61 protein-coding genes and 1 pseudogene (1 of these 62 running past the window's edge) are annotated in these 57,671 nt (G+C 40.5%); 12 read left to right on the top strand and 50 right to left on the bottom strand.

The window, feature by feature from the left end:
- The 3 genes from FZC40_RS10675 to FZC40_RS10665 all read right to left on the bottom strand — a co-directional run.
- A protein-coding gene (locus FZC40_RS10675) for a carboxylesterase/lipase family protein (protein WP_148604146.1) crosses the window boundary here: on the bottom strand, nucleotides 1-180 show its 5' end (the start). The gene continues 1,377 nt to the left of window position 1, outside the view; the window shows 180 of its 1,557 coding nt (coding positions 1-180); the start codon lies at nucleotides 178-180; its stop codon lies beyond the left edge, outside the window.
- Between the two features lie 211 nt (nucleotides 181-391).
- Nucleotides 392-970 (bottom strand): hypothetical protein, encoded by a 579-nt coding sequence (locus FZC40_RS10670; protein ID WP_186843769.1) that lies wholly within the window; start codon nucleotides 968-970, stop codon nucleotides 392-394.
- Nucleotides 971-1,017: 47 nt separating this feature from the next.
- Nucleotides 1,018-1,962 (bottom strand): tRNA dihydrouridine synthase, encoded by a 945-nt coding sequence (locus tag FZC40_RS10665; RefSeq protein ID WP_148604142.1) that lies wholly within the window; start codon nucleotides 1,960-1,962, stop codon nucleotides 1,018-1,020.
- 225 nt (nucleotides 1,963-2,187) lie between these two features.
- Here FZC40_RS10665 and FZC40_RS10660 point away from each other — a divergent pair, with 225 nt between their 5' ends.
- On the top strand, nucleotides 2,188-3,273 hold the full coding sequence (locus tag FZC40_RS10660) for a phospholipase D-like domain-containing protein (RefSeq protein WP_148604140.1): 1,086 nt from the start codon (nucleotides 2,188-2,190) through the stop codon (nucleotides 3,271-3,273).
- An 88-nt stretch (nucleotides 3,274-3,361) separates the two neighbouring features.
- On the opposite strand, the gene FZC40_RS10655 is transcribed toward FZC40_RS10660, so the two are convergent.
- Nucleotides 3,362-4,435, bottom strand: coding sequence for a 4Fe-4S binding protein (locus FZC40_RS10655; RefSeq protein WP_148604137.1), 1,074 nt, complete (start codon nucleotides 4,433-4,435; stop codon nucleotides 3,362-3,364).
- Nucleotides 4,436-4,738: 303 nt separating this feature from the next.
- Complete coding sequence (locus FZC40_RS10650; protein WP_148604135.1) at nucleotides 4,739-5,821, bottom strand: uroporphyrinogen decarboxylase/cobalamine-independent methonine synthase family protein; 1,083 nt, start codon at nucleotides 5,819-5,821, stop codon at nucleotides 4,739-4,741.
- A 655-nt stretch (nucleotides 5,822-6,476) separates the two neighbouring features.
- On the opposite strand from FZC40_RS10650, the gene FZC40_RS10645 reads away from it, so the two are divergent.
- Entirely contained in the window at nucleotides 6,477-7,472 is a 996-nt protein-coding gene (locus FZC40_RS10645; protein ID WP_207706722.1) for an alpha/beta fold hydrolase, read from the top strand.
- Between the two features lie 136 nt (nucleotides 7,473-7,608).
- On the opposite strand, the gene FZC40_RS17150 is transcribed toward FZC40_RS10645, so the two are convergent.
- From FZC40_RS17150 to FZC40_RS10530, 23 genes are all read right to left on the bottom strand, one after another.
- Nucleotides 7,609-7,749: a hypothetical protein gene (locus FZC40_RS17150; protein ID WP_186843770.1), complete on the bottom strand. Its 141-nt coding sequence runs from the start codon at nucleotides 7,747-7,749 to the stop codon at nucleotides 7,609-7,611.
- Nucleotides 7,750-7,805: 56 nt separating this feature from the next.
- Nucleotides 7,806-8,249, bottom strand: a complete 444-nt coding sequence (locus FZC40_RS10640) for a universal stress protein (protein WP_148604133.1) — start codon at nucleotides 8,247-8,249, stop codon at nucleotides 7,806-7,808.
- Nucleotides 8,250-8,355: 106 nt separating this feature from the next.
- Entirely contained in the window at nucleotides 8,356-9,744 is a 1,389-nt protein-coding gene (locus FZC40_RS10635; protein ID WP_207706721.1) for a phosphatidylserine decarboxylase, read from the bottom strand.
- A 143-nt stretch (nucleotides 9,745-9,887) separates the two neighbouring features.
- A complete protein-coding gene (locus FZC40_RS10630; protein ID WP_148604128.1) occupies nucleotides 9,888-10,832 on the bottom strand; it encodes a serine O-acetyltransferase in 945 nt (314 codons plus the stop codon).
- 154 nt (nucleotides 10,833-10,986) lie between these two features.
- Complete coding sequence (locus tag FZC40_RS10625) at nucleotides 10,987-11,478, bottom strand: hypothetical protein (protein WP_148604127.1); 492 nt, start codon at nucleotides 11,476-11,478, stop codon at nucleotides 10,987-10,989.
- A 132-nt stretch (nucleotides 11,479-11,610) separates the two neighbouring features.
- A complete protein-coding gene (locus FZC40_RS10620; RefSeq protein ID WP_148604125.1) occupies nucleotides 11,611-12,255 on the bottom strand; it encodes an MBL fold metallo-hydrolase in 645 nt (214 codons plus the stop codon).
- Between the two features lie 79 nt (nucleotides 12,256-12,334).
- Entirely contained in the window at nucleotides 12,335-12,961 is a 627-nt protein-coding gene (locus tag FZC40_RS10615; RefSeq protein WP_148604123.1) for a GNAT family N-acetyltransferase, read from the bottom strand.
- A 401-nt stretch (nucleotides 12,962-13,362) separates the two neighbouring features.
- Nucleotides 13,363-13,824: a putative immunity protein gene (locus FZC40_RS10610; RefSeq protein ID WP_148604121.1), complete on the bottom strand. Its 462-nt coding sequence runs from the start codon at nucleotides 13,822-13,824 to the stop codon at nucleotides 13,363-13,365.
- 335 nt (nucleotides 13,825-14,159) lie between these two features.
- Nucleotides 14,160-14,768: a GDSL-type esterase/lipase family protein gene (locus tag FZC40_RS10600; protein WP_148604116.1), complete on the bottom strand. Its 609-nt coding sequence runs from the start codon at nucleotides 14,766-14,768 to the stop codon at nucleotides 14,160-14,162.
- Nucleotides 14,769-15,190: 422 nt separating this feature from the next.
- The gene (locus tag FZC40_RS10595) at nucleotides 15,191-16,306 is read right to left on the bottom strand and encodes an HD-GYP domain-containing protein (protein ID WP_148604114.1); all 1,116 of its coding nucleotides are present in this window, start codon (nucleotides 16,304-16,306) and stop codon (nucleotides 15,191-15,193) included.
- Between the two features lie 2 nt (nucleotides 16,307-16,308).
- Nucleotides 16,309-19,065 carry a response regulator gene (locus tag FZC40_RS10590; RefSeq protein WP_148604112.1) on the bottom strand — a complete coding sequence of 919 codons (2,757 nt, stop codon included), beginning with the start codon at nucleotides 19,063-19,065 and terminating at the stop codon, nucleotides 16,309-16,311.
- Nucleotides 19,066-19,201: 136 nt separating this feature from the next.
- Entirely contained in the window at nucleotides 19,202-19,675 is a 474-nt protein-coding gene (locus FZC40_RS10585) for an anti-sigma regulatory factor (RefSeq protein ID WP_148604110.1), read from the bottom strand.
- On the bottom strand, nucleotides 19,675-20,043 hold the full coding sequence (locus tag FZC40_RS10580) for an STAS domain-containing protein (RefSeq protein ID WP_148604107.1): 369 nt from the start codon (nucleotides 20,041-20,043) through the stop codon (nucleotides 19,675-19,677). The genes FZC40_RS10585 and FZC40_RS10580 overlap by 1 nt, the downstream gene beginning before the upstream one ends.
- A 24-nt stretch (nucleotides 20,044-20,067) precedes the next feature.
- Nucleotides 20,068-20,865 carry a PAS domain-containing protein gene (locus tag FZC40_RS10575; RefSeq protein WP_207724262.1) on the bottom strand — a complete coding sequence of 266 codons (798 nt, stop codon included), beginning with the start codon at nucleotides 20,863-20,865 and terminating at the stop codon, nucleotides 20,068-20,070.
- 281 nt (nucleotides 20,866-21,146) lie between these two features.
- The gene (locus tag FZC40_RS10570) at nucleotides 21,147-21,695 is read right to left on the bottom strand and encodes a DUF6144 family protein (protein ID WP_148604103.1); all 549 of its coding nucleotides are present in this window, start codon (nucleotides 21,693-21,695) and stop codon (nucleotides 21,147-21,149) included.
- 174 nt (nucleotides 21,696-21,869) lie between these two features.
- Nucleotides 21,870-22,703, bottom strand: a complete 834-nt coding sequence (locus FZC40_RS10565; RefSeq protein WP_148604101.1) for an AraC family transcriptional regulator — start codon at nucleotides 22,701-22,703, stop codon at nucleotides 21,870-21,872.
- A gap of 12 nt (nucleotides 22,704-22,715) precedes the next feature.
- The gene (locus FZC40_RS10560; protein WP_148604099.1) at nucleotides 22,716-23,462 is read right to left on the bottom strand and encodes an EFR1 family ferrodoxin; all 747 of its coding nucleotides are present in this window, start codon (nucleotides 23,460-23,462) and stop codon (nucleotides 22,716-22,718) included.
- A gap of 31 nt (nucleotides 23,463-23,493) precedes the next feature.
- Nucleotides 23,494-23,931 carry a MarR family winged helix-turn-helix transcriptional regulator gene (locus FZC40_RS10555; protein WP_148604097.1) on the bottom strand — a complete coding sequence of 146 codons (438 nt, stop codon included), beginning with the start codon at nucleotides 23,929-23,931 and terminating at the stop codon, nucleotides 23,494-23,496.
- Between the two features lie 265 nt (nucleotides 23,932-24,196).
- Nucleotides 24,197-24,880: a lipase family protein gene (locus tag FZC40_RS10545; protein ID WP_186843771.1), complete on the bottom strand. Its 684-nt coding sequence runs from the start codon at nucleotides 24,878-24,880 to the stop codon at nucleotides 24,197-24,199.
- An 80-nt stretch (nucleotides 24,881-24,960) separates the two neighbouring features.
- A complete protein-coding gene (locus FZC40_RS17145; RefSeq protein ID WP_186843772.1) occupies nucleotides 24,961-25,131 on the bottom strand; it encodes an SGNH/GDSL hydrolase family protein in 171 nt (56 codons plus the stop codon).
- Nucleotides 25,132-25,207: 76 nt separating this feature from the next.
- A complete protein-coding gene (locus tag FZC40_RS10540) occupies nucleotides 25,208-26,140 on the bottom strand; it encodes a tyrosine-protein phosphatase (protein ID WP_186843773.1) in 933 nt (310 codons plus the stop codon).
- A gap of 244 nt (nucleotides 26,141-26,384) precedes the next feature.
- Nucleotides 26,385-26,861 carry an STAS domain-containing protein gene (locus FZC40_RS10535; protein ID WP_243135796.1) on the bottom strand — a complete coding sequence of 159 codons (477 nt, stop codon included), beginning with the start codon at nucleotides 26,859-26,861 and terminating at the stop codon, nucleotides 26,385-26,387.
- A gap of 157 nt (nucleotides 26,862-27,018) precedes the next feature.
- Nucleotides 27,019-27,627 carry a TetR/AcrR family transcriptional regulator gene (locus tag FZC40_RS10530; RefSeq protein WP_148604090.1) on the bottom strand — a complete coding sequence of 203 codons (609 nt, stop codon included), beginning with the start codon at nucleotides 27,625-27,627 and terminating at the stop codon, nucleotides 27,019-27,021.
- A 184-nt stretch (nucleotides 27,628-27,811) separates the two neighbouring features.
- On the opposite strand from FZC40_RS10530, the gene FZC40_RS10525 reads away from it, so the two are divergent.
- Nucleotides 27,812-29,062 (top strand): MFS transporter, encoded by a 1,251-nt coding sequence (locus tag FZC40_RS10525; RefSeq protein WP_148604088.1) that lies wholly within the window; start codon nucleotides 27,812-27,814, stop codon nucleotides 29,060-29,062.
- A gap of 30 nt (nucleotides 29,063-29,092) precedes the next feature.
- Here FZC40_RS10525 and FZC40_RS10520 read toward each other — a convergent pair whose 3' ends face one another.
- From FZC40_RS10520 to FZC40_RS10510, 3 genes are all read right to left on the bottom strand, one after another.
- Nucleotides 29,093-30,019 (bottom strand): alpha/beta hydrolase, encoded by a 927-nt coding sequence (locus FZC40_RS10520; RefSeq protein WP_243135794.1) that lies wholly within the window; start codon nucleotides 30,017-30,019, stop codon nucleotides 29,093-29,095.
- A gap of 89 nt (nucleotides 30,020-30,108) precedes the next feature.
- The gene (locus FZC40_RS10515) at nucleotides 30,109-31,734 is read right to left on the bottom strand and encodes a sensor domain-containing diguanylate cyclase (RefSeq protein ID WP_148604086.1); all 1,626 of its coding nucleotides are present in this window, start codon (nucleotides 31,732-31,734) and stop codon (nucleotides 30,109-30,111) included.
- Nucleotides 31,731-32,267: a V4R domain-containing protein gene (locus tag FZC40_RS10510; protein WP_148604084.1), complete on the bottom strand. Its 537-nt coding sequence runs from the start codon at nucleotides 32,265-32,267 to the stop codon at nucleotides 31,731-31,733. The genes FZC40_RS10515 and FZC40_RS10510 overlap by 4 nt, the downstream gene beginning before the upstream one ends.
- A 180-nt stretch (nucleotides 32,268-32,447) precedes the next feature.
- Between FZC40_RS10510 and FZC40_RS10505 the strand changes: the two genes are divergently transcribed.
- From FZC40_RS10505 to FZC40_RS10480, 5 genes and pseudogenes are all read left to right on the top strand, one after another.
- Nucleotides 32,448-32,753, top strand: coding sequence for a PadR family transcriptional regulator (locus tag FZC40_RS10505; protein WP_148604082.1), 306 nt, complete (start codon nucleotides 32,448-32,450; stop codon nucleotides 32,751-32,753).
- Nucleotides 32,754-33,047: 294 nt separating this feature from the next.
- Nucleotides 33,048-33,509 carry a hypothetical protein gene (locus FZC40_RS10495; RefSeq protein ID WP_148604078.1) on the top strand — a complete coding sequence of 154 codons (462 nt, stop codon included), beginning with the start codon at nucleotides 33,048-33,050 and terminating at the stop codon, nucleotides 33,507-33,509.
- Nucleotides 33,505-33,597 (top strand): annotated as a pseudogene (locus FZC40_RS17440) (transposase); the annotation flags it as partial. The gene FZC40_RS10495 and the pseudogene FZC40_RS17440, both read left to right, overlap by 5 nt.
- Nucleotides 33,598-33,788: 191 nt before the next feature.
- Nucleotides 33,789-34,118: a MerR family transcriptional regulator gene (locus tag FZC40_RS10485; RefSeq protein WP_207706719.1), complete on the top strand. Its 330-nt coding sequence runs from the start codon at nucleotides 33,789-33,791 to the stop codon at nucleotides 34,116-34,118.
- A gap of 42 nt (nucleotides 34,119-34,160) precedes the next feature.
- Nucleotides 34,161-34,895, top strand: coding sequence for an SDR family oxidoreductase (locus FZC40_RS10480; RefSeq protein WP_148604076.1), 735 nt, complete (start codon nucleotides 34,161-34,163; stop codon nucleotides 34,893-34,895).
- A gap of 155 nt (nucleotides 34,896-35,050) precedes the next feature.
- Here FZC40_RS10480 and FZC40_RS10475 read toward each other — a convergent pair whose 3' ends face one another.
- The gene (locus FZC40_RS10475) at nucleotides 35,051-36,556 is read right to left on the bottom strand and encodes an MDR family MFS transporter (RefSeq protein WP_243135793.1); all 1,506 of its coding nucleotides are present in this window, start codon (nucleotides 36,554-36,556) and stop codon (nucleotides 35,051-35,053) included.
- Nucleotides 36,557-36,653: 97 nt separating this feature from the next.
- Nucleotides 36,654-37,028 carry a winged helix-turn-helix transcriptional regulator gene (locus FZC40_RS10470; RefSeq protein ID WP_148604073.1) on the bottom strand — a complete coding sequence of 125 codons (375 nt, stop codon included), beginning with the start codon at nucleotides 37,026-37,028 and terminating at the stop codon, nucleotides 36,654-36,656.
- 120 nt (nucleotides 37,029-37,148) lie between these two features.
- Here FZC40_RS10470 and FZC40_RS10465 point away from each other — a divergent pair, with 120 nt between their 5' ends.
- Nucleotides 37,149-37,547, top strand: a complete 399-nt coding sequence (locus FZC40_RS10465; protein WP_148604071.1) for a pyridoxamine 5'-phosphate oxidase family protein — start codon at nucleotides 37,149-37,151, stop codon at nucleotides 37,545-37,547.
- Between the two features lie 475 nt (nucleotides 37,548-38,022).
- Here FZC40_RS10465 and FZC40_RS10460 read toward each other — a convergent pair whose 3' ends face one another.
- Nucleotides 38,023-39,036 (bottom strand): uroporphyrinogen decarboxylase family protein, encoded by a 1,014-nt coding sequence (locus FZC40_RS10460; RefSeq protein ID WP_148604069.1) that lies wholly within the window; start codon nucleotides 39,034-39,036, stop codon nucleotides 38,023-38,025.
- A 134-nt stretch (nucleotides 39,037-39,170) separates the two neighbouring features.
- On the opposite strand from FZC40_RS10460, the gene FZC40_RS10455 reads away from it, so the two are divergent.
- Entirely contained in the window at nucleotides 39,171-40,700 is a 1,530-nt protein-coding gene (locus FZC40_RS10455) for a PucR family transcriptional regulator (RefSeq protein ID WP_148604067.1), read from the top strand.
- A 194-nt stretch (nucleotides 40,701-40,894) separates the two neighbouring features.
- On the opposite strand, the gene FZC40_RS10450 is transcribed toward FZC40_RS10455, so the two are convergent.
- The 14 genes from FZC40_RS10450 to FZC40_RS10390 all read right to left on the bottom strand — a co-directional run bounded on the left by FZC40_RS10450 (nucleotide 40,895) and on the right by FZC40_RS10390 (nucleotide 55,273).
- Nucleotides 40,895-43,270, bottom strand: a complete 2,376-nt coding sequence (locus FZC40_RS10450) for a methyl-accepting chemotaxis protein (RefSeq protein ID WP_148604065.1) — start codon at nucleotides 43,268-43,270, stop codon at nucleotides 40,895-40,897.
- 88 nt (nucleotides 43,271-43,358) lie between these two features.
- The gene (locus FZC40_RS17140) at nucleotides 43,359-43,514 is read right to left on the bottom strand and encodes a hypothetical protein (RefSeq protein ID WP_186843774.1); all 156 of its coding nucleotides are present in this window, start codon (nucleotides 43,512-43,514) and stop codon (nucleotides 43,359-43,361) included.
- A gap of 57 nt (nucleotides 43,515-43,571) precedes the next feature.
- Nucleotides 43,572-44,537, bottom strand: a complete 966-nt coding sequence (locus tag FZC40_RS10445; protein ID WP_148604063.1) for a uroporphyrinogen decarboxylase family protein — start codon at nucleotides 44,535-44,537, stop codon at nucleotides 43,572-43,574.
- Between the two features lie 43 nt (nucleotides 44,538-44,580).
- Nucleotides 44,581-45,210, bottom strand: a complete 630-nt coding sequence (locus FZC40_RS10440) for a corrinoid protein (RefSeq protein ID WP_148604061.1) — start codon at nucleotides 45,208-45,210, stop codon at nucleotides 44,581-44,583.
- A gap of 64 nt (nucleotides 45,211-45,274) precedes the next feature.
- The gene (locus FZC40_RS10435; RefSeq protein ID WP_148604058.1) at nucleotides 45,275-46,081 is read right to left on the bottom strand and encodes a methyltetrahydrofolate cobalamin methyltransferase; all 807 of its coding nucleotides are present in this window, start codon (nucleotides 46,079-46,081) and stop codon (nucleotides 45,275-45,277) included.
- Nucleotides 46,082-46,617: 536 nt separating this feature from the next.
- Nucleotides 46,618-47,277: a cobalamin B12-binding domain-containing protein gene (locus FZC40_RS10430; protein ID WP_148604056.1), complete on the bottom strand. Its 660-nt coding sequence runs from the start codon at nucleotides 47,275-47,277 to the stop codon at nucleotides 46,618-46,620.
- A 9-nt stretch (nucleotides 47,278-47,286) separates the two neighbouring features.
- Nucleotides 47,287-48,591: a PocR ligand-binding domain-containing protein gene (locus FZC40_RS10425; RefSeq protein ID WP_148604054.1), complete on the bottom strand. Its 1,305-nt coding sequence runs from the start codon at nucleotides 48,589-48,591 to the stop codon at nucleotides 47,287-47,289.
- Nucleotides 48,592-48,822: 231 nt separating this feature from the next.
- Nucleotides 48,823-49,134, bottom strand: a complete 312-nt coding sequence (locus FZC40_RS10420) for a DUF1292 domain-containing protein (protein WP_148604051.1) — start codon at nucleotides 49,132-49,134, stop codon at nucleotides 48,823-48,825.
- Between the two features lie 17 nt (nucleotides 49,135-49,151).
- Nucleotides 49,152-49,562, bottom strand: coding sequence for a hypothetical protein (locus FZC40_RS10415; RefSeq protein ID WP_148604049.1), 411 nt, complete (start codon nucleotides 49,560-49,562; stop codon nucleotides 49,152-49,154).
- Nucleotides 49,555-50,154, bottom strand: a complete 600-nt coding sequence (locus tag FZC40_RS10410; protein ID WP_148604047.1) for a GTP-binding protein — start codon at nucleotides 50,152-50,154, stop codon at nucleotides 49,555-49,557. Before FZC40_RS10410 ends, FZC40_RS10415 begins: the two co-directional genes overlap by 8 nt.
- A gap of 511 nt (nucleotides 50,155-50,665) precedes the next feature.
- Nucleotides 50,666-51,685 (bottom strand): electron transfer flavoprotein subunit alpha/FixB family protein, encoded by a 1,020-nt coding sequence (locus FZC40_RS10405; RefSeq protein WP_148604044.1) that lies wholly within the window; start codon nucleotides 51,683-51,685, stop codon nucleotides 50,666-50,668.
- Complete coding sequence (locus tag FZC40_RS10400; RefSeq protein ID WP_148604042.1) at nucleotides 51,672-52,499, bottom strand: electron transfer flavoprotein subunit beta/FixA family protein; 828 nt, start codon at nucleotides 52,497-52,499, stop codon at nucleotides 51,672-51,674. The genes FZC40_RS10405 and FZC40_RS10400 overlap by 14 nt, the downstream gene beginning before the upstream one ends.
- A gap of 76 nt (nucleotides 52,500-52,575) precedes the next feature.
- Complete coding sequence (locus FZC40_RS10395; protein ID WP_148604040.1) at nucleotides 52,576-53,778, bottom strand: (Fe-S)-binding protein; 1,203 nt, start codon at nucleotides 53,776-53,778, stop codon at nucleotides 52,576-52,578.
- Nucleotides 53,765-55,273 (bottom strand): FAD-binding oxidoreductase, encoded by a 1,509-nt coding sequence (locus FZC40_RS10390; RefSeq protein ID WP_148604038.1) that lies wholly within the window; start codon nucleotides 55,271-55,273, stop codon nucleotides 53,765-53,767. The genes FZC40_RS10395 and FZC40_RS10390 overlap by 14 nt, the downstream gene beginning before the upstream one ends.
- A 290-nt stretch (nucleotides 55,274-55,563) precedes the next feature.
- On the opposite strand from FZC40_RS10390, the gene FZC40_RS10385 reads away from it, so the two are divergent.
- Entirely contained in the window at nucleotides 55,564-56,103 is a 540-nt protein-coding gene (locus tag FZC40_RS10385; protein WP_148604036.1) for a TetR/AcrR family transcriptional regulator, read from the top strand.
- A gap of 335 nt (nucleotides 56,104-56,438) precedes the next feature.
- On the opposite strand, the gene FZC40_RS10380 is transcribed toward FZC40_RS10385, so the two are convergent.
- Together FZC40_RS10380 and FZC40_RS10375 are read right to left on the bottom strand one after the other, a co-directional pair.
- A complete protein-coding gene (locus FZC40_RS10380) occupies nucleotides 56,439-56,675 on the bottom strand; it encodes a phage holin family protein (protein ID WP_148604034.1) in 237 nt (78 codons plus the stop codon).
- 42 nt (nucleotides 56,676-56,717) lie between these two features.
- Entirely contained in the window at nucleotides 56,718-56,909 is a 192-nt protein-coding gene (locus FZC40_RS10375) for a hypothetical protein (RefSeq protein WP_148604031.1), read from the bottom strand.
- 138 nt (nucleotides 56,910-57,047) lie between these two features.
- Here FZC40_RS10375 and FZC40_RS10370 point away from each other — a divergent pair, with 138 nt between their 5' ends.
- On the top strand, nucleotides 57,048-57,605 hold the full coding sequence (locus FZC40_RS10370; RefSeq protein WP_148604029.1) for a hypothetical protein: 558 nt from the start codon (nucleotides 57,048-57,050) through the stop codon (nucleotides 57,603-57,605).
- Nucleotides 57,606-57,671 lie beyond the last annotated feature (66 nt).

Genomic DNA, 57,671 nt, shown 5'->3' with positions numbered 1-57,671 from the left:
GCCGAAATGGATGGCTTTTCTTTCTCCGTTCCAGGGAATGAGTGGTTTTGGTTCCTTCCAGCGTCGGTCACCTACTGGAGGTGTGGCATAAGGGATGCCTTTGAACACAGATATCTCGGGATTATTACTTTTCATGCCGGATATAATTCCTGCTCTGGTTTTGACTAAAGTGATTGACATTATCTAATCATTCCTTTCCAACTCTTTTTCAAATATAATGAGCACATGTTCACTGATCATATGCTCATTATATTGTGATACTGAATAACTGTCAAGTTGTTTAAGAGTTAGATGAGAAAGATTATGTAAACAATTGCGAAATTTTTAGCAGCCAGCAAGATATCCGATATCTGGCAACAACTGAAGATGCTTAACCAGCGGTAAGATCAAGTTATAAAAATGCTAATACACCCAGAAAAACTGCGCAAAAAAGTCCGGAAAATGTAAGGGGAACCATCCCGATCCAGTAACTTAGAATTTCATCCAGACGATAATAAAGGACATAACAAATCAAACTGACAACGGTGACAATTCCTACCAGCACCGCGAGGATCACCCCGGTTTCCGGGCCAAAGCGCCCGGTACCAAACAGCACCGTGATCGCAGACAACTCCAACCCGGTCCAGACCAGTATGATCAGCAATTCCGAGGTCACAATCCGCTGAAAGATCATGGTTGTAACCAAAAGCAAAACTACAAATAACGCGGCAACGCCCACCAGAATCAACCATACCGGTATGCTTTCAGAATGCTTTGAAAGTGTAGCAATCCCCCAAGACAAAATAACAATCGCAGCAACGCCTATAATCAATGCCGCCGTAATATACCACACCCCAGCGGATCCAACGGGTGCATTGGGACGAAAAGTAACAACCCACCAGGCCAGATAAAATACGCAGCAAAATAAAAGCAACAGGTTGCCCACAAATATCCCCCAAAGCTCAGCGTTGAAATTACGGAAAAACATCATAATAACCTTCCCTTTCTTTTACTACTAACCCACCATTCATAACCGTTTTAGCTCTCTGATAAAATATTCTGCTCTTTGAATAGGCTTGAGACCGCTTCATCATAATCATAAAACCCTTTTGATTTCTTAATTTTTTTTGCATATTTTGCATGATCAGAAAATACTGGAATCATATAAAACCACAATTCTTTCATTTTAAACAAGACATTCTTTTCTCCGCAGAGAATACTTTTATAATCTTCATAAATTTTATCATGAAAGTCTTTTAGTAATTTTTTTTCAAGTTTAACATTACTTTTAACATCACTATTCAGTCCGGGATGCGCTAACAAGCCCCTGCCAAGCATTAACGTATCCACATCAGGAAAATCATTCGAAAACGTCTGGTAATCTTTTATTGTAAAAATATCACCATTATAACAGACAGGATTTTTACTTAAAACCAAAGCTTCCTTAAAAATTTTCATATTCGGCTTATTCTTGTAAAAATCTTTTTGAATCCTTGGATGAATAATAAGCTCTTCTAAAGGGTATTTGTTAAATATTTCAATTAGGTCATAAAATTCTTCAGGCTGGTCTTTTCCAATTCTGGTTTTTAGCGAGATTTTTATTGTCGCTTGAGAAAATACTTCATCTAAAAAAGCGTCAAGTTCTGCTCTTTTTGAAAGGAATCCTGATCCTCTATTTTTTGAAACGACCGTTCCGCAAGGACAACCCAAATTTAAATTGATCTCATCATAGCCCATCACTTTAATTTTATTTGAAGTCTGAATAAAATCTTTTGCATTATTGGTTAGCAATTGCGGAATCAAAACCAGGCCCTGGTTGTTTTCAGGTAAAATATCATTTAATTCCCGGGTTTTAAAACTTTTACTTTGATTTGCAACAATAAACGGTGAAAAGTATTTATCGATATTATTGAAAAAAGCATGATGAGCATTTCTAAAAATGTACCCGGTCAACCCTTCCATCGGTGCGAAATAAAATTTCATAGCTAATGGCTCCTTTATTCTGGCAGATCCCGTTATTTATCCTTTAATATCTCAATGAACATTAAGGTTAAATGCCGGTGATGGCTCGCCAGGCAGTCTTTTTGACTGGAAATATTGTATCATTTTATTGCTGGTAATGAAAGATCAATTAAAGTATCCGCAAATTTTGTCGATATTATTATGATAATATCCAAAAAGTAAAAATTTAAAGAAAAGAGGAGTATTATGGAAGACCACAAAAACAAAGTTATCAAAACGCGTATTTTTAAGACGCAATCTGGCCAGCACAGCACTCACCCTAAGAAAATGACTAGGGCTGTGTTAATTCTTTTAGGTGTTTTTATGGCTGCGACCTTATTCGGATGCAGCACCTCAACCACAGAATCAAAGACTGCAACGCATTCGGATACTTTAATCAAATTACCTGAAGATGGCTATCAACCCGTCTACGACTTCATTGGATCGGCCACTAAAACCATCGATATGACCATGTACTCATTGGTCGACGCAAATGCCGAAGCCGCCCTCATTGCCGCCGCGCAAAAAGGCGTCGATGTACGGGTTCTTTTTAATTCAAATGCTTCAGATGGCGGTACCGTCGGCATGAATCAACCGGCCTATGACAATCTAACTGCTAACGGTGTCCATGTTGTTTATTCCTGGCCCGATGTTTTGTGGCATCAGAAAAGCATCGTTGTGGACAATGAAAAAGTTGCAATTATGAATTGCAATCTCGTCGCTCAATATTATTCAGTATTAAGGGATTTTATTGTGATCACCGATAATCCCGCCACCGTGACCGGTGTTGCCACGACATTTGAAGCAGATTACAGCAACAACACCATCGCTCCTGTTACCGGTGATGTCCCTTCCGGTTCCGAGCTGGTTTGGTCCCCCGGCGCAGAAAAGCAATTTACCCAACTGATTGAGTCTGCCCGTGCCGGCACAAAACTCTATATTGAAACAGAGCAGTTGGACAGTACACCGATAGAGAACGCCCTTATCGCCGCCGTTAAACGGGGTGTGACTGTTAATTTCACGATGACCAATACCCCCGAATTTACCGATGGGTTTAATACCCTAAAGGCTGGTGGTGTGAATGTCAGTTTGTATCCAAATGGGGCTCCAATCTATATTCAAGCAAAAGCCATCTCAGTCAATAACGACACCGTTTACCTTGGCAGCACAAATTTTACCGCCAGCAGCACCGATAATGATCGTAATGTGGGAATTATCACTCAAAATTCGACAGTTGTCAAAGGAGTTACCGACACTTTGACCAGCGATTTTGAAGGTGCCACCCCCTACTAACCTTTGTTGCAAGCGGCGCGGGTTCGGAATCTCCAACTCATATTTAGTGAGAATCAGCGAAAGCTCAAGGGCTTCCAATGCTTTTGATTTAAGGCTGGTATTTTTCTTTCTCTAAAAAACGAGTTGCATAGGCAAGCGTTTTTTGGGGACAACTATCGACACAATGCCCACAGCCCACGCAACGGAACTCAGAAACTTCGCTGCCCTTTTTAGCCGAACTTTTTATATCGATGGACATCGGACAAGCTGCGTTGCACCGACCGCATTGGATACAGTTTGTCAGATTGGTGTTAATTCGCTGGCCGGCAATTTTGCCAACTAAACCAAGGACCGTTCCCAGCGGGCAGTAGTAACAATATCCCCGTCCAACAAACGCAATCCAGAAAAACATGGCCATCAGCAGTTCAGTCGTCAGATATTTATAGTTTTCAATTTTTGCAATCACATCACTGTAAACCATTGGCATTCCCAGGAGGATTAATATCCAATAAAAGGTGAAGCACAAGGCCAAGGCAAAAAAAATCCATCGTAGGAACGAAAAGATTTTTAGACCTTTGGCTTTAACTTTTTTCTTTTTTCCAATCAGGGGAATCACCGGATCAAAAACCTCTGCCGCAAAACCATTAAACAAACATAGCATCGAGCATTGCCATCGGCGACCGAAAAGAAGCGTACCAGCAAAAACGACGATGGTAATGATTAAATAAACGGTTAATGCCAATGAAATACCGGTGAGTCCAAAAATCGGCAGATATTTCAGGTAAAAGGCCGACCCCGTATCTAAAAGTTGTAAGGGGATGGTGCTCCAGGGCAAAGGCATGGCAAAAAAATACAATTCATTGTTGTTTAAGAGGAGTGGCCCCAAAATATGGACGACCAAGGCCATTAAAATAAGCCCAATCAGATTCCGCTTGCGCATTGCCGTTCGTTGGGATGAACCAATAATTCGCAAGGTGAGGAAACTGCCGATTACAATAAATATGGTCTTGACCCAGTTTTCATAAAAACCCCAAAGCCAAGTAATAAATGCCGCAACCGCGGGTGTCGCCCGGCTGACATAGCCAAAATTCAGCCCGGCAATGATGATACAGAGAATAATATAGACCCATAAAATACTTTTCAGCAGTTTTAATTCTAAGGAAGCATTCTCAGTCGATTTCATTTTTTTCCTCCACGTTTTTTATACTGATCATTAATTTATGTGCCCGGCTCGCCAGACAGTCGTTTCGAATGGACATATTGTATCATTTTATTGCTGTAAATAAAAGATTAATCACGTTAAGATCGACCATTAGAAATATAATATCAACTCAAGTCTCTGAAGGGTTTGGTCGATTTTTTTTAATAATGGACTTGGGACAGCCATTGGTTTAATTCTTACCGTCATCTTGCCGCTAGTTATTTAACCAAAAATCAGTACCTAGCTAATATAAATTAGCTAGGTACTGATTTTTTGACGTTGCTATTAATGACTGTATAAAATTCTCGATTGTTTGTACAATTCTTCCCGAAATACCGGTGTCATGATTCCGCCCAACACAGCATAAACGCTGATAAATGACGATTTTCCGGGAACACAGACTTTTTCGGCAAATTTTCGTGCAATAAGCCGCTGTTCATCATCATTGGTTATTGTTGGATCAAAGACTTCAGGAATCATACCAAAGCAAATTTTATCACCATAGTTTTCAAAAAGATTCACAGTATCGTTCATGTCTTGAGGACTCCATGAATCCCATCCGGCATCAAGAATACACTGAATTCGGGACTCAATGTGGCCGCAGCTGTGAAGATCTGCCCAGAGTCCTTTTGAATGGATGTGGTCTGTGAGTTTTCTCATATAAGGAACAATCATTTCCTGAGCAATCGCCTCAGAGAAAAACGGAGACCGTTGAGAGCCCCAGTCATCATGTACGGTAAACCCATCGATATGATCAAAGTATTCGACGAATTTATCCACAAGGCGACAAGCCAAATCGGTTGTTGCTTCAAAAATTGCTTTTACCGCATCGGTTTGATCTTCATCGATCAGTGCTTCTGCGGCGCCCTCAAATCCCATAAACGAAATCAGCCGCTCAAACCAAAAGCCGTTAATCAGCCAGGCAAGAACGAAGGCCTCACCATTTAAAAAAGTTCCATTATTGGCTTTTGCGCTGCCTTCCCAGTCCCAGCTGTCAATATCCGGAAATTTGATTATGCTTTTCCAGTCATTGGCATCTTCTAAAACATGATTTCCGGGTCTGACCATTGAACCCTGAGCATCTGGAACATATTCCCAGGGAATACCGAACATATCGTTGCCATCCTGAGGTGCCATCATATTCGCTTCGAAAACAAAGGCTCTGGCAATGTTATCCGGCAAAACAGCAGGACAGAATAAAGCGGACTCATTTCCCAAACTTTGCCAAACCGGCTCTTTTTGCATGGTTCGTAAATAATTTTCTTTCATCGTTACAGGAGAATCAAAAATTGGATCTGTGGTACCAAAAAAATTTGGTATTTCCCCGACAACCTGCAGTTCTTTGGAATCAAACGGAATTTTATTCATTATTTTTTTGCCTCCAGCTTTCAACTAAATATTTAATTTGTAATTTTACTTTACTCTTTAATTGTGCAGCCCAGAACAATTTTGCATTGCGGCTCTGGGTTCCTCTGATTTTTTTGTCTCAGCAGATCACAAGCAACATTATGTTTCTTGTGTCAAGGGTCAGCAACAGCAATCGTTTGCATATCAATCAAACCTACTTCGTTGCTTTTAAAAAAGTAAGTCATTTTGAAATAATCACAACGTTCACCTAGCATTATTATTGATTAAATGCATTTAATCAATAATAATGCTCAACCGATTAAATTTATTTAATTGTATTATTTTACGAATTCAATGTCAATCAATATTTTGATTAAAACGGGATATTTTATATATTTTATTATTATGATGCCTTTTTTTACATACAATCTATTCAAAAGAAAATAATATTAGTTCTATTTTAAATATCACCTTCAACCGCCAGAAATAATTCCTGTTATTTATCTTTTATAGTCAATAACCCTGATCTTACAGAAATGTAAGGATACTGCCGTTCTTGTAAGCCCGATCGATGGCTTCATTATCTTTCTAAAACTATAATGAATAAGAAAGTGAATTCACAGCGAAACCCGCGCGCGACTTCATACTACTAACAAAATGGAGAAAGAGAGAAAAAATGAAAAAAAGCACTAAAAGAACACATAAAGTTTTAAACGTATTTTTAGCGTTTATTGCTGGAATTATACTGCTAACGATACTGTGGGTAATCATCAGTCAGGTTTTAACTGCCTATGAAAAATCTATTTATCCTGCGCCTGGAGAAATGGTCACTGTATCCGGCCAACAAATGCATGTCTATACCCAGGGTGAAGGAGAAAATACAATTGTCTTAACCCCTGGCCTTGGAACAACCGCTCCTGTTCTGGACTTTCAACCGTTGATTGACGAATTGGCTAAAACAAACAAAGTCGTGGTGGTTGAACCCTTTGGTTATGGATGGAGCGACTTGACCGATGATGAACGGACGGTCGAAAATATCACTGAAGAGTTGCGAACTGCATTAAGCGTTGCTGGTATTAAAGGCCCTTATGTATTAATGCCTCATTCAATTTCCGGAATTTATGCCATGTATTATGCCAATACCTATCCGGAAGAAGTTAAAGCAATCGTTGGAATCGACTGTACCCTGCCGGAAATGAGTGCCTATTTTGGGGAAAGTATCCCGTCAATGCCATCTTATTTGAGTGCTTTGGTACCCACCGGTATCGCCAGACTCCTTGTCCTGATGATGCCTGATGGATTCCTGCCTATTGATACGACCCATATCTATTCTGATGAAAATTTAAAAACCACAAAAGCACTATCAGCATGGAAGGCTTATAATAAAAACGTTGTTGCCGAAGGAAACGAAATTGAAAAGAATATTGAAAAAACATCAACGATGAAATTTGCCAAAGATCTACCCGTGCTGATTTTCGCAAAAGAAGGTACCACCCCCAGAGAGGATGGAAAAACGACCCAGAGCTTTTATGAAATGGCTCTGGCGGGATTGGGAAACAGCAAGATCGTCATGCTTGAAGGGCATCATTATTTGCACTGGACAAATTATGAAACGATGAGCAACGATGTCAGTCAATTTTTAAATTCGATTAAAACTAACCCATCGGAATAAATCCATCATCCCATCAGCTTGCCGAAAGTTATTTATTAAAAAATAAAAGCATCTCGCTAATTAACAAGATGCTTTTATTTAAATAATAAGTGACTGATGTAACGTATGGGTGGAATTTCGCCCCATCCCCGGGATGCTAGAAAAATTTGACAATATCCTCTGCTGCTTTTCTTTTTGGCATTTTAGGTTCCGGGGTGCCATATTCCAAGGCGATCACTGACTTAATCATCTCATCATCGCTGATGGACAGCATTTCCTGAATATGGTTTTTATTCATTCATTATACCGCTTTCAGTTGATTTGCACCGCTTTTTATTAGATTAAATGGTGTGATTAATCTTTTACAACTAAAACAGAGCAAGGTGCAATTTCAATAATTTTTCTGGTATTTGAACCAACAAAGAAACGCTTTGCAGCACTCATTCCCCTTTTTCCCATGACGATCAAATCAAAATTTTCTTCTTTGGCAAACTCGTCAATTTTCGCATCCACAGCGCCGGCTATGACTTTTTTCTTAAGAACCAGCCCCGAGCTTTTATATTTTTCCAAAAGAGAATCCAACAGTTTTTCAAATTCTTCTGACTGATTGTCTTCAATTTGCTTCATCAACTCCAATGAATTTGTCGGAATTGCTCCAGCCCCGTAAAATAGTGGTTTTATTTCAATGACGGAAAGAAAAGTCACTTCACTCCCAAATTTTTTTGCCAATTCAATAGCTTTGTCGGCTCCTTTTAATGAAATTTCAGAACCATCGACCGGTACAAGTATTTTTTTCATTATATATTCCCTTCTTTAATGCATCTATATGTATTATTTTACAGCTTTTAAATATTAAAAGCAAATTTTTCAATCATCTTCAAACGCCAAAATAAATTCCTGTTATTTATCTATTATCGTTTTTACCTTTCCTTACTGCGAATGCAACGCCTCCAACCAGCACAATCGTTAAAATAATTGCCATTGTGCCATCCCAAACTGTATTACTTTTTGAATCGGCAACCACTGTAGGAATGCCTGTCAATATACCATAAGATTCGCCCATTAACAAGTGCGTGTATCCTTCACTATCGGCATTTTTGGGGGCCGTCATTTCAAAACCAGCAATATTCTGGAAAATCATCACATAATCCGATCCACCGAACAGGAAATATCCGAGCATATCGCCTTTTTTCACAACGATACCCGGCTTTATGTTATCCTCAAACATAACTGCGGAAACCTGTGACATACCAACCGGCATCAAAGCCACCAGACCATAATCTTCAGTCTTCATAATTACACAGCCCCGTGTTTCTACTGCCTGCCAGCCATAATCTTCCGCATTGAGCACATATCGGTTTGCTTCCTTGTCCCAATAGGTAATGCCGCCAACTGCGTCATCCTGATAAATGGTTCTTACCTCTAATATTGTTCCACTAACCGGAAAGTGGAAACGATGATAATCCTGGACATTAAGGAAGGTGTGTGTCAATATTCCGCCAGCGAATGCATCACCATAGCTGGTTCCTTCACCAAGGAGAGCGGATATTGAATCAAAAGTCAGAGATTTTATTCTTACGCCATCCCCAACTACCCGCGAGTCACCGTCGATCTGCCACACACCCTGTGGTAATGAATCAGCTGGAGCGGCAACAACCGAATTGTCGTCTGGGGAGGCAATTGGTCGAGCTGCAGTCGAAATGAGAAAGCGACTGAAAAAATCATTAAAGCTGTGCCAATTGGATGGATCTTCATACCACCCATTCTGCAATCCAAAATCCTGATTATTATAGGCAGTCTGATAATATGCTTCATTCCAGGATTCGGAAGTGCTCAGGTATTCTCCCCATTGTTTAGTGAATTTAATCATCCAGGATCGATAGGGTTCGTAGTATTGCAATGAATTATTGTAAAATTCCATACCTTCCAGCTCTTCCAAAGGCTGATCAGTAATGAAATAAAAATAATCCAAGCTTTGATCGATCTGATCATAGAGACCAGGATACGTACTTTCAACATTGGGCAAGATGCTCCAGGGCAAGGCATGATCTGCCCAGTCAACAAAGTCATAAAATTCATCCAAAGACTGCACCGGATTGCTGTTCTTATCCGGATTCACCGCTTTGGCTTGTTCAATCGATTTAATCAACAGCGTTTTCAGCTCAGGGTTATGCTCCACCATGAGAACCAATTCTTGTGTGATGGGCTCATGGGCAGTTTCCGCTGCCCATGCGATGGGCGTAGACATAAATATCAAACTGACAATCAAAAACAGTGTAAATATTCTTTTCATTCTCATCCTCCTGTCATGCACTCGACTTTTTCGCTGACTGATATCCTAGAAAAACTTCACAATATCCGCTGCTGCTTTTCTGGTTGGCATTTTAGGTTCCTGGGTACCATATCCCAATGTGATCACCGATACAATAATTCCATTTATATCACCCAGTCAAAGGATTCCATTGTAATTTCCGTTATCTCATGACCTGAGAAATGCAGCTCTGGTGTTTTGATGCTTACCTTGGTTCCTTCTGGCACTGATTTTGTAATAAACACATTACTGCCAATGACAGCACCTTTTCCAACAATTGTATCGCCGCCTAAAATTGAAGCTCCTGAATAAACGGTTACCTCATCTTCCAGACAGGGATGTCGTCTCACGCCTCTGAGCTTTTGACCGCCTCTAGTGGATAAAGCGCCTAATGTTACCCCCTGATAAATTTTCACATGTTCGCCAATGATGGCAGTTTCTCCGACAACCACGCCGGTACCATGATCGATGAAGAAGTATTTCCCGATGGTGGCGCCTGGGTGAATATCAATTCCGGTAATGTTATGGGCATATTCGCTCATGATCCTTGGAATCAGTGGAACCGAAAGGTCATACAATTCATGCGCCAACCGATGAACGCTGATGGCAAAAACACCAGGATAACAAAAAATAATTTCATCTCTGCTCTTTGCTGCCGGATCCCCATCAAAAGCTGCAATAACATCGGTTGCCAGGAACTCTCTGATTTGGGGGATCTTGCTTATAAATTCATAACAGATTCTTTCCGCTTCCTTGTGATAATGCTCTTCACTAAAATTTTCTATTTCGGCTGCCTGATGTTTCAACGCCAAAGTAATCTGTTTCATCAAACTTTCGATGATACAAATTAACAAATCTCCAATGTGATAGTCCTGAATTTCTCTGCGAAAATTTGTTTTTCCAAAATAGCTGGGGAAAACTAATTGTCGCAATGCTTTGGTGGTATCAATAATTGCATTTCGATTTGGTAAAAATCCGCAATCATGGGGAGCAATATAGGACTCTTTTTTATAACTCTCTGAAATACTGTCAACCAATGTTTCGATTTTTGTTTTATATGCTTTATTCATGATGTTTCCTTTCATATTTGTTCATATTTGCTTATCTATTTTTTTGGTACAATCGTTGTTTTCAATTTGCGCCTGGAAAAATCAAGTTGATAAGCATATTGTACTGTTTTCATATTATTACCCCATAAAGTTAAATTATTTAAAAGCAGTCAGATCAATATTTCCATTTATTTCTCTGCCGGATGATTTGATAAAGCAATGGTAAATAGATACCGACAATTAAAGCCATCGTATAGCTACCCAACGTCCCTGAATATCTTACAAGAACTAATAATGGTTGCAAAAACACCAAACCGCTATCAAAATAAATCAGATAACTCATTCCCGCCAAAAGGACATAAGTAAGCCCTGCCAAGCAACCCCAGAAAGCTAGTCTGCTGGCACAGTTTTTAACATTTATTCCTATAAAAATCAGTCCAAAGCCAGCGATCAGGCCTGTCACAGTGGATGAAACATACTTTATGAGATCCTCATATAAGTATGTTTCATCAAAACCTACTGGTGCTTTTAACCCATATATTTCCACCATATGCTTTGCCCATGGCAAAATGGTAATCACAATAATCGGTATGGCAAACAACAATACTGCATAAAAGATTGCAAACATTTTTTCTCTGGATTTATTTGCATTCAAATTATTTTTCATTTCATCTCTCTTTCTCTCTAACTGAAGCCTTAGCATTTCATTCACAGACAGTTTAAAATTCAATCGCTTTCGCAAAGACACTCTCTTCCGTCAGGGGCTGATGATCATTGTATTATTTTAAGTCATAGGATCCTAATATTTTATTACTTTTAGGAATTCCTCAAACACGATTCCTCTTTGAATCGGCTCTCCATGAGAGGGACAAATCCAATCGAACTTCAAATCTTTTATAAGTGCTATGGATTTTTTTACTTCTTCGTGATTCCAGTTCATAAATTGTGGTAAAAGTCGAAAATTCCCATTTAACACCTCAAATAAATCACCAGTAAACAGTACATTCCGATATTGGAAAATAGAATGGCCAGGAGTATGTCCCGGCGCATGAATTACTTTAATTTCTCCAAAATGTTGATTTTCTTTATAATAATCAAAAACAGCAGGCTTTTGAGGCTGAACAACAACTTGAATGATTCGCTTGATTCCCGGACGATTTTGGGCACCGACAATATATGGAATATCCTCTTTAGAAGCCCAAAGCTCAGCTTGAGTAACCTCCTGTAATTTTTTAGCATTACCGATGTGATCCACATCATGGTGTGTCAAAAGAATTTTTTTAATCGTTTGAATTGGCACATCAAGACTCTCAATTTCCGAAATAATCTTTTTTGTCAGCCCTGGCATGCCGGTGTCAATCAAAATACTTTCATCAGATTTAATCAAAAATACATGACCATGCTTAGAACATTCAAGTTGATAAACATTTTTTATTATTTGCATATTTTTACCCCTATTATGATGAATAAAACACATCCGGTTTTTCTGCTTTTACTCAGACTTTTCTGCCGTAAATATCGATTCAATCACTTATTGTGTTATCTTCCTGTCTCCATCGCATCATGCAAAAGCAGGTTAAATTAATCACTTCAGAAGAATGTGATTCCATTAGTTTAAATCCGAAGTGCTCGTAGAGCGGAACATTCTCAGGATTGAAGGTTTCCAATACAATAGGTAGCTTTTTATTATCACACGCCTGAATGACAGGCATGATTAATTCTCTGAAAGCGCCGGTCCCTTGCAGAGACTTGTCAATTGCGATGGTCAACAGATGATAGACATCCCTATCGTAATATTTCAGATGCCAATTTTGAGGAATAATTTCAGCTTCCTGAATGGCCTTATTTTGAAGCCACAAAAGCTCATCTTCTTTGGCAGTTTCCAACAATTTCTGAGACGATTGCTGAAATATTTTAAACAGCTTTTCTTCAGGTAATTCTTCGGTTGAATAACCAATCAATAATCCTTTGCCGCCATTTAGCACCTTTACTGCATTTTGTCGATCAAATGCTTGAATCTGTCCCTCAAACTGCAAATCAACAAGCAATCCGGCACGTTCCAAACCGTTGATTTGAAATATCACCCCAGAATCTTCCATAAACCTCGTTTTCATGAGCTGTGTATAAAGTTTTAATTCATTTTCTTTCATTATCACTTCTCCTCACTTTTATAATCTTTTTTTTGCTTAAGTCTCCATATTGTAGATTGTTTTCAAATATCTGTTTGTGGCCGGGCAGTATCTGATGGTTTTCCCTTTCTACAGACTACAGATTTCTAGATTACCGAGTTTGCGACGAAAACACAACTAAAACCGTTAGCATGTGTACGTTAAATTCCATCGGAGCTACTCCGATCGCGGTAATCAGATTCCCAATCCGCCATGGTATCAAATAAATAAAGATATACTTTTTTCATCATTTGACCTTTCTTTTTTCTATAAAATTTTAATCTTCCTCACAAATCAGTAAAAACAATTTCTGTTATTTATCTTTTACAGTCCCACTGATCATTATCCATTGAAAGAGTTTACTCATGCTGGAATCGTTGAGATCATCCTTTACATTCCATCAGTTTATTCAATTGCCACTGTCTTTCTTTTGAAACAGCTTCCATAGAATCTGATTTGATAAGGTTTATTACTTTTACAGAATAATCACTTGCTACCATTGCATGCTCTCGCATATGACCGCTTCCGACAGCCTGTCCTACAACTCTCAATGCAGTTTTTTCAATTTCATTCATACTGTTTCTTGCCAGTTGGTGAATTCTAAAACCCGCCTGACGCACATCATGCATTCTGGCTTTCCCATTCTGCCACCGTACATTTGTATCAAAACCACCTAAAATAATATCGTTATTTTCATAAGATATATTCACCAGCTCTAAAATATGTTTTGCCATCTCCAATGACCAGCGTGCTAAAATAATTTGATCGGACTCTTCATATACAGTATCAATTATTTCTCTTAATAACGTATCATCCTGAATCTTAATTTTTACTTTTGTTGACATATTCACCTCCGGACAAACCCTTGCCTTGAGTTATCGTTGGAACTTAATTGGAATTTCCGCTATTTTCGCATTTTTATTTGGTGTGATTTACAGCGGTTTGTGGAACTACCTTACATTAAAAACCAATCACCAATATTCTAATTTCTTCAATTTTGAATATTGTGGGAGGCTTAACAGCCGTTTGGCTATTTTCTCCAGAAATGTTTTATTTAATTGCACCATGGATTCCAGGCATGGTGATTCTATCAATCACATTACACACGATTGCTTTTTATGTTTACGCAAAGATGGATGCAGCAAAAAAAGCTAAAGAATTAAATGATTTAGTAAAATATTCATAACCAAGACTGTTTTCCCATAAACTCAATCAGTCGGCCAGCCATCCGTTGATGGCCGGCCGGGCTTTGATGAATCCCGTCGAGATACAGATCTTGATCAGTCCAGTCGATGGCGCTTCGGAAATCCAAGATAGGTAATTGCGCAGTTGCGGTAAAATCCCTTAGCCACTGGCAATACGCTTCGACCATCACCGCAGATTTTTTAAAATCGATGGCTTCGCCACCGTCTTTGAATGCCACCGGCAGCAGAATCGGAGGCGGAATCGCCACAACTACCAGCAGGTTTTGTCCTCGGCACCGCTCAACCATGATTTTCATGTTTTGGGCGGCACTCTGCCAGGAATGGTTGAAGAAAATATCGTTATAACCGCCCATCAGGATAACCCCATCGGGTTTTGCCGCAAACACCTGTTGTTGGATACGGGCAAGCATCCCATCAGTGGTATCCCCGTTAATTCCGCTGTTTTGCATTTGGATCCCGGTCTTCTTTTCTACAATCACATGCCATTTTTCTTTGTGGGCTACATTATATCCAAAAGTCAAACTGTCGCCAAAACAAACAATTTTCAAAATTATCTCCTTTTTTTCTGAAAGTCTCTGCATCATATAAATTGAGCCTGGTCTGGTCTGGTCTGTCAGTCCCTGAATAAGCAACCATTATTCAAGATACAGCTCTCTTCTTGATTTTTAATAGTTCGCTCACGCTTCATTTGGTTATAAAAATGAAACGGAGAGACTTTTGACTACCCGTCCTCAACTACTGACTGATAATATGACCAACGAAGCATCCTTGATGACTACCCGTTTCGCTTGATTTTTATTATACTACATTGCGATCATTTTTACATCTTTATGCATATATTTTGATCTCAAATAAATATATTTTCTATTACAAACACAAAAATTGGCAACATATAATATTATATGTTGCCATCCCTGTTTAGTGTTTATAGAGAAATTCCGGGGTACAGCACGGATGAAATACTTATAAAATTTGCTAAAGGTCGCGTAGTATCGTTTTTCACAGACTATTTTTCATTCAAGGCTATTAATTCCTCAGGATAATCTGCATATTTAATCGCGATTTGCCGAAACAATTCTTGTACTTCTTGAAATGCATCTACCATTAATGGCTCAAAATGACTGTCTCTGCCTTCCTTGATAATTTCGACTGCTTTTTTATGTGTAAAAGGCGGTTTGTAGACTCTTTTACTGATGAGCGCATCATAGACATCCGCAATCGCCATGATTCTACCGGCAAGGGGAATGTCATACCCTGAGAGACCATCGGGATAACCAGAACCATCCCATTTTTCCTGATGGTATTTTGCAAATTCCATGGCATGTTTAAGAAATGAATTTTCGCCTAGTTTTAACGCTGCAATGCGGAGTGCCTCGTAACCGATAACAGTATGCCGTTTCATCTCTTCAAATTCATCATGTGTCAGCTTTCCCGGCTTAAGGAGGATATCATCTCGTATTCCAATTTTACCGATATCATGAAGCGGTGCCGATTTGTAAAAAATCTGAATGACTTCGTCATTCAGAATCGTTTTATATTTTTCATAGGTACTCAACTTTTCGGCAAGAATTCGCACATAATTCTTAGTACGCTCGATGTGCCCGCCTGTATCAGGATCCCGATACTCAGCAAGCGAAGCTAGGGCTTCTATGGTAATTTCCTGAGTCAGACATAATTCCCTGGTTCGTTCAGCAACCCGTTTTTCAAGGATCTCGTTCTGCATGGCCAGTTCATTCCTTGCCATCGTGATGAACAGATGGGTCTGTACACGCGCCTTCACCTCGAGTATTTCAAACGGTTTGGTGATGTAATCGACTGCACCTGCTTCAAATCCTCTTCTTTTGCTTTCGATATCTGTCATGGCAGTCAAGAAAATGATCGGTATATCGGATGTTGCAGCATTTGTTTTAAGTTTTTTACACACCTCATATCCGCTCATTCCCGGCATCATGATATCCAGCAAAATTAAATCCGGCCGTTCCATTTTTACAATTTCGAGAGTGGATTCCCCATCCATGGCCACAGACAGTTCATAATCATCACCCAGAGCTTCGACCAGAATATCGATATTGATTTCCGTATCATCCACAATTAAAACAGTACATTCCGATAATACTTTCATAATCAAACCTCACTTAATCTGATTAATAAGGACTCCACCTTTTCAGCAGCTTCCTTAAATTGATATTTTGAAATAAATTGATAGAGATCAGATGCTTCGTCTTTGAGTTCATCCGGCCAGCAAATTTCATAGTGGGATTCAATTACTTCTGAACATCTTTTTGGCTTTCGGACCCGAATATACTGCATGAGTTCTTCCAGAAAAGAAATCAGGGCCAAGTTTGAGGTTACGGAAAAGTTAACCTTAATGGCGTTCTCTTTCTCAGGCAATTGTTTTTTTAGAGCAGTAATCAAATTTTTTAATGGCAGATCAATATTTTGAATTAACGTTTTTAATGCTTCACTGGCAGGTTCTTCTCTGATAGCTGTTTCTAGGATTTCGGCATTTTTATTTATTTCCATCGCTCCAATATTGGCAGTAACACCCTTCAGTGTATGTACAAGCCGTTCCGCCGTGTTAAAATCTCCATTATTGATTGATTTTCGAATATCATCTATTACGTTTTTTTGACCTGAAGCAAATTTTCGTAGGAGATTCTTGTAGGATTTTTTCTTTCCCAGGACGTGACCAAGACCCAGTTCGATATCCAGCCCGCTTATTCTAATGTCCTCCTGATCCAATGGATCCTCATGGACAATATCGATACGGCGTTCAAATAAATACGGAGTATGATTGAATGACGGTATCCATCGAACCAACATTTTGAAAAGATCTCCAGGTACAATCGGTTTCGGTAAATGATCATTCATTCCGGCGGCAAGACATTGTTCCCGATCACCGGCCATTGCATTGGCAGTCATCGCTACAATTGGCAGATTCCTGAACCGATTGTTGGAACGGATTTGTCTTGTGGCTTCAAGCCCATCTAAAACTGGCATCTGCATATCCATCAGCACCAGATCATATTTTTTTTGATCAACCATTGCAACTGCAATTTCGCCATTGGCGGCTATATCAACCTGTAATCCCACATCCCTGAGGATTTCAACGGCAACTTCCTGATTGAGTTCATTATCTTCCACCAGCAGAATTTTCGCATTGCAAAGGTCCTGCAGATTCTTTTGACCCGTGACAGAATCCAGACTTCTTTTTTCCGGTTCAAGCTTACAGCTTTTTTTAGGAATTCCAAGTTCGGTTTCATACATAACCCAGGGATTGTCAGAGCTAGGATAGGGAACATTGGATTTCAAAACTTTTTCGGTGACATTAAAATGGGTGGTAAACCAGAAAATGCTGCCTTTTCCAAATTCGGATTTCACACCAACTTCACCACCCATTAAAGTTGCCAATTTCCTGGAAATGGCAAGGCCAAGACCTGTTCCGCCATATTTCCGGGTTGTGGATATATCAGCCTGCTGAAATGATTGGAAGAGTTTTGACTGCTGCTCTTCTTTCAAACCGATTCCGGTATCCTGAACTTCAAATTTAAGCTGAAATCCATCTGAAAATTCTTTATCTTTTCTAATTCTAACCGTAATTCTTCCCCGATCAGTAAATTTAATTGCATTGTTTACATAGTTAATCAGGATTTGTCCGATTCTCAGCGGATCACCGCATAATTCATTAGGTACATCCGGATCAACATCAAACACTAGCTCCAGATTTTTGGCAAGGCATTTCTCGCTGTTGCAATTGGAGAGGTTATCCAGCACTTCATAGAGTTTAAAATCAATGGATTCGATATTTAGTTTGCCAGCTTCAATTTTTGAAAAGTCCAAAATATCATTGATAATACCCAGCAGGTGCTGTCCTGACTGCTGTATTTTATTAACATAGTCCTGCTGTTTTATCGACAGATCGGTTTTCTGGATGAGATAGCTCATTCCCAATATGGCATTCATCGGTGTGCGTATCTCATGACTCATATTGGCCAGAAAATAAGATTTAGATTCCGCCGCTTCTTCAGCAAGAATTTTGGCTTCAAATAATTCCTCCTCCATTTTTTTTCTTTGCGTGATATCCGTGGAAATACTGCATATCCCAACAATATCTCCGTTTTGTTTCATTGGCACCTTGGTTGATTGGTAGGTCCGTTTCTGCTTGTCCTTTATGGAATATTCCTCGGTTACCTGGTTTTCCTGTAACTTAATGACATCCTGATCGTTTTGGTCATACGCCTCTCCGTCTGACGAAAAAACTTCTTTTGCGGTTCGGCCAATACATTCATCCCGTTTGTGACCTGTTGCTTCTTCCCAGTGCCGGTTGATATAGGTGTAGTTGCCATTTAAATCTTTTGCATAAACGGCAGCCTGTAGATTTTCCAGCACCGATTCCATAAACTGCCTGCTATTTGCGAGCTCGATGTTTTTGCACTCAATTTCTTTTAGCAGTTCCTCTTTGGAAGGCGATTCAATTTCGCTCTTCAATTCTTCGACCAGAGAATAGCTAAAATCCGGATCGATCGTGATAAAAGGTAAAAAGATTGTGAATGTATATTTTCCATTTACCGTTTCAGAAGAAACAAAATTTTCAAAATGCTGCGCTTTAAAATCCGGATTGAGCGGATAATCAAAATTGTCAAAAATGATATTGATACCATTTCTGATTGGAATTTCCCCAACAGATTCTTTAACTGAAACGGCAAAATCAATCGTCATCATACTGTCAAGAAGCTGTCTGATTGTTTCTGACACTGCCGCTTCAATCCGAGTGGCAGTCACTTCTGAACAGCCCAGTTTCAAAGCAATTGAGCGTGCTTTTTTTCTAGCCTCAATCATGGAATTATTGGAGTCAACTTTAATTTGGCCCAGTTCAATCATTACACAACCTCCATTTTGTCCATATATTATCTATTCCATCTGAATAGAGGGAGCATATTATTTTTTTCGGTTAATAAAGAATACCTTCTGCAATTATATCGGCATCCTCAGCGATGTTTCCATTTCAATTATGCACTTAATTTTCTTCGTTTTTTAGCCATTTTCGGGTGAGAATACGAGTTCCTTTTCCCGATTCAGATTTGATATGGAATTCATCCATAATTTTAATTACACTGGGGAGACCCTGCCCCAAACTGTTGACCTGTGTGCTGTAATTTTCCTGCAGAGCCAGTTCAATGTCTTTAATTCCCGGTCCAGCATCATTTGCCAGAAGCTCAATGCCAGTAATTCCGCTGACGACATCGCAGATAATATTTATTTTGATCGATCCCTTTCCAGCATAACGCAGAATATTCGTGGCTAACTCAGATGCTGCCACAGCGATCAGGACTTCATCAATCAAACTGAATCCTGCTTTGTTTGCAATTTGACGAACTGAAAACACAACGTTCTCATTATCGTGACTCAAAATCAGGTCTAATTTTTTTGTTTCGATGATCTTATTCTTTGCATCGGCTTCTATTTCAAACGGATCATTACTTCGGTTCATTATCTGTCACGATCAATCAATACTAAACCAAGTTCAAGATTCAACGCCATTTTTATTTTCAAATTGACGGCAATATCTAAATCCATCAGTCCTGAAACAACCCCTGGGCGCAAACCGACCCATACAGTATGAATCCCCATCAGTGAAAAAACATCAGTTATACGTTCAAAAGCACGATAGGTATAAGTGTCCATGACAGAAACCATCGAAAAATTAAGGATGGCACCATTAATTTCGTTTTGGTAGGCTTTCTCCGTCACCATACTTTCTATTTTTCCGATAGTCACATTGTTCATTTCTTCCGGAAGTACCACAATGAAATTGTTATCGATTACCGTTATGGATATGTTATAACCTTCTATAGTCATGTGCTTCACAATCCTATCTCTTTATTATTCTTTTGTAATAACTTCCAGACTCAGGATAATGAACGCTTCTGAAAGAGCGTCACTGAGTGTTGCCTGGGTATTGATAGCTGCCATATCAATTCCCAACTGTATGATCGTCTGAGCGACTGCCGGAGATATTCCTGACAAGATGCATTCGCAGCCCATGAGTTTGGTTGCCTTAGTGATTTTAATCAGATGATTGGCAACGGCCGTATCCACCGCCGCAACACCGTGGATATCCAGAATAATCACTTTTGAATAAGTTTCCGCAATTTTATTCAACATGCTTTCCATCATATGCTGGGCTCGCAGGGAGTCGACCACACCAACAACTGGCAGAACCAGAACGCCTTCCCAGAGTTTAATCGTCGGTGTTGACATTTCGCGGATGGTATGGCTCTGTTCTTTAAGCCGATTCTCATATAAAACACGTTCGGTGATATCCATGATAAATTCAACGCCACCGATAATTTCACCGCTGTCATCCTGCAAAGGTACAACCGAATATTCAACCTGGATCCTGTTCTCTCCAGTATTGATTTCAGTACGACCGCTAAAAGATTTGCCGTCACTGATAGCTTTCAGCATACCACACTGTTCAGTACCACACTGCTCAGTCGCAATTAAATCCTTACAGGCTAAACCAATAATATTGTCCGCAGATTTCTTTAGGAGTTTTTTTCCCGCTTCATTCATATAGATCACTTTAAGCTCTCTGTTAACTGCCATGACTGGAGTTGGAATTTGGTCAAGAATCTGAGATTTCAGTTGATCATCTGCTTCCTGATACATCTTTTTCATAATATCCTCCTTTTATTATCAGCTATTGAAAATTGTTATTGTTTCTAAAATATTTATTCTTCCAGTTATCCGCTCTCATCAAGTATGAACTATATAATTGCTTAATACCCAAAAGCAATCAAATTAAACCTTATTTTGAGCAAGGTAGTGAAAACAAGAGAAAACATGGCATTGGAGCCGGGATTCAAACGGCGAAGTGTTATTTCATCGTTTTTTGATCACTGATAATAAAGAATATAACCAAATCAATGTTTCCAGATCTAAACATTCCTATGCCACGTTTATTTCCAAATATTATTTTCTGGGATGATTTTCATTAGACATTTATCATCACCCATTTTTATGCTTTTTAACAACTCCACCTCAACTTGACACATAAACGCTTTTTCGAAAAGAACTTTACTGTAACCAGTCGTGCATTGACACCAGGTATCTGTCTCCAGTCGATCAACCCCTTCAAGCATCGGGCATGGGCAAAAATGAAACTGGAGATAGAGTTCCCCATTATTACAAAACAGTCCCGCAGCTTTTGCTTTGTCCTGATTGCCAAATTCTTCTATGCTCGAAGATATGTCTACCAGCTCTTTAACAAGTGCCAATTTCTCATCCATTCCGTACCCACACTGACAGTTCCTTCTAATCTGATGAACGATTGATTGATCAAATTGGTTTTCCAGTCGCTTCATTGTCGATTTTACCCATGTCGGATTATCTTCCGGTTTCCCTTGTTCATCCGATCCATATACGATTTCTCTTGCCGTTTCTTCATTGCTCCCATCTTTAACCGCCTTATAAATAACCTGCTCCTGAATTTTTCTGATATCGAACATTTTTAATCCTCCATTTTTTCACTTTATTGTGATCGACTGTTGTTAATAAAAATTCGTTTATGCACCTTTTAATTGCAAAAAAGCATAAAACAGACTTCTATTAAATCGAACACAGTCTTGATGACTGTTCTGATTATATAAAAAAGTCTGATTTTATACTTCTGAATTCTTGCTCTATTTAACTGGTATGCATAAATCCATAACAACATGCTGCTTATCTCTGTCAATTTTGCGATAAATATCAAGTCCATATCTTTCGTCCATTTCATAACCACTGTTTGGCATCCAGATATTAAATACGCCTTGAAAAGCTTCAAAAATATCCGGTATCAACCCATCAAAGCTGTAAACGGCAAATTTTCCGCCCTGAATCGTCATAACATTTTCAAGGGGACAGGTTGTGTCGACCGTCATACAGATGTCATATAAACATTGCCCAACATTTGTGATGGAAGGATCATCAAAGAACCGTTCAATCAAAAGGGTCTCTTCTCTGAAATAATTCTGATATTTTTCGGTGAATTCAGACCAGTTTTTTCCCAGATCAAGGTAATTTCCCAGATACCGTTCATAGATGACCTTAAAATTATCCAAATCCTTTATTTGAATCTGTTGGTTATATTCATCAAATGATTGAAACGTCGCCTTCTTTTCCAGAATAAAAGGATGGGGGGCACTGTTCATATTCACATTTTTTCGAAATGCCGCAGGTGAAACATGATGGTGCTTCTTAAATGCTGAACTGTAATTCGATGAACTGTATCCGTAGGTAACGCCGATATCGGTAATGGATTTATCTTTTAACAGCTTCATTTCGATGGCGCTTTGTTCCATTTTCAAACGTTTGATAAGCCCATAAATGCTTTCACCTGTTTCTGACTTGAAAACTCTGCAAAAATAATACTTGGAAAGATGACAATAAGCTGCTACATCTTCAATGGAGATTTCCTCATTTAAATTTTCTACAATATAATCGATGGCTTTGCTGACCAATTCGTTTTTAAACATAATATTCCTTTTTCATTTATACTGATATCTATCTCTCTTCTCAGTGAATTTACCATACTGAATTGCTGATTGTTTGCATCCATTAATACATTTTAGACAGAATGTACATTCCCCTAACCACATAGGTTTTCCATCCATCATATGTATTGTATTGCATGGACAACTACTTTCACACTGTTTACAACCATTACATTTTTGTGTAACAAAAAACTTCTTAATATGATTGGCTTTTCTATAGCCATATCCAGTAATTGGAGTAACAAACCGGATACTTCCCTTTTTTATATATTCAATATTTTCTCGATACTCGATCATCAACATAATTTTATCTATTTCCACCTCAGCCTTTTTCAAAATAGTGCTTTGTTTATCTATATTAATAATATTATATCCCACCACATAATTGTCAATCATCTGTACGCCGAATATTCCATTTAATTGCACTTGCTTATTTCTTAAGGTTTGGATTAATCTGTCCATCACATTTCCCGCAGCTATCCCATATGTTGTTATTGCATAAACATATTGCTTCCGATATCCTGATAATTTTAGCTGTACTATAAACTTCTCAACTATTTTTGGCATACAATACCAATAAACAGGAAAAACGAATCCAATTTTTTCATTCTTTTCGACTTCATATGTCTCATTTTTCTCAATGATGCTTTCAGAAATATCGACTAGCCTTTCACCTGTTCCTTTCGCAATTTTATTAGCAACATGTTTAGAATTTCCGGTTCCGCTAAAATAAAAAATCATCTTACTTTTCCTTCTTTCGTTTTCATATATTTCATATGTTCTTTTTCTCCAATTTTTCTACCAAAGAAGAAATAATCTGCTCAACAATTATAACTTCTTTTTCATTGGAAGCAATACTTTTAATGGTATCTGTAACCCATTTATAAACAGCTTTATCTCCCTGCAAAATGGAGCTTCCCTTTGCGGTGAGTTCAACATAAAAAATTCTTTTATCCTCTGCCGATTGCATTTTTTCAACTAGTTTCATATTAATCATTTTTCTTATAATTGCAGAAACCGCTGGTTTAGTCAAAGATAATTTTTCTGCTATTTGGGAGAAATTCGGTCTCTGTAATGAATGGATTACTAGCAAATGGTAATAGTCATTATTAGAAAATTTTTCTGCTTCCTCCTCAGTTAGTGTAGCATTAAGATTTCGTATACATTCTTCCCATAATAAATTTACAAGCGCAGCAAATTTCGCTTCCATAACTAACCTCCAATTACCGTTTCTAAATTAGTTAACAATTTTTAATTAAATATCATTAACTAATTTATCATAATAAAAACGTACTGTCAATAGTACGCTTTTTTGCAATTACTTAAATTATTTCAAATATTCAACCCGAGTTGTGTTACCCATATGGGGACATCCTTCTTCTATGTCACCCAACAAATCCCAGGCAAACTTATATTTTCTCTCCATTGCGATATCCACCAAATAATTTTGAATGTTAGATTCATGTCCTCAATCCTTAATTATTTGCCATTGATATTGCCAATTCCTGCAAATTAATGGCCTCAGGACAAAAATTCGGGTTCTTTTTACGCAAAGTGTTCATATAATCGATATCCAACTCACCCAACTTCTGAAAATAACAGTTTATCCGGTGATTTAAGAACAGGTTATTCATCTGAAAACTAATCGGCACCGAAAAATCAACGTGTTCATAAAATAACCCCTTTTCCGTAAAGGGCGGCGGATATTCAAATGCAGGCAGGGTTGGAATAAAATCATGCACATTAAAAATCCGATAGCTGTTTTTAACATAAGTGTTGTAATCATTCACAAAATCCGGAGCACCAGGTCTACCAGCAGCATAAGTGTAAACAACGAGATCTTTATTTGGTATATTGACTGCAAAGTCCAGTGCTGTCATTATGGCAAGATCTCCTCCCAGACTATGGCTGGTTAGATAGAGTCTTTTGTCTTCAGGCAGTTTCCGTACAATCTCGATCAACTCTTCGCACATCGACTGATAAACCCGGGTAATTCCTCTATGGCTGTTGCCGACATTTTCCACATAGGGTAATGGAGTCTGAAAAAGATCGAGATCAGAATCCAGATTCAGAGTCGAATCCGATCCACGAAAAGCCAGTACAATCCGATCCTGAGACTCCGCGATGAATCCGAACTTTTCTTCAATTTCTTCAGTCACCCCTGCTATACCTCTGAATGAGTGACGGAGCTCAAACCCTATTGGCAACTCTAATTTATTTTGATCAAAATACAGATAGGTCAGGTAACAGAAACCCGCAAATAAAATCGCATCCCATCAGTGGTATCCCCGTTAATTTCGCTGTTTTGCATTCGGATCCCGGTCTTCTTTTCTGCGAGGACATGCCATTTATCTTTGTGGGCTACATTATATCCAAAAGTCAAACTGTCGCCAAAACAAACAATTTTCAAAATTATCTCCTTTTTTCTGAAAGTCTCTGCATCATATGAATTGAGCCTGGTCTTTCAGTCCCATAATAAGCAACCATTATTCAAGATACATATCTCTCAACTTTGTCACATCTTTATCAGTTAGTCCAATTGCTTCTTTTAAGAAGTTATCCATCGATCCATATTTTTCATTGATCGCATCAAACATTTTTTCCATATAGCTTGAATTTGCACCAACCACGGCATAAACGCCTTCAATTATTTTAGCGTCATCTGTTCTTTTTTTTGTTTCACTGACCATATAATCAATATTATCAGCATAAAAATCATTTGTTAATGCAAAATCTTCCATAATTGTCTCTCGGTCTACACCAAGAGCCGAGAGTAGTAAAACGGCTGCTAGACCAGTACGATCCTTGCCTGCAGAACAGTGAAACAGAATTGCTCCATTTTCATGTGCAAGTAATTTTTCAAAGAATTCGTGATATGCCTGTTGCCCATAAGTACTCGTAACAATGTATGAATACAACGTATCGCTTATTGTTCCATTTTCAACCTCTGTGATCGCATCACCTACTGGATCATCAGTACGCACAACTGACATCGCAGTTAAATATGCAGGACTGGTCTCATCAGCAATTCGAACATTCTCCTCAGTGACCCCATCAATAACCGGATCTAGAGCTGCTTCAATTTCTGCTGTTGACCGTAAATCAATGATTTCCGTAAGGTGATATTTTCCAGTTAATGTGGTAATATCTTCGTTGGTAGCACCAGATAATTTTCCTGTTCTTAGTAAAATGCCATCTTTAATTTTTTTTCCGTCAGTTGTTACATATTCCCCCAATTGACGAGCGTTATCAACCCCTGTTAATCCGATTGTCTGACTTTCCTGGGTTACTGTATTTTTTATCTGTGCATTGCCGGCTCCTTTTTCGCTGGTGTTAACGCCACATCCTGCCATTGCAAAGATACAAACTAAAGCAGTTACACATAACCCCAAAAGAATAACTTTCCTATCTTTTTCCATTACCATCCCTCCAAATTTTTATCTTGAATTTTTAATAGTTCACACACTTTTCAGTTGGTTATACAAATGACACGGGGATGTTTTTAACTGCCTGTCCTCAACTACTGACTGATAAGATGACTAACGAAGCATCCCTGATGACTTTCCGTTTCGCTTGATTTGTATTATACTACAATGCGATTGTTTTTGCATCTTTATTCATGAAATTTGATAAAGATCGCGTGGCATCGTTTTTTACAGACTATTATTCATAGGTACTCAACTTTTCGGCAAGAATTCGCACATAATTCTTAGTACGCTCGATGTGCCCAACTGTATGATAGTCTGATCGACTGCCGGGGATATTCCTGACCATGCATTCACAGCCCATGAGTTTGGTTGCTTTGGCAATTTTAATCAGACGGTTTGCAACGGCCATATCCACCGCCGCAACACCGTGGATATCCAAAATAATCACTTTTGAATAGGTTTCCGCAATTTCATTCAGCATGCTTTCCATCATATGCTGGGCCCGCAGGGAGTCGACTACACCGACAACCGGCAGAACCAGGACGCCTTCCCATAGTTTAATCGTCGGAGTTGACATTTCCCGGATGGTATGACTCTGTTCTTTGAGCCGATTCTCATATAAAACGCATTCGGTGATATCCATGATAAATTCAACGCTGCCGATAATGTTGTCCGCAGATTTCTTCAGAAGTTTTTTCTCCGACTCATTCATATAGATCACTTTAAGCTCTCTATTGACTGCCATGACCGGATTTGAAGTAGGGATTCAAACAGCGTAGTAGGTAATTCACCGTTTTTCTGATCACTGATAATAAAGATCATTATAAAATAAATGGCTTACTTCTGCACTCAGCCAACTTCAATCAATTTCAGCTGCCAAATAAATACCAATAGACAATTTCTACCAATTGTTCTTGATATTCACTTTTATCAATATCTTCCGGTAATTTTGCGACAAATGCGGAAGTACCCTGAACCAGAAAATAAGCCATTCGAGACATCACCAGGGGATTTTCGGTCCGCTGTTTTACATATGGGCTTTCTTTGCAGAAGGTATAAATTTCGTTCAAGATTTTGTCGTAAAATTCGCCTTGAATATCGTTTAATTTCGGATTCGCCATGACAATACTGTCAAAATCCTGAAACATAACCACATCTTCATATGCATGATCCATTCCATTTTGGACAAAGCTTAAGATCGTTGCTTTGGCAATTTGTGGTTGTTGATCAAGTTTTCTTGCCAGTTCACATAAATCCAAATAACTTCGACTAAGGAAAATGATCATGATCTCCTGAAAAATACTCAGTTTATCCGGAAAATAATTATAGAAACTGCCGGTTGAAACACCGGCCAGTTTGGCAATTTCTTTGGTATTGGTATTATAATAACCTTTGGTATTAAACAATTGTTGGGCGGATTCAAGAATTTTTTTTCGATTGACAATGGTCCGCTCTTGAATTTTTTTTTCTTTCTCCATTTTCAACTCCTATTTTTTCTCTAAATGTTTGCTATCCAAGTTTATACTAAGGATAGTATGAAACCGCTTATTTTGCAAGGTCTCAATAAATATTGAACTTTAGTTCATAATTTTGTTGACAACATCTTTTCAAAGTTATATACTCGATTAAAGAAATGAACTAAAGTTCAATTTAGGAGGTAGTATGAAAGAACCGAAACTTTTCAACAAGAATTTCACCCTTATTGGAATCGGACAACTCATCAGCATGTTTGGCAATTCACTACAGCGTTTTGCCTTTTCGTTGTACATTCTCGATCTCACCGGCTCAGCCGCCATGTTTTCTCTGATTATATCCCTAGCTATCTTGCCCACCATTATTCTGGCACCCATCGGCGGCGCAATTGCCGATCGGATGAGTAAAAAAAGAATCATGGTGGTGCTGGATTTTTGCTGTGCCCTGATCATCGGTTTTTTTACCGTCTTTATTTATGGCAATAATAATCAAATCTTGTGGATTGGAATTTTAATCTTCGCCTTGTCCACCGTCAACAGTATCTATGAGCCCACCGTTCGGGCCAGTATTCCCAGTGTTATTCCTAAAGAGCACTACAATGCCGGAAACAGTATGGTCAGCCAGATCAGTGCCCTGACAATGTTGCTCGGACCGATCTCAGCCGGCTTTTTATACGGCTTCTTTGGACTGCAGGTTATTCTCGTTATCAATATGATCAGTTTTTTTGTGGCCGGCGTCATGGAATTATTCCTATTGATCCCTTTTGAAAAAACAAAAATGGAAGCCTCTCCCATCGTGACTTATATCAGCGATATAAAATCAACTCTGATATTTCTATACCGCGATAAGCCCTTTGTTTTATACCTCCTGTTTATTGCCGCCGGAATCAATCTTTTTTTGACACCACTTTACACGGTTGGTGTTCCCTATGTGGAAAAGATTGTTCTGGGCGTATCCAATCAGCTATACGGCATCTCAGAAGCCATACTGGGGATTGGTATGATTGTCGGCGCAATGCTGTCGACAACCCTTGCCAAGTACAATCCTTTTGAAAAGCTTCATCGCCTCTTTGTCTTTATGGGACTAGGCATTCTTGGCATGGGCCTGTGCTTAACTCCCTGGATATTAGGCAACACACCGACTGCCTATGGGTTATTCACATTTTTCGGATTTATTCTGATGTTTTTTGTCGCCAATGTCAACATCCAATCCTTAACGTTTATTCAACAGCAAGTTCCCCAAAACTTAATGGGTAAAACCATGGCTCTGACCGCTGCTTTATCCACCGCTTTCATGCCCATTGGTCAGGTTCTGTTCGGCCAGCTCTATGACAAACTGAGCTCCGGATTAATTGGTATTTATATTTTAGTTATGATTTTGAGCTTGGGCTTTGCAAAAATCATCTATCGTATGAATTATAACCGTCAACAATGTATATAGTTTCCAAACGTTCCGCTGCCACACTTAAACTTAGTCAGCAAAAGCATTTTTCAATGCCGCAACTCGTTTTATGACACTCTGGTGCACGATTTCGCTGTCTTCGGCGATTTCAAAACCATGAATGGTTCCGGTAGTCCGATTCAATTCAACTTGAATCCCGCTTTTTTTTAACGCTTCAGCAAAATTTATCCCTTCATCCCGCAAACAATCAAATTCAGCGACTTCAATATAGGCATCCGGCAGGTTCTCTAACGAAGCGGCTTCCATGGGGGACGCATATTCTTTGTTTGAATGGACCCCCTGCCCGAGGTAGAGCTTCCACATTTTCTGATTCAGTTTGGCGTTCCAGAGCGGGGTATCGGTAAATTCTTTAACTGACTCGGTCATCTGCCGGGCATCAGTGACCGGATAGATGAGCATCTGAAAACAGATTTTCGGCGCAATTCGGTCACGAACCATCAGGCAGACAGCCGCTGCCAGTGCCCCACCGGCGCTATCGCCACCAATGGCAATTTTATTGGGATCGATGCCGATTTCTGCCGCATTTTGATCAATCCACTTCAAGGCCGCAAAACAATCTTCAACCCCAATCGGGAATGGATGTTTCGGTGCCAGCCGATAATCAACAAAAACCACTTTGCACGGCGTTCTTAATGCATATTGACAGACTAAATGCTTATGGAATGCTGCTGACTTCAGGACAAAGGCCCCGCCATGCAAATAAATAAGACAGGGTAATTCCCCTTCCACAGCCTCCGGTTCATAAATTCTTAGCTCAATCGGTTTGTCTTGATAACCGGGAATCCTTCTTCTGATTTCACACACACCTTGATCCGACTGCCTGTTATTGAAACTTTTCTCGATCACTCCATTCATCAATGGTAAAAGTATCGGAGCTAAAGGTGTTTTCATATTTTGATATTTTTTAAAATCGCTATGGATATTGTAGTTACTCAATGGTACCTCCCGCTAGTAGTCAAAATTTTGGCTGGTATTGCCATTGTTGATGCTTTATCTCCCCTCGATCTGATTCCTGATTATCGCAATTATTTCAAATATTCAACCCGATTGCGGCCATTTTTCTTGGCCAGATAAAGAGCGGAATCAGCTCTGGATACAATGCTTTCCTGAGATAAGTCACCCTGATAAGCGGCAACACCGATGCTGATGGTTACCCGACCGGCCCGGGTAAATATATTGGCACCGACCAAGCTTAGCAACTTTTCTGCCAGCCCGACGCTGCCTTCCAGGCCGGTATTCGGCAGGATGATAAGAAATTCTTCACCGCCCCATCGACCGACCACATCATCGCTTCTAACATGGTTTTGCAGAATCGCCACCAGTTCCACGAGGACCTGATCCCCCACCTGGTGACCATAGTTATCGTTGACCCGTTTAAAATGATCAATGTCTAAAATTAGAATCGAAAAAGGCACCGTGGCAATTTTTGCCAACTGTATTTGTTCTTCCATGGTTTCATCCAGCTTCAAGCGATTGTAACTTTGGGTCAGCTTATCCGTAACTGACAGCCTTACGATTTCGTCTTCCATGATTTTCCGATCTGAAATATCCCGGGTTACCCCAAGCATTCCGATGAAGCTTCCATCTTCGCTGTAAATACCCGAAACGGTTGCTTCTGTCCAGACGGTGGTGCCATTCTTACAGGGCTGTTCCAGTTCGCCGCGGAACACTTTAAACGGCAGATTGTTCTGTATCAATTGACTGGCATTTTCCAGTCCTTTCTGCAGATGGATTAATGAACTAGGACAGAGAACTTCTTCCGGTGATTGTGCCAAGACTTCCGCAACTGTATATCCCCGGAGTTTTTCAACGGAAGGGCTGATGTAGGTAAATTTGCCATCCAGACCCATGGTCCAGATGACATCTGCCGCATTATCTGCCAGAAGCCGATGCAGTTCTTCACTTTCCCGAAGTTTTTTCTCAATTACTTTTAACTCGGTGATGTCCCGAATTACACTTAAAGTATGTGGAACCCCTTTTATTTTAATGATTCTTGATGAAACGAGACCGGTTATGATTTGATCACTTTTACCATGAAAATTGATCTCTGCATTTTTAATAAAACTATCTTTCATAAGCCTTTCAATAAATCTTGCGTGTTCATCCAAATCATTGCAGTAATCTGTAATCAAGATCGTTTTGTTCTCTAATTCTTCTTTTGTGAATTTCATGGTTTCCAAAAACGCCTGATTGTATGCACTCACTGTTCCATCTTCAATGTTAGAAATAATGGTCATGTCCGGAATAGTATCAAAAATCATTTCAAAGTGTTCCTGAATCTCCTTGATTTCATGAATGGAGATTTCTAATTTTTTGGTCATGCTGTTAAAAGAATCCGAAAAATCACCGAGACAATGAACACTCTGGGAAAAATCTCCCGCCGCAATGGCCTTTGTTTTCCAGGTTAAATTTCTGAGGGACGCCTGTAAGGATTTCAGCGAACCCAAAACATAACCTTTCCCATTTATCTGATAGGAAAGATTGCCGTTACCCAGTTCTACCACTGCTGCTCTAATGATTTTCATAGTTTTATCCAGCTGTAAAAAGCCCACGTCATTTGCCAAACTGGTTGGAATATCCTGTTTTGTTTTGACATCATACAGCTGTACTTCGAGATAATCCAATAGTAATCTGGCCTCATCACTGATCATTTTTCACTTTGGTTCCCTTCATTTTTAGCTTTTGCACTAAACCGACAGGTTCGATCACCGGTACACCAGCAGTCAATTTCTTTGACAATAAATGGTATCCCGGCAAAGCTTTCAAGTAATGCCGAAATAAAACCTTCGTCGTAGGTACAGATTTCATACCCAGTTTCCGGCAGCCCTGAACAGTCAAGATCTTCCGACATTGTTAGGGTGAGTTCACCTTTTTCCATATCTGCTTCTTCGATTCTTAGAATACCCATCCCCAGTTCTTTTAAGACATCTTGAAGCTGATTGATAAATTGATTAAGATCGTCCGTTTTTTCTAACATATGGAAATAGAATTCTTTCCCCGCCAATTGTCCCGCATCATAAAATATTTCATTTGTTTTTTCCCAGCCAACATGTTTTTCAATAATGTCTCTAAAGGTAAATTGCATTAAACGATATACTTCAACCCGAGTTGTGTTACCCATATGGGGACGTCCTTCTTCTATGTCACCCAATAAATCCCAGGAAAACTCATATTTTCTCTCCACCGCAATATCCTCCAAATAGTTCTAATGGTTAGGCCCAACCCGGCAGCGCAGCGCACAGCATTTACACAATTGCCTATCCAATTTATAGTTAAATTTTCTTTTTTATATGTTCGCTTTGAATTTGCTACGTAATATTTTATCCTGTCATGTTCTTAAAGTAAAGAAAAAAACCTGACAGAAATGTTTACAGGCCTGCTTGAGGGCTGTGTCCTTGAAATTATTAGCGCTGGCGAAACCTATGGCTATAAAATCACACGACGTTTAAACGCACTTGGTTTCGCTGATGTTGTGGATGGAACAGTCTATACCATTTTGGTGCGGCTTGAGAAGAAAAACCTCGTTGATATCGAAAAAAAGCCGTCCGATATCGGGCCGCCACGCAAGTTTTATGTACTTAACGACGCTGGACGCCAAGAACCGCAGAAGTTCTGGGACAAATGGGCGTTCGTGTCCTCAAAAATTAATGAGTTAAAGGAGAATAAATAATGAACTTTGGGAACAAATTACCAGCAGCGACATGATTAAAGAATCAAAAACCTTTGAATCACGGGCCAAAAAGCTACCGAATAGGTTTTTATAATCTTTCGGGCCAGATGTTTCATCAACCGTTCGGGTGTTTTTTTGATCGTGTTGGCTTCCACATGGGTGGCATCAATGCTCACGCTGCTGTCGTTGAGAATCCCTACAGGGTTATTTTTTTTGCTCTGTTTTATAAAAAAAATCACTTTTATAGGCTTAAACTCATTAAATTTCCTTGTGGTTACTGGACCTTTTCGTACTATGATATTTCCGCTGTATTTTTCGACTTTTTCACATGTCCCGAAGCGTCCCCCATGTCTTACAGAGTTTCGAATTGCCGCCTTGGTAGCGGCAAAGCTTGAAAATGTAAAAAGTATGACCGACTACAGTTATCCGGTTCAGACAAGCTTTGCCTCCAGTCCGGAATTTTCCGGTGGGGTAAAAAAGGTTCTAAAAGAATACGGATTGCCGGAAATTAATTCGGTTTTAGAGATTTTTGACTGGGCAGAACTGAAAATTGTGCCCAGCTCTTATGATCTGGAGCCGATTAATGATTCCAGTGCGATTTTTACCGGGCCTTTTTCCAAACCCTGCTTGAAACAAACGATGCCAGAGAAACGAAAAAAGATTATTGCCTATTTCGGAACCGGTACCATCTCCGGAAAAAAGGTTGTTGAGACCCTCACGGAAGCATTTTATTATACGGATACCGAGCTTTGTTGAAGGTAACAATAATCGCCTTAAAATGATCAAACGCACCATGTATGGTCATGCAAAATTCCCTTTATTACGCGCTAAGGTTTTGTGCTAAAATGAGACTCAGTACTCAAATTTAAGAAAGAACCACCGCTACCCCGTAATAATCAATATTTTTTGGAAACCTAAAAAAACGGTATTATATATGATATACAAAATTAAAATAAATTAAAAAACAACTTGCCTTGGAGGTAACTCCAAGGTATAACATAAAATTGTGGAGATTAGAAAGGTGGTGACTATAGGTTGGAGGATATTTACTCAATAAAACAAATATCACAACAAATAGGATTAAGTGAAGATACTATCCGTTACTATGAGAAGATTGAGCTACTTCCAAAAGTCAAAAGGAATAATATAGGCTATCGTGTCTATAGTTTAGAAGATAGAGACTTATTGAACAATATCGTATGTTTAAAGAATACAGGTATGACTTTAAATCAAATAAAGCTATATGTAAAGCTTAATACTATTTCAGAAAGATATAAAATGCTTTTAACCCACAAGAAAAATATTGAAGATCAAATGAATGAATTACAAAGAATCATAGAAATAAAGTTGAAGGCCATGGAGTAATAATAATCGGATTTGTGAAGAAAAAATAAGGGGGGAATATTTATGACCATAAAAAAAGAAAATAAAATTGTATTAATTACTGGTGCCAATAAAGGTATAGGCTTTGAAACAGCTAGACAATTGGGCGCAAAAGGATTTACAGTATTAGTTGGAGCTCGCAGTAAAGAACGAGGAAAAGAAGCTGAAGTAAAATTACAAGGAGAAGGAATAGATGCTCATTTTATAGAAATTGATGTAACAGATCAAGCGTCCATAGATCAAGCAACTAAAAAAATAGAAGAAGATTATAAAAAACTAGATGTTTTAGTTAACAATGTAGGGGTAGCGCTAGATAAAATTACTGCATCCGAATTAGACATTAGTGTATTAAGAGAAACCTTCGATATTAATTTTTTTAGTATGTTTGCAGTAACAAAAGCTATGTTACCTTTAGTTGGTAAGTCAAAAGCTGGGCGTATTGTAAATATGTCCAGTGGATTAGGTTCACTTACACAGCAGAGTGATCCTAACTATGAATACTATAAATATAAAGGATTGGCGTATGATTCGTCTAAAACAGCAATTAATCAGCTTACAGTTCATTTGGCTTATGAGTTAAAAGATTCAAGTATTAAAGTTAACTCGGCTGATCCAGGATTTACTGCTACTGATTTAAATAACTTCAGAGGAACCCGTAGTGTAGAACAGGCTTCAAATATTGTAGTCCGACTTGCTACCCTTCCAGAAGATGGACCTACAGGTGGATTCTTCGATGAAAATGGAGTTGTTCCTTGGTAAAAGGTTGATTGTATGTACTTTTTCAGGATATTGATCGGAATGGCAAGGTGTAGATCGGGAACATAGCTGATAGTGAAAATTTGCGGAAGTAATCACTATCTGTATTTCGGAATCGTGAACGAAAGCTCGCCAATTTGCAGCACCAGAGTCTGAATTTACAACAATTCACGTTTTATATTGTCTGTTTTATCGTCATCACTTTCAGTTTTTAAGGCACCCTTCATTCTGGGCAGCAGCAGCGCCAGTCCCAGGGCGACACCGACAATGACCGTAATGATGAGAAACAGGGAATTCACCGAGTTGTTCAGCGAATGGACAATCTGTTCCCCGGAAATGGCACCAGTCTGGGCTGCAGACCCATACAGATCATTGGGATTAACGCCCCATTTACCGATCTGATTGAAATACTGAATGATCTCCAAATTGAACACACTGCCGAAAATACAGATACCGATGGTTTGACCCAATGTCTTCAGCAACGAATTGGTGGCGGTTGCAGCCCCCCGTTTTCGGTAGCCGACCGCCTCCTGGATGAGGATCGTCAGGGTGGTCATGGCCCCGCCGAATCCAAAACCGGCGATGGCAACGTAGGCAATCACTAAAAAATAAGAGGTATCGATTTCCATCGTCGTCATCAGCAGAATCCCGATGAGCAGAATTGCTGTCGACAGGATCGTGACAATTTTTCCGCCCCGCGTGATGATCATCTTGCCGAGGATGACAGACGCAATCAGCCAGCTGACGGACATCGACACCAGCGCAAAACCGGATACTGTGGCGCTTAATCCCAGGACATTCTGGATGTAAATGGGGATGTACACATCGACTCCGATCATGACGGCGGACACCAGAAAGCTGATGATGTTGACGAGGTTACTAGTTCTGGTCAAAATATCCGGTGGGATAATCGGTTCAGCGGCTTTTTTCTCGATGCGATAGAACACGACCAGCAGGAAAATGGTTCCGGCTACCGAGATTCCAATAAACAACTTACTGAAATTCATGACCTCAGCCGACAGAAAAATATTGAAAAACACCAACATCGCAGCGGATAATGTCACAATACCGGCATAATCGATGATCTGCTTTTTCTTTTCAAAGTTTTCCTTGAGATTGCGTTGAATCAGAAAAATGGACAGAATCCCAAATGGCAGATTGATGAAGAAAATCCAATGCCAGGAAAGCAGATCGATGAAGGTTCCTCCCACGAATGGCCCCACCAGACTAGCGACTCCCCACATGGTTCCCAGACTTCCCTGTATTTTCGGGCGTTCTTCCAGTGTGAAAACATCACCCACAATAGTGTAAGTCAAAGTGAAAATCGCCCCTGCCCCCAACCCCTGTAGGGCCCGAAAGACGATCAGCATGGTCATGTTCTGTGAAAATCCGCAGAGGGTGCTGCCGACCAGAAAAATGCCGATGCCAATGGAGATCATATTTTTTCGACCGTACAGATCCGCCAGTTTTCCGTAAATGGGTGTGGAGATCGCGGACATCAGTAAATAGGCTGAGAAAACAAAACTGATGTTTTCAAACCCATTTAAATCTTTCGCAATGGTGGAGATGGCGGTGGTGACAACCGTTCCTTCCACAGCCGCCAGAAACATTGCCACCATCAAGGCGATGGTGATATTTTTTTTGTCCGTTTCCGTTCGCATCATTTATTCTCAATCCTCTCTTGTTTCAATTTCAAGTAGTCATCAGCCCGGCGCTTGCAACAACTCAACTATTATTTATATCCTTTTCATAAGCCCGTTTTTACGGGGCTACCTCTTTGGCCCATTTACCCAACTGCATTAAAATAGGGACCAAATTGACCACTGCTTCCGTCGTTGAATACTCCACCCGAACCGGCATCACATTGTATTGTTTTCGTCGTACCAGTCCGTCGGCTTCCAGCTTTTTCAAAGCACTGGAGAGCATCGTATTTGTGATGCCATTTATTTTCGCTTTCAATTCATTGTAGCGAATAGGCCCGTCAATCTGAAGGGCACACAAGATCTGAATTTTCCATTTTCCGCCAATGATCTCCATTGCCGTTGACAGCGGACATTTCTGCCCACACGGACAGATGCCGTTGTCATTTTGGCAATCAGCATCACACTTTTTCACATCAGTTTCTTCAATAATCATTTTTTTCTTACCTACCCACTTATTTTTGCGCTATTGACAAATCGTACTTATAATCATAAAATTATACCATGTAGTAAATACATAGTAAATACACATTATATTCTAAGGAGGATTTTTATTATGGAAGAAGTATTGAGTTTTTTAAAGGAAAACGGTCCGTTTTACCTGGCCAGTGTTGAAGGTACCACCCCCAAGGTTCGCCCGCTGGGTTTTTGTATGAGTTTTGATGGAAAGATCTATTTTGGAATTGGCACCTTTAAACCAAGCTATGCACAACTCGTCGCAAATCCAGAAGTTGAAATCTCGACGACAAATAAAAAGATGGAATGGATTCGTCTCCGCGGCGCCGCTGTTTTTGATGATAGTGAGGCCGTTGCGCAACAGGCTTTTGAAGTGATGCCGAATCTGAAATCGATGTATAATGAAGAAACTGGTCGTAAACTGGGACTATTCTATCTGAAAAATGCGGTTGCGGAAATTGCCGATATGAAGGGCGGTTTCAAAGAAATCAAATTCTAATCAACCCCAAAAAATCAAAAAAAGCTGTCATTAGTTTGACAGCTTTTTTTGTGCTTTGCCATGGTTTTCATGATGGTAATCGGCTAACCGTTCTGATATTATATTCAAACCGCCTTTTCACACGGCATACTTTCCAATCCGATTCTTCACCAGATCGCCCACTGCCTCGGTGGCTTCAAACAAATCATTGGTATAGGCATCGGCCTTGATCCGCCCGGCATATTCGGCGGTCACCGGGGCGCCGCGCGGGAGGCCATCAATACATCGGTCACGTAGATTTCGCCATCAAATATTTTCTGGCTCAGATCTTTGAAATCCGGGTTTGATGCACTGTGTTGTTTTGAACCTGTTTTATTTCATATTCTAAGCAAACGTATGGATCATTAAATCGTTGTGATGTTTTTAACCTTCATCGCTGCGCTACCAGCGGTTGGGTGCATATGTATTGAATGCAATTGCCCCCATACTGGTGCTATTATATTGCTGCCTGCTCATGACTATAACGGGCTGCTTCCTGAAGAATAGGCATTAATTGAGCATAGATTTCTGCCGGATCTAAACTATTGACAAGTACAAATCCGAAGAAGATAAATCCTGGCTGTTTACCATATTCATCAAAACAGCGATGAACTTCTGCGAGTCGTGTTTCCAGTGTTGAATCAGCGGCACCGGCGGCTCCGTTGGTATCAAATCCACCTATAAAAACAATTTTGTCGCCATATTTTTTCTGCATCCCGACAATATCATTGGTTGGTTGAACCGAAGACCAAGCCGCGGCTCCGGTTTCAATGATATCTTCAATCAGTGGTTCGCAGTAGCCGCAGGTGTGCTGCACCGGTATCATGCCCAGTTCTTTGACGGCATCGTTAAGCCGCTTGTGATGGGGTTTAATCAGTTCACGATAGGTTGTGGGCGACATAAAAAGCCCTCTCTCCGTGGCAATGTCATCGTAATTTGTAAATAAATCCGGGTTGTAATATTGTTTTACTTTTTTGGCAAACTCAATTTTATAATCGGTAATGGCTGTCATTAATTCATTGCAGGCTTCCGGTTCTTCGGCCAGTGCCATCAATGCTTCTTCAAAACCCATCAACGCCGCCAGACGCTCAAAGACACCATTACCACAGCCAAATTCAAGTGCTTTCAGATTTCTATCAATTGGCATCATTTTTAATTCAGCATCCACCATTTCTTGCCAGTCAACCGTTTCCAGATCGGGAAACTTCACAATGCTCTGCCATTCGGTGATGGTCTCGCTACTTAAAAGATGTTCATTGGGTGCAGGAATCGGTGCGCCGCCACCAGAAGCCGGGGTAATCCAGCGCACCCCAAAACCATCGAATCCGCCGCCCAGAGGCCCTTTCTCAAACCAGGGTCCGGGTAGCCCGCCAAATCCAATCATGTCAGAATCGGTAATGCATGCTGGTGTCCATTCCGTTTCTTTGTGATTGATTGCATTTAAAAAGTTTTCTTTCGGTGTTAATGCCATATCAATATTCCTCCTTGTTTTTTAACATAGTTCATATTCTTATTCTACGTCAAATTTACGAAACTGTAAATTATACAAGCTGATTGACTTTTTTCTATTCTTTATATACACTTTGTATAAGGAGGTGAAAAACTATGAATTTATCTTTATCACTACTCAAAGAACAACTGGCATCTCTTGTAAAAGATGTCAACATTGGTATCTCAGGATCTTTACTCCACTTACCACATCCAGTTTTTTTTGCCGGTCAGAGCTGTTTGGTGTCCCACACATTATATATAGCAGCGGCTGAAAAACTGTCACCCGACCTCACGTTTATGCCGGCCTCAGCCTTGATCTGCATCGGTGATCCCCCCCCAAACTGCTTCAACGATGACCTGGATCTCCTTGTCATCGCGGCTACCACTGACATCTTTGTGCTGAGCAATGCAATTCATGAGATTTACGATATCTATGAGCGATGGGATTCAAATCTGCAGACCTGTATTCGCGATAAGAACTCTTTGCAGCAGCTGGTGGATATTTCTGAACACATCTTTGGAAACGGCATATCAATTATGAACACCGACTTCTATATGATTGCCCATTCCACTTTGAATGGATTGTACGACTCTCTGGAATTACATCTTGATTCATCCGGACGACTTCCCATTGAACAGGTGAATTTATTTAAAAACGACACAGTCTACAACGAAATTAAAAACGAAAAAAATGTCTTTATCTATCCTTCGGACGTGCTGCCTTTTCGAACCCTTTGTAAAAACATTTTTCTCAACGACACCTTTCTTTTTCGGATCACTGTCCTCGAAACTGCCCAGCCATTCAACGACAGCGACACCCAGATTTTAGAGTATTTATCTCATTATCTGGTTCAGAATTCTGACTATCTTTCCACCTTTCATCGCAGTAAAAATAGTCAATTGGCGACCCTGCTTCAAAATATCCTGTCGGGAAACGCTTATAACCAAACTGCTTTTGAAAAAGAAGTGCAACAAATGGGTTGGCGTCCAAACAACACCTATTGCGTTGTCCATATCCAGCCCAGCAGTCAGGATATTTATCATACCACGACCACCTATTTTTGTAATGTAATCATGCAGGATTTCAGGCAAACCTTTGCCTTTTCACATGACCAGAGTATTCGGGTCATCATCAACATGGATCATCTTGACGAGCCCCGGGAAGCATATTTTATAAGATTCAATCGGATGGTCAAGGAAGGTAATTTCAGAGTTGGCTTCAGCAATTATTTTGAAGGTCTGAATCTTCTCAAAGAATATTTTCGCGAGTCCGAAATTGCTCTAGAAGTCGGAACCCGAATTCATCCCACTAAATGGACTCATAAATTCTGTGACACGGTGTTACCTTATATGTTCAATCAAATCACTGCAGAATTGCCTGGCCGCTTGCTGTCTTCCCCGATTTTATTACAACTTCAGGCTTATGATTTAAAGAACCATACCGACTATGTCCACACCCTTCAAATTTTTCTCAAAAATAATCGTAATGCCGTTCAGACCGCCAAAGATTTGTTTATCCACCGTGCCACCATTGTTTACCGATTGGAACGGATTAAAGAAATCGGCGAAACAGACTTGAAAAATTGCGATGATCTGTTGCACCTTAACCTTTCTTTTGAACTCATCTGTTTAGCCACCAACTGAAAAATTGTACCTAAAAAACGGATGGCCGCTAAACAATTGTAGGTAACGGACACCCGCCTGGTTGTCAGCTCGTTTGTAAGCTGCTTGACAGCGGTTCTTCCCGCCCTCCAGACTATAGATGATCCAGGCAGAATTTGCAGCCTTTCTTAATGCCCTTGCGGGAAAAAAATGAATTTAGCTAATTCTATGCTTGATTAATACTTGTCAATTTCGGCACTGTCAAGATTAATTCTTGGCTCGTCCAACGGTTTAAAATTCTTTTTAATCATGATTTCTGATTTTTTCATTCCAATTCCTATTATATCCTGATCCTTGAGGATAAATGAATTGACCTTGTGTTTAAGCACTTCTGCCTGACTGGTCAGCTCTTCGCTGGCGGCCGCACTTTCCTGAGCCGTGGCCGAATTGGTTTGAACCACCTGTGAAACCTGCTCGATTCCCTGAGTTATCTGAGCGATGGCTGAAGCCTGTTCACTGGATGCCGTAGCGATCTGTCCAACAATATCCGTTGCCTCTTCAATTTGATTCAGAATCTCATTCAGACTGGTCGCGGTCTGATCGGCAATTTTCGTACCTATCATTACCTTTTCAATGGAGCCTTCAATCAAACCAGTGGTTTCCTTCGCTGCCTCGGCACTGCGAGCCGCTAATGTCCGCACCTCTTCCGCGACCACAGCAAATCCTTTCCCATGTTGTCCAGCCCTGGCCGCTTCCACCGCTGCATTAAGAGCCAACATATTCGTTTGAAATGCAATATCATCGATCACTTTAATGATTTTTGAAATATTCTGAGAAGACATATTGATGTCTCCCATAGCGTTGATCATCGTTTTCATCTGACTATTTCCGATTTCGACATTTTCCTGAACCCGAGCTGTTATTTCATTTGCATGGTTGGCCTTAACAACATTCTTCTTCGTTTCTTCAGCCACTTCTTCAATGGACGCAGTCAATTCCTCAATAGCACTGGCCTGCTCGGTTGCCCCTTGGGCTAATGCCTGTCCGCCACTGGATATCTGTTGCGCACCACTTTCGACTTGCTCTGCGGCATTATGGATATCGGTCATCGAAACACTTAGCTCTGTGGTAATATCATTAAGGGCCGTTTTAATTTCAAAAAAGTCCCCTTGATAAAACGATGTGATCTCATGATTTAAATTTCTCTGCTGAATTTCCATTAGCGAATGGGTAATTTGATCAACATAGCGTTTCAGGAATTTTATCGTTTTGTTCAATGCTTCTTTCATTTCAGCATGACCGCCGGAATATTCGCCAACCATGGCAGTTTGTAAATTTCCTCGTGCTAATTCCGTCAATGTATTCAATGCTTCGGTGGTTGGCGCAATGACTGCATCCAATGTTTCGTTGAACCCTTTAATTACCTTGGCATATTCACCCTTAAATAAGGTTGTATCACCGCGTTTTTCCAAGTTGCCGGCAATGGCATTTGCTGTCATCAATTCGGTTTCCTTAATCAGCAGCAGAATCGTTTCGATCATAGCAATCTGACTTGGTATTAGCGTATCTTGTTCACTCTGCTTGCCAAATTTTTTCAGACCATTAAGATCACTCAATTCCCCTTGTGCAATGTTATTGCTCACTTTTACGATCTCATTAAATCCCACAGCAACCCGATTAATGGATTCAGCAATGCTTCCATAAATGCCGCAATAATTTCCCTCAACTTTTCTGGTTAAATCATTTTTACTGATACAGGCAAGTACATCGTTCCCCTCTGTCAAAGCCCCCAAACCATCGATGCAGGCGTTGATGCTGTCTTTGAGAACATTGAAGTCACCCGAATAGGTGTCTATAATTTTTGCGGGGATCTTACCAGCGCCAATGTCATTGATGTATTGACTGGCCATTTGAAGTGGTTGAATGAGGCCACCTAATACCATATTGAAACCTGAAACTAACTGTTTGTATGATCCTGAAAGCATATCCGGATTGCCTTTAAAGTCAAAATGTCCATGAAAAACGACTTCCCTTCCGGTTTTTTCTATTTCAGCGTTCAAAAGATTCAGTTGTGAAACAATCTCTCCCAAAGAATGAGACAGCACATCCTTTTCTGACTGTGGCTTGATTGATATGGTCAAATCACCTTTGGCGATGTGATCAGCAACCACCGCCAGATGTTTCTTGTTTTCCACCATCTCAATGAAGGATTCCATCATTTGTCCCAGTTCATCATCCGATTTTTTTTTAAATTCTTTTAAAAGCTGCAACTCAAAATCAACTTCCCCACGAGCCATACTTCTGAATACCTCGTTTAGCTTAATAATCGGTTTTGTCATGATTCTGCTAAAAATGACTGCGAGGGGAATACTAGTCATGATAAATGCAAAAACGACTAACCCCATTGTTAACCCCATTGAATGTAATGCTTGAGCAGTATTTTCTCCTAGGAGTGCAGAAAATATGTTTTGAGCGACTAGATAAGCGGTAATCCCCATAATCGAAATGCTAATGGCCGAAAAAGTGATCACCAGTAAAGATATTTTTCCAGTCATGCCAATTTTCAACTTGTTCTGATAATCTCCACTGTTTTGTTGATTTTTACGATCCATTTCCTTTTCCTTTCATTTTTCAATACCGACAGACAAAAACAACACAGCAGTTTACATGCTGTGTTGCTAAAATAGTTCTGCCGTATTTTTAGACTTTTTTATTTTGAGATTGTTTTAAATACATCAGCAGTCCGACAAAACCGCCCATAAACCCGCTGATGCCGTTACCAAGGCTGTTAGCCAGGACCGTTTCCGGCAACGAGACCAGTAACCAGTTTAATAAAAAACTGATCAGAAAACCCATGATACCACCTACTAAACCAATTTTGACAGCTTCTTATATTTTGTTTACCTGATCTGATTAGAGTTTATCCACTTCATGCCAAGCTTCGATCATTGGGCCCAGTCGAGGATCACCAACTAATAAAGAATTCCCATTTTCAGTCAACAAAGATGGCATTAGAATGAAATTGCCGTATTTACCATATTGTTTAGCACAGCGAATGGTCTCAGCAATAACTTCTTCGGTTGAAGCACCAATATAGCTTGCTGGACCTGAAGTATCCCATCCACCTTCAACAATCAGGCGTCCCTGATATTTTTCCATGACCCCTTCCAGATCATTGATGATCTGTGCCGAGCTCCATATTTTAACTCCCATTTCAACGTAATCTTCCATAAGTTTTTCACATTTTCCACAGGTATGCTGGGCAAAAATCACACCTCTTGAAGTCACCGCATCAACAATTCGCTGATGAGCCGGTTTAATGACTGAACGATAAACAGCTGGGGACATAAACAAACCGTTGGCGGTGGCCAGATCATCTAAATAGGTGATCACATCCGGCTGATAAGTATCAATATACCGATTAAAGCAGGCAATTTTATAATCAGCAAAGGCTTCAAAAAATTCCCGGCAGGAGTCGGGATCTTCAACCAATGAACAAAGGGTATTTTCAAATCCCATAAAAGCAGCCAGTCGCTCAAATAGTCCGCATGGACTATATACATTGACGATGACGTCATCCCGATTCACATCCGTCATTTCAATTTTTGCCGCTTCTTCAATCCCCAACGAATCTACATCTGGAAAATGGACGTGTTCTTTCCAGTCAGCAATATCTTCGAACATAAAATTATTTGGTTCTGGCATCGCCCCTTCTTTTGTAACGATCCAATTGACACCAAACACATCCCGTCCACTTACAATCGGTTCATCTGCCCGTTCAGCTCCCAAAATGCAGATTTTATATAGTTCCATCATATTCGGTATAAACTCTGGCTTTTTTCCTTCCAACATTGCAAAAAAATTCTCTCTCTGATTCATCTATTTTTTCTCCTTTGATTTTTAGTTCTTATCAATTTATTTCTTACTTAACCAGTTCTTTGGCTTTAACCGACGCACTGCCAGCATCCGCTGCATACCCATCGGCACCAATTTCGGCGGCAAATTCCGGTGTTACCGGTGCGCCGCCAACGATCACCTTAAATCCAGTCAGTCCGCTGGCTTTAATGGTGGCAACGGCTTCTTTTAGCGCCGGCATGGTCGTGGTGAGCAGTCCTGAACAGGCTACCAAAGTAACGTTTTCATTCTCCTTGATGGCTGCCACAAATTTTTCGGCGGAAACATCCACGCCCAGATCCACCACGGTAAAGCCGGCACTTTCAATCATCATCGAAACCAGATTCTTGCCGATATCATGGAGATCGCCGGCGACGGTTCCGATTACGCAGGTTCCCAATGAGGCTGAATTATCCCCGGTCATCAGCGGTTTTAGGACATCTACCCCTTTGGACATCGCTTTGGCGGCAATTAACATTTCCGGCACGAAAATTTCACCGGCGGAGAACTTGTCCCCGACCACACTCATGGAATCCACCATGGCCTGAAGAATTTCACCCGGCTGGCCGCCAGCATCCAATGCTTCCTGCACTGCTACCGCAATCTTCTTGGACTTGCCTGCTTCCACCAATTCTTTTACTTCTTGAATTTTTGACATTTTTTTTCCTCCTATTATAATCGATTTTATATAAATGTGTGATTAACACTTTTACACTGTTTTGTTATTTTTTTACCGGCCCATGAATACCCTGTCGATAAGCCCGGATATATTCCACGCAATATTCATCTTCACCCATCAATGCCTCAGTAGCAAAAATGATGCCCATCAGATCCCGGTCGGTCGGGTCCAGAATACCACTGTCCAGACCAGCCATCATGGCCATCACCGCAAAGCCCATATTGACTGTTTTTCTGGCTGGCAGATTAAACGAAATGTTACTGATGGCTCCGGTGACGTGGATGCTTGGGTACTGCTTCTTGATTTCCCGGATTACTTCTGTCACCATTGCGATCCCTTCTTCGGAAGTGCAAAGCATTTCCACCAGTGGATCGATATGCAGTCGAGATGGGGCAATACCATATTCTTTGGCTTTGGCCATAATATCAGCAAAAACATCCAGCCGATCTTTAGCTGTTTTGGGGATGCCCTTGTCGCTGTTTAACAACGCCACGCAATCCCAGTCGGTGTCAGCGATTGCGGCAAAACCTAAATCGATCTTGTCTCCTTCCATCGATACCGAATTGAACAAGCCCGGACGCTTGCAGTATTTCATGGCCGCAATGCAGGTCAGCTCGTTGGGACTGTCAACCGCAATGGGGGTATCGGTCACTTCCTGAACGAGATCGATGAGCCATTTCATGGTTTCTAGCTCCACATCATTTTCCACTGATGCGCAGACATCGATATAATCAACTCCTGCTGCGGACTGCATTCTGGCAAGTTTTTTAATAAACTCGGCGTCCCGTTCGGCAATGGCCTTAGCAGTAGACGGAATTGCACCATTGATTTTTTCTCCGATGATGATCATTTTATGTTTCTCCTATCTTGTTTTCATTTGTTTTTTACAGACCTTCAAGGATGATTTCTCCATTGCCTGAAGCGTTATGTTACTGATTGAAATCAGTTTTTGTAATATCTGTATTATATCCAAATGAAAACGATAATAAAATGGATGAAGTCGCATCATTTTATGACAATTGCAGCTTTTTCTCCATAACGAGTTTTAATTTTTTAAATAAATAGTACTATTCAGACATTAGAATTGTAATAATAGGATTATTTAGATATTACTTTGATGCAATACCGTTTTATGGTTATTCATAAACAATTCTGATTATCTCTTTGCCATTGATCTTCATCACCATTAATGCGTTATCCCTGATGCTAAAGTCATTCTAAAAAAATAACGCTGACATCTACCAAAATAATAATTCTGGCGATGTCAGCGTTAGCATTAAGCGTTTAACACTACTAAGTATGTTGATTATTCATATTCCACAAGGTTTCTTATTGCCTACTACTAGGCACACTCCTTCATTGCGCCGACTAGCTGCTGTACTGTTTTCAAATGGTATACTTTCCAATCCGGTTATTGACCAGATCCCCTACTGCTTCCGTCGCTTCAAACAGATCATCCGCGTAGGCATCGGCCTTGATCCGGCCCGCATATTCGGCGGTAACCGGAGCACCGCCGATAATAACTTTTACCTGTGATCGCAGACCCTGTTCAACCAGTACATCCATAATATTATCAAGTTCCGGCAGGGTGGTGGTTAAAAGTGACGATAAGGCCAAAACATGGGGCTTATGCATCCGAATCGCATCGATAAAGGTTTCTGTCGGCACATCAATCCCCAAATCAATCACTGTATAACCGCTGCCCTGAAGCATCATAATCACCAGGTTTTTACCGATATCGTGGAGATCACCGGCCACCGTGCCAATGGCTACAATGCCTCTGGATGTGCCGGTTGAACGGGAAAGAATCGGCTCCATCACATACATGGCAGCATGAGCTGCCCGAGAGGCCATCAGTACGTCGGTGACATAGATTTCCCCGACAAACATTTTTTGACCCAGATCTTTAAAAGCCGGGTTGATAGCCGTCTGGATAATCTTTTCGGTACGGATGCCATGATTCAGGGCTTCTTTTGTTTTATCCATGGCAATCTGTGTTTCGCCGCTTTCAATCGCCTGCTGTAATTCGATTAGTATTTTTTCCATATTCTGCACCTATCGTTTATGAACTTTTCTAAATTGGGTTGGAGTAATTCCTTCAGCTTTTCGAAACACCTTGGTAAAATACCCGGCATCTCCATATCCCACCGATTCGGCAATGGTCTGGATTTGATAGTGGGGGTTCAATAACAGTTTCTTGGATTTCTCAACTCTCACCGTCAGCACGTAATCCATGATCGGCATTCCCATCTGCTCCTTGAAGATTCGGCCGGCATAGCCGGTGCTGAGACAGGCCGAATCAGCGATATCATCTACGGTCAGATTTTCTGTGTAGTGGTTCACGATGTAGTCGATCATTAAAACAATATTGGGATTTTCTGGTTTAGTCACAGACTTATCAATGGCTTCCAGATAAGCATCCACCGCTCTGGATGTGAGTACACCGATGCTTTCAATGGAATCGGTCTGATAGATCTGGAGGATGACCTGGCTGTTGATTCCTTGAAAGATATCTGCCTCCAACCCCATCTGACTGGCAACCCGGGAGAGAATCACTAGTAACTCAGTCATTTTCCCCCGCATTAACAACAGATTCTGATGCGCTTCATAGCGCAGACTGGAGATCAACCCCTCCAGATAGGCCTTAGATTTTTTTTGATTACTCTGGAGATTCGCCAGCATCTCACCTTCATCAATCAAAAAACTAGCTAAAACTGGCTCATGGTTTTTTTCAAGATTCTTTCGGTTCTCGATTTCAGCATGATAGAGTGTCCGCTGCATGGCAAATTCCTGGGACTGTTCATAATTCTCCCAACCCGCTTTCATGATGTAATTGGCCACTACATATAAAAGATAGGCCGAGGCCTGAACCTGGTTGCCGGTAACAATGGCCAGTTCCCCCACCGCTTCAAACAACTCCTCAAAATCATCAGTCAGCGGCTGATTCATTTTTCGCAGTTCAATCCAAAAAAATTCTTCCGGCTCCCACATCAGCACTTGACCACAGATAATCGTGCCTACATGTTCGGCATTTAAGATAATCGGTGCTGCCCATTCAATCAGCCCGGAGGGACACCGGAAAATATAGGGCTCGCCGAACAGCGCCGCCTGCTTGCCTGCTCGTTTGTAAGCTGCCTGGCAACGGTTTTTACCGCCTTCCAGATTGTAAATAATGCGGCAGAATTTACAGCATTTCTTAATGCCTTTTCGCGGGAAAATGGAGATACCTTCGACATCCACGATGTTGGCCATCAGTCCGGTGGTGGTGGTGAAGGCATCAAGGATTTCCTGAAGTGTTTTGATGTCCACCAGGTCACTAATGCGTTTTTGATTGGTTTGGAGGGTCTCAAGTTGATTCATTGTTTCACCTGTAAAGCTTTATTATGATTTTTTTATCAGTATACCATTATTTACCAAAAACAACATTAAATTAAAAAAGCTACCTTTTTACAAAGTTGAAAACAACACAACAGGTTAAATAGTGCTGTGTTGTTGTAAAAATATCCATTGCTGATTTACTATATTTTTTTACTGACCCTTGTTACATGAATACCTGGATACGGTTGTCTGATTTTCTTGTTTGAAATTGTTTTACATCGCTTCAAAGATGGGCTCTAACGCTGCTAGAATTTCTTCACTGACGGAGATCAGTGCACCGTCATCATTTCCAGCGATCCATTCAAAGACATATAAACCGTCGTCGCCGGAGGATTCCGCCTGACCATGGTCGTGATGATCACTGTGGCAGTTACAGTCTTCACCATGATGATGCTCGATCTGTTCCCTAGCCAGAACATACTGCTTTTCTTCAAAGCTGAAATGCTTCACCACTATCATTTCAAACTTATTTCCGTGTTCATCCGTATAGGTCTGCTTTTCGGATTGCTGGTGTCCCTTTGTCATAATGATTCTCCCTTTTCTTATTTATTCTTAAGTCTTTCAAAAAGACCAATCAACTTTGCTTCCAAATCCTGCTGTGGAATATTAAAAACAATCAGCGCAATGCTGATCTGAACCCCATCATTTTGCACCACTGCACCAACCTCTAATGGCTGCATTCGACAACTGACCTGATCCCCAGTGGTTGAGATCATCGCTTTTTGATTCACTGAAGAAATAAAACTTTTGAGGTGGCCGACAATCCCGCCACAGTCAGCAATCCAATCATTGAACGAGGCAAAGTCTTCTTGGATGATCATCTGGCAGGCATCGAAGGACTTATCCCGAACGGTTGTTTCCCCGGCAATGGCCACCGCTCCTTCATGAAGGGTGGTTTCAATTTGATAAATTTTTCGTTTGCTCAGCTGCGCACCATTTCTGACTTTAACCATTCTGAATCACCTTAAGCAATCGTTCATCAATGGCCTTAATTCCGCTGATCCGGTACAACGCTGCTCCCAAGTTGAGTTTTCTGAGATCGTTTTCAATAGCTACTAATTCCGACTCATTCACCAGATCGGTTTTATTGATCAAAATCAGATTGGCATCACTTAACTGCCCTTCAATCAAGTTTTCCAGCGGAATGCGGATACGCTTCCAGCGACTGGCATCAACCATGGTGACAATCTGGGATACAATCCCCATGTCTGTAAAAATAGATTCGGCAATCTTATCGGGAAAAGCCACCCCGGTGGCTTCGATGATGAGCCATTCCGGATCAACCGAATTTTTTATTTCCCGAATTCCCGATAATAATTCGCTATTAAGACTGCAACAAACACAACCAGAAAAAATATCCCGGACTTCATAACCATTTCCCCGCAGCACCTTGTCATCGATTCCAATCTGTCCAATTTCATTTTCGATAATGGCCACCCGGGTCTTTTGATCAGACGAGGATTGTTCCACCAGATAATGAGCCAGTTGTAACAGCACTGATGTTTTTCCGGATCCCAAAAAACCGCCGAGTATCAATATTTTCAAAGTGTTCACCTCCTGTTTTCTACGCTTACTAAATCTTCGTTTTTTTATTATTTTGTAATATTATAATTATATACAAATAAAAACGATATTTGTATAGATAGAATCACACCATTTTATGACGATTGCAGCTTTTTTTTCGAAATAAGTTTTTATTCTTTAAAGCAATGGAAATATTCACACACAAAAAAATAGATAATAGGATTATTCTGACATTACTTTGAAGTTACACCGCTTTATGATTATTAGTAAACGATTCTGGTTATTTCTTTTCCAATGATCTTCGGCACAATTAATTAGTTATCCCAGTCACTGCAATCATTCTAAAAAACGCTGGCATCACCAAAGTGAGAATAATTCTGGTGATGTCAACGTTGGTATTTCATTGCTTAACTTTTAATTAACAAACAGACCTATTGTGATGTTGTAATTTACTGAAGTCAACCGATTAGTAATAACAATCAATAAAGAGGTCACCCTTAAGATATTGTGCTAGCTTCACCTTTTTTGTGATTTAAACAGCCATTGTTAAAATCTGTTCATCGATCAAAGCGATAAACTCTGGAATAACTTTAAATAGATCACCCACAATACCGTAATCGGCAATCTTAAAAATTGGCGCTTCTGGATCGGTGTTTATCGCAATGATCGTATCCGACGAACTCATCGCTGCAAGATGTTGAATGGCGCCAGAGATGCCGCAGGCGATATAGATCCTTGGACGGACGGTCTTTCCGGTCTGCCCAACTTGATGCGCACTGGATATCCAGCCGGAATCCACCGCAACACGAGAGGCACCGACTGTTCCGCCGAGGGCATCGGCAAGCTGTTGAATGACCTTGAAGCCATCTGGTCCACCGACTCCACGGCCACCGGAAACAATAATCTCGGCACCCTCCAGATCGATGGTTTCATTATCGGCATCGAGGATCTCCTCAATCAGTTTTGTACGGATATTCTCGATCGAAAAGTGGATCTCCTCGCGGACGATCTCCGCCTTGTGCGACGTGTCTTGCTCTGGTTTTTTAAACACCGCTGGTCGCACCGTACCGATTTGTGGTCGGTGGTTGGGGCATAGAATGCGTGCCATCAGGTTTCCGCCAAAGGCTGGACGCGTCCATGCAATGTTACCACTTTCTTCGTCAAAATCCAACTCTGTGCAGTCCGCTGTCAAACCGGTCTTTAATCGGCAAGCGAGGCGCGGCGCTAAATCACGTCCCAGATCCGTTGCTCCAATGAGGATGGAAGTCGGAGCGTATTTGGTAATCAACGCATGAAATGCATATGCAAAGGCATCAGTCGAATATCTGGCATATTCTTCACCTTCGACAATGATAATGCGATCGGATCCATAGGCCTCAGCGGATGCGACCGCTGCTTCGGTATGCTGACCAATAACTATCGCAACCACTTCATCACCCTGTGCACGCGAAAGCGAATGTCCCGGATTCAGCAGTTCAAGACCGACATTATGTGCCTGTCCCTTTTCGTTCGTTTCGATAAAGACCCATAAATTGCTACTATTCATTTCCATACCGTACCCCCAATTGCAAAATATTGCCTTTAACCAGTAGCTCAAAGAGACTTATCGTGCTTTGTCGTTCTGTCGCCTCATGAAAGATTACCCCGGTGCTGTTCTGAGGGATGGTAAACGTCTTTTTGACCTTTGTCGGCGACCCCTTCAGGCCCGCTCTGGTAAGATCGATTTCAAAACTATTTTCATCAAGGGTCGGAATCTCCTGCTTTGCCACTTCGCGTTTCTTTCTACTGCTGGCATATCGCGGCTCATAAGCCGTCTTCGTCATGGTGATCAGACAAGGCATTTCAACCCCGAGGATCTCGCTGCCCCGCTCCGTTTTGCGTCGGACCTGGACGGTATTACCATTTGTTTTCGCCTCCAGCGCACAGGTAACCTGTGCCAGCCCAAGGTGCTCAGCAAGTTCCGGACCGACTTGCGCGGTATCGCCGTCAATTGCCTGCTTGCCACAGAAGATAATATCAAACTTACCTTCAAGTTCTTCCAGTTTTCTTACCGCACAGGAGAGAATATAGCTTGTCGCAAGTGTGTCTGACCCGCCAAAGCCACGGCCGCTAATAAGATAGGCGCGGTCAGCACCCACTGCCAGACATTCCGTCAATGCCACTTTCGCTTGTTCCGGTCCCATTGAAACGATGACGATCTTTGTGTCCGGTGTTTCATCTTTAATTCGTGCTGCGGTTTCCAGTGCACAAGCATCAAACGGATTTACAATGCTTGGCACGCCGGCGCGCATCAACGTATTGGTTACGGGATCCACCTTGATTTCGGTGGTATCCGGAACCTGTTTTACACAGATAAGTATGTTCATAGGTATTTTCACTTTCTTACTAAAGGACGGGAGCAGAGAGAACCTTGCTCACGTCCTTTTTTTTATTTTGCGGGTATTACAGAGCCTCAAATACCAGCTCAATAATATCCTTGATTTCGATGGGATTCGTCTTGTTGTTCTCATTTTCACCCTCAAACATTTGCATGCATATTGGACAGGCAATGACAAGTGTTTCTACACCCGTCTCAAGCGCTTCTTTGTAGCGTAATTGCTCAACAACAACACCTTCGCCACGCTGCATCCAGATACCGCCGCCACCACCACCACAGCAGATGGAATAGGCTTTATTATGATCCATCTCGACGAGATTTAACCCTGGAATAGCAGCTAAAATAGCTCTTGGCTGATCATATATTTGATTATGTCTGCCTAAATAACATGGGTCATGGTAGGTTACCGTCTCATTCACTGCTTTAGTAAACGTCAACACGCCTTCTTCGATAAGTTTTGCCAAAAATTCGGTGTAGTGTAAGACCTCAATATCAAAATTCTGATCGAGCTTTGGATATTCGTTCTTTAAAGCATCGTAACCATGAGGCGAAAGGGCAATGATTTTTTTCACCTTGTATTTTGCAAAGCTTTCCATGTTGGTTGTTGCCAGATCTTCAAATAATCCTGCTTCACCCATTTTTAGCGCTTCATTGCCTGAACTTCTTTCTTCATTGCCTAAGATCGCAAAACGTATTCCCAGCTTATTTAGGATCTGTACAAATAGCTGCGCTGTTTTCTGGTTTCTTGGCACATAGGCGGAAGAGTCTCCAACAAATAACAGATAATCGAATTCGGCGCCTTCATTTGCGAGCGGAACATTCAAACCCGTTGTCCAGTCAACTCGCTTGTCTTCTTTTTCGCCCCAAACATTGCCATTCTGGTCAATAGACTTAAACACTTCCATAATGCTGTCAGGAACAAGACCACGTTCAACTAATTGCATCCGGATATCATGGATATAGTCAACCGGATTGACAAATTCGGAGCAATTTTCGACACAAACATGGCAGGATACACAGCGAAATACATAATCAGCAAGTTCCGAAGAAAAATCAATTTTACCTTCTTTAATATTCTTGATGACGCCATTTAAGCCACGACAGTTAATTTGCACACCCTGTGCCAGGGTTGATAAAGAACAACGATGACCACTAGGCCAGGTGCTCACACAGGAACCACAGCATCTGCAGTTGTATACCGTATTATAGATATCCCCATCTTTGATCGATTGGGTCATATCCTTAATATCATTATTAGTTAGATTCATGTTCTGCCTCCTCAAACACGGAAACGCCCGGATTAAATATGTTATTAGGATCAAACAGTTTTTTTACGCCCTGGATATAGCTTAAGTAACCTTTATCCAGTTTATCCAAAAGATAGGGTTTCCATTTTCTCGAAACAGCGTAAGGAACCGATCCGGTTTCAAGGGCGTCTTCATAAGTACGATTAGCCAACTCTCGCCATTTTTCCATGGTAGCATTCCATTCGGCTTCCTCACTTAGCTCGCGACGCGGATGCCACGGATAGTAAAATGGCATGCAACAATCATCACCCATTGCAACGATCATCGATGTGTATGGTTTCGGCAAACCTAATTCCTCGACATTTTTTAGCCATGCCGCATACAATTCCGGCATCTTCTCATAAGGTGTGTTCGTCATAATCATACAACCGACAAAGCCACCTGCATAGACAATTTCTGTTAGTTTTAGATCCCCATGCTCAGCGCGGGCGAAGATATCACTCATCATTGTGCCGGTGTAAACACCGCTATGACTTTCGGCAATTTTTAGCGCATCAGTAACCTTTCGATCACACTCCTCTTGAGATGTATAGCCTTCAAATTCAAGCAAAACAATATGGCCGGCGCGCTGTAAGGCCTCTTCTTCCACTTCAGCTGAAATATCAGTACTGCCGGTGAAGAACCGTTCATCCAGCCACCCACTGTAGCAATCCAGAAGGTGAGCGTTACAAATTAAGCCCTTATAGTTTCTAAGTTCATTGACAAATTCGCAGGCTGCCTTGAATCCTTCCTTGGTGGGTTCAAATTTAACATCTGCACCGGCCGTATATTTTGGAACAACCTGCATTTGCATGGTAACTTTAGTGATTAAGCCGAAGGCCCCTTCGGCGCTAATAAACACCCCTGTCAAGTCAGGTAGGCTTGACTGAATAAAATTAGGACTTGTTTTAAGGGTGTTAGAACTTCCGGTGACAATCACATCCCCGGTTCCGACAACAGCTTCCAGGCCGATCACACGTTTTGCTACATGACCAAACATGGACCCCACCTCGCCGCCGGAATTCTTGGATACTTCCGATCCAAAAGTTATTGGACCAAAGCACAAAGGGTAGGTAGGATAGCAGTATCCCATTTTATGCAGGGTTTCATTAACTGCATGAATATTGGCACCTCCCTCAACGGTGAAGGTCATGTTACTTTCATCAATCTCCAAAATCTTATTCATCTTTGAAAAATCAACGACAATCCCTTGATTGGACTCAATATTTCCGTTACCAAAGGTGTTACCTCCGATCGCCACGACAGGAATATGTAAGCGATTGGCTTCTTCAACAATTGTCTGAACATCCTCAACGCTTTCCGGCAGGATTATCATTCCTGGAATTGAGTAATCATAAGCGTACAATGAAATGTCATGATTATATGATGCTCTGATAAATTCATCTGTTAATACTTTCGTTGCGCCGATTTTTGAGCGAAGCACTTCTGCGGCTTCACTAATTATGTTTTGATTCATTCTTTGCTCCTTCCATTTATGTTATGTTGTTATGTGCTGAAAAGTTCGGAATGGAACCTCCTTTTTTAGCTTAATTTCTTCCCGTGTATTACCGTTGTTTTCCAGATTCACATTAGACTTATTATAGATGATGACCTTCATATTTCAATGAACACTTTGGGACAAGATGTTTATGCTTTTATATATTTCTTTTGAAGAAAAGTGATGGTATACTGTAGCTATAATTTTTTCTCGATAATCTTATCTGATAATCGTCACTACTGTATGATGGAAAGCAAGGAGCAGTAAACATGATGGACATTGTTAAAAGTATTAAACAGGCATATTTCGAGCAATGCCAAAAAAACGGTTTAACGAATATTAAAGTTACCAATCTTACAAAAAGTGCTTATATCAGTAGGGGCACATTTTATTTGCATTATGAAAATATTGATGAACTAACAAATGAAATTGAACAAGAATTATTGAATCGACTCTGGAAAGTGGCATCATCATTTCCATATCAAAGCGATATGAAAAAATATGATTGGTTCTTAAAGGTATTGTCATCGGAAGTGGAACAAATAAAAGCGGACTATGATTGGTATGAGCTGTTTCTCGGTCCTAAAGGTGATCCTAATTTTTTGGAAAAATTAACCCAGTATATACATTCTTCTTCTGAATGGAAATATGATGCTTTGAATCTAAAAAAAGATGCAAAATTTTTGGAGTATGTAAATCAGGGATCTTTAGGTATTTTCCTCTGCTGGATAAATAATGAGGCGCAAATGAGCAAAGAGGAGTTATCATCACTAATGATGGTGCATCTCAGGGAAATGCGGATTGAGTGAATCGACGGGAGTGTTTCTAGTTTTGTGTATTTACGAAAATTGAAGTTTGATATAAATATAATATTCCAATTGAAAAGACCACTTTGTTTCAAACACAGACACCGGATCCATTTTTTATTGCGACTGTATAAATTCATGATGCAAAAGAGTGAGGATATGGGTCACGATTCAATCAAGGAGACGTCCCATTATCTCAGAATGACTGCCGAAGTATTCCCGGATTAATCAATCTGGCTTCAAGGGTGCTATCTAGATATTATTTCGAATCTGGAAGGTGATGCTGATGAAGCCAACTGACTTCGCCACCAATCTTACAAAGTTTTTCTGGCATTATTTCAAAGCTCTTGAAGTCGTTTTAAAAAAAGTAACGCTGGCGTCACCAAAACAATAATTCTGGCGTTGTCAGCGTTACTTTTTTTGAAAACCCCAGCCACCACCAAACCAGAGAGGTAGTCGATGGCCATAAACATAAACAGGGACTGCAACCCGGCATCCCAGCCTCCGAAAAGACCGGTGATAAAAGCTCTTGATAAACCAAGAAGCCGATAAAGGGCTCCTCTGTTAAGGTACATCACAAAAAATGGATTTACATTTTAAAAGGGCCGATGCTATAATCAGAGAAAACACAGAACCTCGCACCGAAACGCAAAAATTTTCTCGCTCAGTTTGACGGTGGCAAAATAAAACACGAAATGGAGAAATAAATGAACATGAGTAACGGTATGAACGAATCCTTGATGATGATCTGCCCCCAGCCGATTATCTGAAGCAACTGATTGCCTTATAAATAGTTCCGGCTTTTTCATTGCCGTACCTCCGTCCCCATGTGTTCTCCTAAAAAATAAACTCTTTGATTGTTGAGTAGGCTTATAATATAATAAATTTATCATAATTTATGAAAACAATTCCTACTAAATTGAAAAAAGGAAATAAAGAGGAAATAAATGAAATTTAAAAAGTTCTTTATCCTTAGTTTAGAGAGTATTGATGATTCCTATGAATATGTTCAGAAGCTGCTGCTTAAGTACAATTGCTCAAAAAGCGACATCGTCCGGGCCCAGCTTTTCGTAGAAGAGACCATTGTCCACTGGCAGAACGGCGCTCAGGAAAATGAAAACTTTGAAATATCCCTGAGTAAGCGATTTAAAACGATCACTCTGTCTTTAAATTACTGGGGGAACCAATCCGATCCGCTGACGCTGCCTGAAGAAGTGGATGATCCGGAGTTCAATCTCATTGGTCAGAATATTTTAATCGGATTATCCGCGGTTACCTACTCCTACGAAAATGGCTGTAACAATGTGTCATATACCTTAAAAGCAAAATCTGCCAACCCGGCGCTGACAACAGCCATTGCTCTTGTTGCCGGGATTTTTTGCGGTTTGGCATTTCAATATTTTTCCCCAACCATCGGACTATGGCTTGCAGGCACCATCCTAAAAGTAAGTGCCTCAAAAGATGGCGTAGTGCAAAACGCAAAGAATTATTGTAGACTAATCTGAAAGAATATTCAGGAGGTCAACATACAATGGATGAATCAAAAAGAATACTTTGGGAAGATCGATTCC

Source organism: Acetobacterium tundrae (assembly GCF_008086615.1).
GTDB classification, from domain to species: Bacteria; Bacillota; Clostridia; order Eubacteriales; family Eubacteriaceae; genus Acetobacterium; species Acetobacterium tundrae.
This window is presented reverse-complemented; position numbering and strand designations above follow the sequence as displayed.

Coding starts and splice junctions, on each gene's coding strand:
- FZC40_RS10670 (WP_186843769.1), bottom strand. CDS start 970: ATGATGTTTTTCCGTAATTTCAACGCTGAGCTTTGGGGGATATTTGTG.
- FZC40_RS10665 (WP_148604142.1), bottom strand. CDS start 1,962: ATGAAATTTTATTTCGCACCGATGGAAGGGTTGACCGGGTACATTTTT.
- FZC40_RS10660 (WP_148604140.1), top strand. CDS start 2,188: ATGGAAGACCACAAAAACAAAGTTATCAAAACGCGTATTTTTAAGACG.
- FZC40_RS10655 (WP_148604137.1), bottom strand. CDS start 4,435: ATGAAATCGACTGAGAATGCTTCCTTAGAATTAAAACTGCTGAAAAGT.
- FZC40_RS10650 (WP_148604135.1), bottom strand. CDS start 5,821: ATGAATAAAATTCCGTTTGATTCCAAAGAACTGCAGGTTGTCGGGGAA.
- FZC40_RS10645 (WP_207706722.1), top strand. CDS start 6,477: ATGAAAAAAAGCACTAAAAGAACACATAAAGTTTTAAACGTATTTTTA.
- FZC40_RS17150 (WP_186843770.1), bottom strand. CDS start 7,749: ATGAATAAAAACCATATTCAGGAAATGCTGTCCATCAGCGATGATGAG.
- FZC40_RS10640 (WP_148604133.1), bottom strand. CDS start 8,249: ATGAAAAAAATACTTGTACCGGTCGATGGTTCTGAAATTTCATTAAAA.
- FZC40_RS10635 (WP_207706721.1), bottom strand. CDS start 9,744: ATGAAAAGAATATTTACACTGTTTTTGATTGTCAGTTTGATATTTATG.
- FZC40_RS10630 (WP_148604128.1), bottom strand. CDS start 10,832: ATGAATAAAGCATATAAAACAAAAATCGAAACATTGGTTGACAGTATT.
- FZC40_RS10625 (WP_148604127.1), bottom strand. CDS start 11,478: ATGAAAAATAATTTGAATGCAAATAAATCCAGAGAAAAAATGTTTGCA.
- FZC40_RS10620 (WP_148604125.1), bottom strand. CDS start 12,255: ATGCAAATAATAAAAAATGTTTATCAACTTGAATGTTCTAAGCATGGT.
- FZC40_RS10615 (WP_148604123.1), bottom strand. CDS start 12,961: ATGAAAGAAAATGAATTAAAACTTTATACACAGCTCATGAAAACGAGG.
- FZC40_RS10610 (WP_148604121.1), bottom strand. CDS start 13,824: ATGTCAACAAAAGTAAAAATTAAGATTCAGGATGATACGTTATTAAGA.
- FZC40_RS10600 (WP_148604116.1), bottom strand. CDS start 14,768: ATGATGCAGAGACTTTCAGAAAAAAAGGAGATAATTTTGAAAATTGTT.
- FZC40_RS10595 (WP_148604114.1), bottom strand. CDS start 16,306: ATGAAAGTATTATCGGAATGTACTGTTTTAATTGTGGATGATACGGAA.
- FZC40_RS10590 (WP_148604112.1), bottom strand. CDS start 19,065: ATGATTGAACTGGGCCAAATTAAAGTTGACTCCAATAATTCCATGATT.
- FZC40_RS10585 (WP_148604110.1), bottom strand. CDS start 19,675: ATGAACCGAAGTAATGATCCGTTTGAAATAGAAGCCGATGCAAAGAAT.
- FZC40_RS10580 (WP_148604107.1), bottom strand. CDS start 20,043: ATGACTATAGAAGGTTATAACATATCCATAACGGTAATCGATAACAAT.
- FZC40_RS10575 (WP_207724262.1), bottom strand. CDS start 20,865: ATGAAAAAGATGTATCAGGAAGCAGATGATCAACTGAAATCTCAGATT.
- FZC40_RS10570 (WP_148604103.1), bottom strand. CDS start 21,695: ATGTTCGATATCAGAAAAATTCAGGAGCAGGTTATTTATAAGGCGGTT.
- FZC40_RS10565 (WP_148604101.1), bottom strand. CDS start 22,703: ATGTTTAAAAACGAATTGGTCAGCAAAGCCATCGATTATATTGTAGAA.
- FZC40_RS10560 (WP_148604099.1), bottom strand. CDS start 23,462: ATGATTTTTTATTTTAGCGGAACCGGAAATTCTAAACATGTTGCTAAT.
- FZC40_RS10555 (WP_148604097.1), bottom strand. CDS start 23,931: ATGGAAGCGAAATTTGCTGCGCTTGTAAATTTATTATGGGAAGAATGT.
- FZC40_RS10540 (WP_186843773.1), bottom strand. CDS start 26,140: ATGGAAAAAGATAGGAAAGTTATTCTTTTGGGGTTATGTGTAACTGCT.
- FZC40_RS10535 (WP_243135796.1), bottom strand. CDS start 26,861: ATGAATGAGTCGGAGAAAAAACTTCTGAAGAAATCTGCGGACAACATT.
- FZC40_RS10530 (WP_148604090.1), bottom strand. CDS start 27,627: ATGGAGAAAGAAAAAAAAATTCAAGAGCGGACCATTGTCAATCGAAAA.
- FZC40_RS10525 (WP_148604088.1), top strand. CDS start 27,812: ATGAAAGAACCGAAACTTTTCAACAAGAATTTCACCCTTATTGGAATC.
- FZC40_RS10515 (WP_148604086.1), bottom strand. CDS start 31,734: ATGATCAGTGATGAGGCCAGATTACTATTGGATTATCTCGAAGTACAG.
- FZC40_RS10505 (WP_148604082.1), top strand. CDS start 32,448: ATGTTTACAGGCCTGCTTGAGGGCTGTGTCCTTGAAATTATTAGCGCT.
- FZC40_RS10495 (WP_148604078.1), top strand. CDS start 33,048: ATGATATTTCCGCTGTATTTTTCGACTTTTTCACATGTCCCGAAGCGT.
- FZC40_RS10480 (WP_148604076.1), top strand. CDS start 34,161: ATGACCATAAAAAAAGAAAATAAAATTGTATTAATTACTGGTGCCAAT.
- FZC40_RS10475 (WP_243135793.1), bottom strand. CDS start 36,556: ATGATGCGAACGGAAACGGACAAAAAAAATATCACCATCGCCTTGATG.
- FZC40_RS10470 (WP_148604073.1), bottom strand. CDS start 37,028: ATGATTATTGAAGAAACTGATGTGAAAAAGTGTGATGCTGATTGCCAA.
- FZC40_RS10465 (WP_148604071.1), top strand. CDS start 37,149: ATGGAAGAAGTATTGAGTTTTTTAAAGGAAAACGGTCCGTTTTACCTG.
- FZC40_RS10460 (WP_148604069.1), bottom strand. CDS start 39,036: ATGGCATTAACACCGAAAGAAAACTTTTTAAATGCAATCAATCACAAA.
- FZC40_RS10455 (WP_148604067.1), top strand. CDS start 39,171: ATGAATTTATCTTTATCACTACTCAAAGAACAACTGGCATCTCTTGTA.
- FZC40_RS10450 (WP_148604065.1), bottom strand. CDS start 43,270: ATGGATCGTAAAAATCAACAAAACAGTGGAGATTATCAGAACAAGTTG.
- FZC40_RS17140 (WP_186843774.1), bottom strand. CDS start 43,514: ATGGGTTTTCTGATCAGTTTTTTATTAAACTGGTTACTGGTCTCGTTG.
- FZC40_RS10445 (WP_148604063.1), bottom strand. CDS start 44,537: ATGAATCAGAGAGAGAATTTTTTTGCAATGTTGGAAGGAAAAAAGCCA.
- FZC40_RS10440 (WP_148604061.1), bottom strand. CDS start 45,210: ATGTCAAAAATTCAAGAAGTAAAAGAATTGGTGGAAGCAGGCAAGTCC.
- FZC40_RS10435 (WP_148604058.1), bottom strand. CDS start 46,081: ATGATCATCATCGGAGAAAAAATCAATGGTGCAATTCCGTCTACTGCT.
- FZC40_RS10430 (WP_148604056.1), bottom strand. CDS start 47,277: ATGGAAAAAATACTAATCGAATTACAGCAGGCGATTGAAAGCGGCGAA.
- FZC40_RS10425 (WP_148604054.1), bottom strand. CDS start 48,591: ATGAATCAACTTGAGACCCTCCAAACCAATCAAAAACGCATTAGTGAC.
- FZC40_RS10420 (WP_148604051.1), bottom strand. CDS start 49,134: ATGACAAAGGGACACCAGCAATCCGAAAAGCAGACCTATACGGATGAA.
- FZC40_RS10415 (WP_148604049.1), bottom strand. CDS start 49,562: ATGGTTAAAGTCAGAAATGGTGCGCAGCTGAGCAAACGAAAAATTTAT.
- FZC40_RS10405 (WP_148604044.1), bottom strand. CDS start 51,685: ATGGAAATGAATAGTAGCAATTTATGGGTCTTTATCGAAACGAACGAA.
- FZC40_RS10400 (WP_148604042.1), bottom strand. CDS start 52,499: ATGAACATACTTATCTGTGTAAAACAGGTTCCGGATACCACCGAAATC.
- FZC40_RS10395 (WP_148604040.1), bottom strand. CDS start 53,778: ATGAATCTAACTAATAATGATATTAAGGATATGACCCAATCGATCAAA.
- FZC40_RS10390 (WP_148604038.1), bottom strand. CDS start 55,273: ATGAATCAAAACATAATTAGTGAAGCCGCAGAAGTGCTTCGCTCAAAA.
- FZC40_RS10385 (WP_148604036.1), top strand. CDS start 55,564: ATGATGGACATTGTTAAAAGTATTAAACAGGCATATTTCGAGCAATGC.
- FZC40_RS10380 (WP_148604034.1), bottom strand. CDS start 56,675: ATGTACCTTAACAGAGGAGCCCTTTATCGGCTTCTTGGTTTATCAAGA.
- FZC40_RS10375 (WP_148604031.1), bottom strand. CDS start 56,909: ATGAAAAAGCCGGAACTATTTATAAGGCAATCAGTTGCTTCAGATAAT.
- FZC40_RS10370 (WP_148604029.1), top strand. CDS start 57,048: ATGAAATTTAAAAAGTTCTTTATCCTTAGTTTAGAGAGTATTGATGAT.